The sequence below is a fragment of the Paenibacillus auburnensis genome, assembly GCF_927798115.1.
GTDB classification, from domain to species: Bacteria; Bacillota; Bacilli; order Paenibacillales; family Paenibacillaceae; genus Paenibacillus_AQ; species Paenibacillus_AQ auburnensis.
Window position 1 is genome coordinate 1 of record NZ_CAKMMG010000003.1, and the last position, 57,671, is coordinate 57,671.

Here is a 57,671-nt window from a genome sequence, read left to right on the forward strand (position 1 = left end):
ATGAATCTATTTATAACTATGCAAAACAAAATAAAATTAAGGCTATTTTCAGAAAAAATAATGGTTATTTTCGAAAAATGTTTTAGATTTATTTAAATCAAATTAACGTAAATGGTTAAAAAACCAAAAAAATAACTTAAATTTAATCGTAAATCACAAATAAAGGAAGAAAGCTTTCTTTTTCACCTTAATAAGTTTATAATTTTATAAAATAGTTATTTTACGACGTTTGCGGAGGAAGGTTTGATATGATTTATATCAAAGATTTAATGAGTGGCATTGAAATTTTCAAAGCGCTTAGCTCTGAAATCCGGATTCAAATTCTGGAATTACTAGCCACTAATCAGGCACTTAACCTGAATGAAATTGCCAAGAAGCTGAATCTTAGCAATGGCGCCATCACCATGCATATTAAGAAGCTGGAAGAAAGCGGTCTCATTGAAATCAATACTTCAGTAGGCAAACACGGCATCCAGAAGGTATGTTACTTAAATAAGGATAAACTGATGGTCGATCTGCGCAGCAAGGATGTCGACAACCTTTATGAGGTTGAAATCCAGGTTGGGCATTACAGCAACTATCAGGCAGTTCCAACCTGTGGCCTGGCTACTAAGGACAGCATTATCGGTGACTTCGACGAGCCCCGTTACTTCGCCGATCCCCAGCGGATTGATTCAGAGATTATCTGGATGGCGGAAGGCTTCCTGGAATACCGTATTCCGAACTATCTGAAGGCAAACCAGACCTTCCGTGAGATTCAGTTCTCCATGGAAATCGGTTCAGAAGCTCCCGGGTTCAGTGATAACTATCCTTCCGACCTGTACTTTTATGTGAACGGGATTGAGATCGGATACTGGACCAGTCCCGGAGACTTCGGCGACCAGCGCGGCACGTTCAATCCTGACTGGTGGCCACCTCACCTGAATCAGTACGGCATGCTTAAGCTGATCCGGATTAACAATGAAGGCAGCTTTATCGACGGCTGCCGCATTTCTGACATTACACTGGACGATATTAAGCTGGACTACAAAAGCGAGCTGACCTTCCGCATTGCCGTTACCGACAAGCCGGTCAACAAACGCGGGCTGACCATTTACGGCAAGCATTTTGGCAACTACAGCCAGGATTTGCTCGCCCGTGTCCTCTACAACGTCCATGAGATTGAAGAAGCAGGCAGCCTCCTCACCTCTTCATCTATGGAATAGTTTTCTCTACACCAAAAAGCAAACCTCCGGCAATGGAGGTTTGCTTTTTAGTTTGGGAATATATTCTAAATCACCCCTTCACCGCACCTGCCGTCATCCCGTCAATAAAGTACTTTTGAAAGCCAAGGAATAAGGCCAGAATCGGCAGGATGGAGAAAAACGAGCCGACAATCAGCAGATCATAGTTGTTGCCGTATGGAGTAAGCAGTGTCTTCAGGCCAATCGGCAGGGTGTATTTGTTCTCATTACTCAGCACCATAAACGGCCAGAGGAAATTATTCCAGCTGTTCATCCCGTTCAGGATCGCCATCGCTGCAAAGGAGGGCTTCATCACCGGCAGAATCAGGCGCACATAAATCGCATATTCATTCGCACCATCCACCCGGCCGGCGGCGATCATCTCCTTTGGAATCCCCCGTAAATATTGCCTGAAGAAAAAGATGGTCGCTGCGCTGGCCACACCCGGCAAAATAATCGCAGAATAGCTGTTCATCAGCCCCATGTTGAAGGTTAATGTATACAACGGCAGCAGCAGAATCTCAAACGGCACCATCATAATGAGCAGCACGCAGATAAACAGCAAGGTTTTGCCCCTGAATTCATAGGCTGAAAAACCGTAGGCTACCGTGGCACTGACCAACAGCGTTACCACAACCTGTACCACTGTCAGCAGCAGCGAATTGAAAAACCAGGTAAAGTAGGCATGCTCTCCGGTGAACAAAAAGACAAAATTATCAAAGCTCATCGCCGAAAGGTTGAATCTGAGGTTGAGGCCATACCGGATCAGATCCTCGCCGGGTTTAAATGAAGCGATGGTTACCGCATAAAAAGGCACCAGGATCAAGAGGCACAGCACGCTAAAAAAAGCAAAGAGGATGATTTTACGGATGGTTCCTGTCTTCACTCCTAATCCTCCTCCTTCTTAAACATGCCGCTGAAGGCGAGTTGCGTCAGATTAATCACCATGGTGATGAGCAGCAGAACAATACCGACCGCAGCCGCGTATCCCAGATTATTTTTCTCAATCCCCTGCCGGTAGAGATAACCGACGATGGTTAAGCCGATATTTTTCGGGGAGTTATTACCGTTCCACAGCATCATACTCTCGATAAACATCGCAAGGCCGGCATATATACTGATCGTCAGCACATAAATAGTCGTCGGCTTCAGCAACGGGACGGTAATGCGGGTAAACCGCTGGAAGGCGGAAGCTCCGTCAATGGAGGCCGCTTCGTAGTAATCATCCGGAATATTTTTGAGCCCCGATAAGAAGTAGAGCATATTCACACCCATCCAACGCCAGGTCGCTAGTGCCACCAAGGCAATGAAGCCGGTAGTCTGTCCTTTTAGAAATTTCACCGGCTCCACACCAAACACACCCAGTATGCTATTGATTAGCGAGCCTTCCATCTCGCCGAACATCAGGCGGAAAATGGTTCCAGCCACAACTACAGAGGTCAGCGCCGGGAAGAAGAAGGCGGATTTGAAAAATTCCCGGGCCCACATGGCTTTGTTATTAATCAGCACGGCGAACAGCATCGGAAACGGGATCAGAATCACCAGCGTCAGCAGCATATAGACTGCACTGTTGCGTACCGCTTTGAAAAAGATAGTATCCCCCATCAGTTTCGTGTAATTATCCGCGCCGATAAAATGTGCTTCCTGGCCAAGCGTCACCTTTTGAAAGCTCATGCCGAAGGAACTCAGCAGCGGATAGATCCAGAAGATGATGAATACGAGTACAAAAGGCAGCACGAACACGTAGGGAGCAACCTTTTGCGAATATAGGAAGTTCTTAATCATGGCTTCTGCTCCTTTAGAATAGAGCTGCCCACGGGGTGGACAGCTCCGAAAGTAACCGTACCCGCTACTACTTCAGTTCTTGTTCAATCTGTGTCTGGGCATCATCCAGCGCCTTCTGAATGTCCTTCCCGTCCTCGAAAATTTCATTTAAGGTTACGGTGCACAGTACATTGTTGATCGTCGGCGAAGCAGAGGTGGATTTGATCAGATTGATCTCCTCCCGGATTTCATTCAGCACATCAAACGGGTTGTTCACAAAATACTTCACGAATTGATTGTCCGGATTATGGGTTACCTCCTTCATATCCCAGACACTCATATTGATCGGGTCAAAACCAAGTGTATTCCAGATTTCAATGTTCGCATCCAATGACAGTTTGGCATAGGCGATAAAATCCTTAGCCAGCTGTACATCCTTCGCAGTCTTGGTGACCACCGTACCGGTACCACCGCCGCCGTACGATCTGTGCATCCCCTTTTCAAGAACGGGAAGCGGAGCGATGGCGATTTTACCGCTCAGGTCCTTCATATAGTTGGTATATCTGGACATTTGCCACAGCGGCATGAACGCAGTAGCATAGTTGCCGGAGTTAAACTCACCGTAAGCTTCTTCCGTATCCGGCTGTCCGCCGGCAATTGTGGCGATAACGTTATTGTCCTGCAGATCCTTTAGCATCGTCAGCGCTCTTATCATTTCCGGCGTATTCACCTGCGGTTTCCCGTCAGCATCGGTGAAGTCGGAATTCTGCTGCGCTAAGAGCAGAGAAGCCTGCCAGGTCGCACTGGTGTCGGCGGTGCCCATATATTTGCCTGTTTTTTCATATACCTGGATGCCGGCCTTCTTGAAATCCTCCCAGGTTACGATACTCTTGTAATCCACCCCGGCCTGTTCGAGAATTTCTGTATTGTAAAAGGCAACTGTTGCCCCGACATGCGTGGACAGACCGTAAATGTTCCCGTTTTTACTGTAGAGATCAAGCTGGGACTGGACAACAGTTCCTTTGTAGGGCTCTGCCACATCGTTCAGCGGTTCAAGCTGCGGATCTCCCGCCAGGAAATCCGGAAATTTGCCCAGCTCAATATCGGCAATATCCGGCGCCCCCACACCAGTCTGCACGGCGATGGACAGCTTGTTATGCATATCATCGTATGGCATCACCGTCACGTTCAGCTTAATCTGGCGATCGGGATTCGCCGCGTTCCATTTCTCCAGCATTTTCTCAAAATGCTGCCCATGCAGCTCGACAAATGTCCAGTACGAGAGCTCTGTAGCCTTCTCCCCTGCACCGCCGTTCAGGACAGAAGACTCACCGCCGGAAGTGTTGGAAGAAGATTTTCCGCAGCCAGCCAGAAATAAGATCATCGAGAGTACCATCAAAGAAATGAACCATTTGTTTTTCATGCTCGACCCTCCTGTATGATGAAAAATAATTGTTGCCCGCATTAGTGTAAACGGATACATTACAATCCCCGGAATATGGCTGCTTGGGCAGCCTTGGGCTCCCAGAGCCTTGCATCAACCTCCCTTTACACATTTGTTAAATGTTTTAGGCAGTTATAATGTATTCAGCTGGAAGAGCAAATAGAAACTTCTGAGACCTAAAAAACATATATTTATTAATTCTTTTGTAAATCAAAGCTTATAATTGAAAATTTCACGAAAACAAGACAGCTTTCTTGCGAAAACAATGACCTTTTAGTCCAAATGGATTTAAAGCCAAAGGTAGAACTTTTCGAAAAATATCATAATATTTAATTAAAATTGTAAATAAAGATAGTTTTCGCACTGATTTATTCCATTTCATTTAAATCCATTTAAACCATATTAGCCCTTATGCTTCCTCATACATAATTAGGCCCCGGCTAACGAACAATAACTCCTGTCTCCCATACCACCGAGAAGGAGTGTTTCATATGCGTGAAGGTCTGATCCCCACCGTTCTTGGTACCGTAGTTTCCGCTTCCGGCGCAGCTTTTCTTGGAAGCAAGTACAAGCTGGCCGCAACCGGCGTGCTTGGCTTTGGTCTGGCGCACATTGTACTGGGCACCATCGACTTGTTTGAGCACCGGTAAAAAGGTTGGAAGATGCCGGCCCTGTACTGCAAGTACAGGCCGGTTCCCTTATAGTCCAATTCTCCGTTCAACGGGACAGCAAAAAGGCCCTCACCCGGCAGGCAAGGACCTATCTATACATAAGATTTATTTCACAGCTACATAAAAAAGACGCTGGGCACTGTCATCTGCCGGGATCCATTCGAAATCGGCATACGTCTTAACGAGACTGAATCCGGCCTTGTACAGCTCGTCTGTCAGCCACTGCGGATCGTAAGCGCGCTGGATATGCGTCTCCTCGAAACGGCGGTAGAGGCCGCTGCCGTTCTCTTCACGGGCGAAAATGGACAGATGATGCTCAATTTCACGGCGCGGCACATCCAGCTCACAAGTCCAGATATAGGACACGGAAGGCTCATCCAGTACAAAAGGCTGCTCCTCCTCATAACGGAGCAGCGTATTCGGATGATGGACATCAAACAGAAAAGTACCCCCGTCTTTGAGGCCTGCGTATGTCCGGGCCAGAACTGCTTGAATATCCTGCTCTTCGAGCACATAGTTCAGACAGTCACAGAAAGAGATCACGGCATCTACCGGCTCCGGCAGCTCCCACTCCGTCATGTCCTGTCTGATCCAGCGCACGCTTCCCTCGCGTAAAAACCGGCGTCCCTGCGGATGCCGTTCCATCTTCTGCTGGGCCACGGACAGCATATCCGAAGATAAATCGATGCCGGTCATGTGATATCCTGCAGCAGCAAGCGGAATGGTGATGCTGCCCGTACCGCAGCCAAGCTCGGCCACGGTCCGGGGTTTGCCGTACATGCCCCATGCGGTTTCCGCAAAGGTCAGCCAATCCGGATACGGCATGTCCGCCATCAGCTCGTCGTATACATAAGCAAATTTCCCATAGGAAGACACAACGTACACCGCTTTCTATTCCTGATTCTGTTCCGGACCCTTCTCTGCTTCAGTCCCTGCAAGGTAGGTCCAGTTCTCCTTCTGGGTAATAAGACCTTCCTTCATCAGCTTGCCCATGGCGCGTTTGAATGCGGACTTGCTGATGCCGAAGCGCTGCTTGATAATATCCGGCGGCGTAGCATCCGAATAAGGCATCGCCCCGCCAGGGCGTGAATGCAGGAACTCCAGCAATGCCGCGGAATCCACATCCCGTCCAACTTCCTTGCGGTGGGTCATCGCCAGATTGACACGGCCATCCTCGCGGATATGCGAGACACGTGCTTCAAACTGTTCACCTAACCGCAGCAGACGGCTGCGCTCGGAGGAATGAACCATTCCGATGATCCCGAATCCCAGCACGCCGCCGTCCACGAGGACAAATGTACCCATTTGCAGCGGCTTGTAGACTCTGGCTGTAACGGTTTGCCCCATCCATGAGGATGGCGCTGGCAGAGCAAGCGGAGCAAGCTCCTGCTCTCCGGCCAGTTTGGCACGCAGGCGTCCCTGTTTATCATGCTCCATCAGTACAAATACCTTATCGCCAATCTGCGGGCGAAGCTCTACCAGTTCAGGCAGTTCGCCGATTGGCAGCAGCAGCTGGCGGCCGAGCCCCATCTCCAGGAAACAGCCCAGACGCGGATGAATATCCGCCACTTCCAGCAGAGCCATCTCACCCAGGGTGAGAAAAGGCTTCTTCATAGTGGCGGCAAGACGGTCCTCGGTATCAAAAAAGATAAATACCTCCACTTTGTCGCCTTGCTTAGGCTTGCTGCCTACCAGCTCCGTATAATGCAGCATGACATCCTGGTCACCTGCACCCAGAAAGAAGCCGTAAGGAGAGACTTCCCGCAATACTTCCAGTGTTACCGTAGTACCTGCAATCAGGCTCATACCGTCTCCACAACCTTGGCGTCAGACCAGAGACGCTCGATGTTGTAGTATTCACGCTCATCGCGGTGGAACACGTGCACGACAACATCCCCTAGATCCATCAGAACCCAGCGGGCCGCATCCATGCCTTCAATCCCGCGGATCATACCGCCGGCTTCATGAACCACTTTGCGCACTTCGGTAGCAATAGCCTGTACCTGGGTATCCGAATTACCGTGACAGATGATGAAATAATCACTGATCGGTGAAACATTGCGCAAATCCAATGCCACAACATTCATCGCTTTTTTGTCTTCAACGGCTTTAAGGGCCAATTCCAGCAGCTTGCTTGATTGTACACTCATATTTTATCCTCCAGTATTCTTACTAAGTCGTTGCGCGCCAGCATTGTAAGCGGAAATACAATCCGGCGCTTCTGCAGCAGCAGGCTGATCGTAGAATCAAATCCGGCAACCAGCGCTTCTTCGAGGCTTACCTTAGACAGTCTGCGGATCTCGTCTACACCGGGGAAATCCCGTCCGGGCTCGATGTAATCGGCCAGGCAGACGACCTTCTCCAGCAGGGTCATCCCCTTGCGGCCGGAAGTATGGTAACGGATTGCCCCTAGGATATCCGGGTCCGTAATTCCGTACTCCTGCTGCGCAACAAATGCCCCTACTTCAGCATGCCATAGCTGCTTGTCATATTGAAGCAGCTCGGTTGACAGCCCGTTCTGTTCAATGATCTCCTTCATTCTCTCCACCGGCCAATATTTGGCTACATCATGCAGAATAGCTGCCGTTTCCGCCTGAACTGGATCGGCTCCATAATGCCGGGCCAGCTTGACCGACGTTTCCATTACCCCCAGCGTATGCTGCCAGCGTTTGTCTGGCATCTGGGCAGAGACTGCCTCAATCAGCGCTTCGCGGCTGTAGGCCATACAATCCACTCCTCTGCACATATTCATATACCTGCTCAGGCACCATATAGCGGATAGACCGGCCGCTTGCCGCGCGTGACCTGAGCATCGTGGATGAGATATCCACCAGCGGCATGTCTGCGAGCACAACCTTATCGGCAATGAAGCCGGGCAGTGCCGCCAGATCAAGCGGTGTTCCAGGGCGTCCTACACCGATGAAGGTTAATGCGCCTACCAGCTCTTCAATCCCGTGCCATTTCGGCAAGTATTCAACCATATCCGCGCCAACGATGAAATAGAACTCATGCTGGGGATAGGCTTCTTTCAGGCTGTGTACGGTCTCAATGGTATAGGATACACCGCCCCGGACGATTTCCCAGTCCAGAATGCGGAACGCCTCATTTCCTTCTACCGCGCTCTGTACCATCGCCAGCCGGTCCGCCCCCGAAGCTCCGGCCTCATGTTTATGCGGAGGGATATGCGAGGGCATGAACCAGACCTCGTCCAGTGAATACGTATCCCTTGCGGCTTCTGCCGCCATCATGTGACCTATGTGAAGAGGATCAAAGGTTCCCCCCATAATTCCAACTTTCAAGAGGTGTACCTCCTCTTATTCTCCAAGTAAAAATCTAACGCGGAAGCTCAATGGTTTTGTTGTCGCGTGATTCCTTATAGAGCACGATAGTTTTACCAATTACCTGTACCAGCTCGGAACCGGACTGTTCAGCCAGGGCAGCACCGATTTCCTTCGGATCATCTGCATTGTTGTTAAGCACACTGATCTTCATCAGCTCGCGCTTTTCAATCGCTTCCTCAATATGGCGGATCAGATGGTCGTTAACGCCGCCTTTGCCGACTTGAAATACAGCATCAAGATGATGCGCCAAAGAGCGGAGATAACGTTTTTGTTTTCCAGTTAACATAAATGAACAAACCCCTTAATTAACAAATATTATTACCCTAAACTTGTCATTCCATTTCGTCTTCACTGCCGCCAAAACATTCTATAATCGTCCGCCGCATAATCTCCGTGGGAGCCGCCTGCCCTGTCCAATACTCAAACGCATAGGCGCCCTGGTATATAAACATGCCGAGACCGCCGTGTATGGTGCACCCTGCACGCAGGCCCTCCTCCAGCAGGCGGGTTCGCAGCGGGTTGTAGATCAGATCGCTGACCACGAGCCCCCCGTGCAGGAGCCCGGGGTCGATAGGCAGCTCGTCAGGGTATGGAAACATGCCGACAGATGTGGTATTGATGACAATATCAGCCTCCGGAATTATACCGGCAACCCCTTCCATAGCCGTGCCTGTTACTTTGCCTGTACCCTGCCATGCTGCCGCCAGCTCCTGCGCTTTGTCCGCAGTGCGGTTAGCGATAACGATAGAGGCCGGGTTCTCCTTAAGCAAAGCGCTGACAATACCTCTTGCCGCACCTCCGGCCCCGAGGACCAGGATACGAGTGCCAGACAGCTCCGGCACAGCTTCCGCCTTCAGTGAGCGCACATATCCGATACCGTCGGTATTATATCCGGTCAGCACACCATTATCATTGACAATGGTATTAACCGCGCCTCCGGCAAGCGCACTCTCATCCAGCTTGTCCAGATACTCCATGACTGCAACTTTATGCGGAATCGTCACGTTGACTCCGCGGAAGCCGAGCGTACGGATCGCCTGCACCGCTTCACCAAGCTGGTCGCCGTTGATATGCAGGGGGACATAGGCACCCGGTATGCCTAGTGCTTTCAGGGCTGCTGTGTGCATCACCGGTGATTTCGACTGGGCGATCGGATCGCCCATGACGCCAAGCAGCATATCCATGTTTCTGTGATTGCCGTTCATAGGCACCGATCCTCCTAAAAGTTTTGTTAGCATTACTTCAATTAAATCAGTGAAGGGCGGGTCAGTACCTTAACTCCCCGCGGAACATGAACAGCCACTACTGCGCCTTCTGTTCCATTTACCTTGATCCAGCCGAGGCCGGAGATGAACAGATCCGTCTGGCTACCGCGGCCGATCCGGAATTCATGGCGCTGCCATTGCGGAAGCTTATCCATGTCTGCCGCCACCGGTGGTGTCAGCAGCTCGCCGCGGTGGTCCTTATACAGGGAATCCGCGCGCTCGAGCTTCGTACGATGAATCTTAAGGGTCGTGCTGATGTAGCAGGTGAAGGATTGCCGCGGACCCTGAATGAAGTCAAAGCGTCCCAGCCCGCCGAAGAACAGCGTCTGACCTTCATTAAGCTGATAAACTGCAGGCTTAAGCGGATTCTCCGGCATTACCGCGCCAAGATCACGCCGCTCCACCAGCTCGCTGTAACGCCAAGGATATACAATTCCCGGCGTATCAATAATATAGTGACCGTCATCGAGCGGGATTTTGACCGTATCCAGCGTTGTGCCGGGATAACGTGAAGTCGTCAGTTCCTGCTCCAGATCACTGTAATCTGAGATCAGGCGGTTGATCAGCGTTGACTTGCCTACATTCGTTGCACCAACTACGTAGATGTCCCGTTGTCCGCGCAGCTCACTAACCGTCTCCAGCAGACGTTCGAAGCCCTGATTGCGTTTGGCGCTGACAAGTACAATTTCGGCAGTCCGCAGACCATGCTCCTTACAGCGCTGCTGCATCCAGTTACGCAGCTTGTTCCAGTTCGTCACCTTCGGCAGCAGGTCACATTTGTTCACTGCAAGGATAACCGGATTGTTGCCTACGAACCGCTGCAGGCCGGAAATCAGGCTGCCCTCAAAATCAAATAGATCCACGATATGGATCACAAGTGCATTCTTCTCGCCTATTCCGCTAAGCAGGTGAAGGAATTCATCCTGATCGACGGATACGGAAGAAGCTTCATTATAGTTCTTAATCCGGAAACAGCGCTGGCAGATGACCGGTTCCCGTTCAAAGGCAACCTCCGGGATATAGCCCGGAAGCTCCTTGTTCCCGGTCTGCAGCGTAATCCCGCACCCGCTGCATTTAGCAGGGCGCTGAGTTTCATTCTGTTGATTCATTGGGGTTTATCCTCCTCGTGCCACAATCCTTGCTTGCGAAGCCGTGTGAGTGCAATTTGCTCCACCCGGCGGTTAATTCTTGTTCCAATCCCTTCGTCCTTAACGGAGATTGGCAATACCAATACAGTGTACAAACCCAGCCGGTTTCCGCCATATACGTCCGTAAGCATCTGATCGCCGACTACGATCGTCTGTTCCGGTGTAAGCTCCATCAGCTTCATCGCCTTAAGAAACGGTGTATTGCTCGGTTTGCGGGCCTGATGAACAAATTCAATATTCAGCGGCGTTGCAAAGCGTGACACCCGGTCCATGTTGTTGTTCGATACAATGATCAGCTTGAAGCCAAGCTCTTTCACCTTCGCGAACCACAGCAGCAGCTCCGGAGTAGCCAGAGGGGCTTTGGCACCGACCAGCGTATTATCCAGATCCGTAATGATGCCCCGGTATCCCTTCTGGTACAGCTCTTCCAGCCCAATATCAAATACCGTGTTCACCCGGAGTTTCGGAACTAACCTTTCAAACAATACGTTCACCTCGATATCATAAAAAAACTATAACATACTCTTTGCGCTTCGCAAATGAACCTGCTGAGCCGCTTAGGGTTTATCTGCGTGTTCTAAGGCTTCGCTGAAGCCGCAAAGCTTCAGTATACACGCTGCGCCAGTCTTTGTCTTCAATAACATCCGGGCTGTATTTCGCCTGCTCGAACAACCGGAGCAGTGAAGAGAGGCTGCCTGCGGCTTCCGGAGTCTCACGGCTCCAGCGGCCGACTGCCTCGCGCAGGGTTTCATGCTCTTCTTTCAGCATGCCCTTTCTGCGTAAATACCTTACCCAGCGCTCCGTTTCAACTATAACTTTTTGCACCGGTGACAGCGGCTGGCCGTTACGCAGCCGCTGAATCAGGAAGCGCAGGCTCATCCGGTGCTGCCAGAGCTGATAACCTGCCCAGAGCAGCAGTACGGCAGCAGCTGCTGAAACACTCCATACTCCGAGGTGCATATTGCCTTCCGAGGAATCCTTGCCTGCTGCCGGTTGCTGCGGCTCGGCCTTGTCCTCTTCGGGCTGCTCCGGCTCCTCAGTGACCGGCTCCTCGCTCTGCGTTAGCAGCGGGACGGTGAAACCGGGGGTCGCTTCCACCGGAACCCAGCCATAGTCTCCGAAATACACCTCCGCCCACGAATGGGCATCGGCATTAGTGATGGTATAATTATTGTTGACAATGCCCTGCTGCGCCAGATTATCGGGCAGCTCTGCCTGCTCACCCGGGGCATAACCTTTTACCCAGCGGGCAGGAATATCGAGTGAACGGGCCATCGTTACAAGCGCTGTCGAATAATAATCGCAATACCCCTCCATAATCTCAAACAGGAAACTTTCCACCATATCCCTGCTCTTTTTACGGGAGAGATCCGGCTGATTCGTATACGGGAAGTTCACCTGCAAATATTGCTGCAGCAGGGCTACTTTTTCGTAAGGAGTCTGTGCGCTTTGGGTAATGCTCTCTGCCAAATCGCTGACCCGTTTAGGAAAATTATCCGGCAGCTGAAGGTATCTCTCAATATCCTGGTTTGTGTAAAGCTGGTCATAGGTCTGCTTACTCAGCTCCTGTACTGAAACAACGGGAATCTCCGAGGTCAGTACATAGGTTTGCGGATAGGCCAGATCTTCAGTAGAGCCCCAGAGCATCTCGCTGTCCACACTCCGCCAGAACAGGCCGTTCCCAGCTTCTTCGCCGTCGATTGAATCCACTTTGGAAATGGAATACCCGCCAAACAGCACCGGATAATCATTGTTGCCGAGCAGCTTAACGGTCTGCTGCAATGTCCGGGTCTCTCCTTTGGAGGCTGTTACCCGGTCCAATTCTGCTCCTACTGCGGCCTTTTCCAGCGGTCCCCGTTTAAGCCGGTCGTCATCGCTCCAGCCTTTGCCGGAATACACGCTGCGTGACTCTCCGCGCATATAGGTCCGCAAATCGGAGGTTACCGTCATCACCGGCGAATAATCGAAATTAAAGCCTCCGCCTAAATTATTATCATCAAGACTATAACCGGAAGAGGAGCTGCCTGCTGCCGCTCTGCCCCCGCCTTCCTCCGAAGTTCCTGAGGTTCCTGAACCGGAGGATTTCCCTACGCCATTCCAATCCTGCCAGGCCGTATAGGGATCTGTCAGTGTAGGCCGCACATCAGGCATATTAACGCCAGTAACAATCACCAGAGAGAAGATAATGGCAATATTGACCGCTACTTTAAAAGGGTATTGCAGCAAGTAGGTCCAGCCCCGCGGATAATGCAATTGGAAACTCCGCAAATGCTGGGTAACCAGCCAGCCCATCCCGGAAAATACCGTCCAGGCAACCTCCTGCCAAAGTATAGATGAAGTAAAAGAGTCCAGTGCGGCAAAAGCAACAATATTCGCGGTGAGAAACATCAGAATCCGTGCTTTCGAGGAGACCCACCAGGAGGACAGCAGCAGCAAGGCTCCGGCAGCCAGAGCAAACCATATATATGGAACCATATGAGCTGCCGCATCAGGCAGCCGGTCACGCAGTGCCGGAGCCCAGGGATCAGGGACATAGATCCTGTTATACAGGATCAGCCGGTAGACCACGTACAGCATGGCCAGTGCTTCAAGAACCAGCCGGTAGCCCCATTTAACCGGTAAAAGAATTTCAATAACGGCCACAGCAGCAAGGGTTAGCAGCACAGCCGATGTAGTCGTTTCCAGCCAGAAAGGTTCTGTGAAGGACACCCACTGCAGGGCAATGAGTACCAACCAGAGGAGGCTGAAGGAATGATGCCAGGATGATTTGATTCCGTTCCACCAGCGGCTCATACTGCAGTATCACCTCCAAGAATGGCAGGAAGATCCTGCAGGGAGCTGATGCTATACCCCGTCACCCCGCGTGATTTCAGAACATCCAGCCATTCCCCGCTGCCGGCTTTACCGGCTGGATTGCGTACCTGAATATGGGAAGGGGTCATTCCCCGGCTTTCCGCCCAGCGCATCACATCCAGCACCGGCTGGCCGCTTTGCGGGCTGATCAGTACGAAATATGCTCCTTTCGGAAACATGCGGTGGCCTTTTTCCAGCCTTGGCACGAGCGGCCCCCGGCCTTCGGCATTGATATCAATCAGATATTGAATCATTTTCTGCCGCTCCGCAGCGCTTTCGGCAGGACTGAACACCTTGGTCGTCCTGTCCAAGCAGCAGAGCCCGATACCGATCCGGTCGCGGATGCCGAAGCCCAGCAGCGAAGCCGTAATGGAAACCGCCAGCTCAAATTGGCTAGAGCTGCCATAAGCCATGTAACTGCCGTCCAGCACCAGGATGGTCTTAGGCACCGATTCATGCTCAAATTCCTTAGACTTCCATTCGCCGGTCTTGGCAGTGGCATTCCAGTGGATGCGTGTTAACCGGTCGCCATAGATATAATCGCGCACACCGTTAATCTGTGTTGTCTCACGCCGCGAATGGAGCAGGGAGGTTTGCAGTCCGGCCAGCCGTGATCTGCGTTCATACAGTTGCCAGCGCGGCACGAATACTGCGCGGGGGAGCACACGGAACTGCCCTTCGGCCTTGAATGTGCCTTTATGCTCTACCAGGCCGAAGATATCCTCAGCAATAATATCCGTATTCTCGAACGTGTAGCTGCCCCGCTCCAGTGACGGTGTCTGAAACAGCAGCTCTCCCTGGCCTCTCAGGCTGGGGACCAGACTCTCTTCAAATACCCAGGACTCGCCGTTATGGCGCTTCAGAATTTCTCTGACCACTACATACGGCAACGGCAGAAAGCCCGGAATGGTGATGTTCAGCTTCACACGCAGATAGCCGCCTGCGTAGAGCAGCTCGGGCTTCTCCTGCTCCGAATACAGGCTGCGTGTACCTTTGGCCCGCCGGACTCCGCCGAGGGCTCCGATAACCAAATAAAGAATGAGCACGGAGACCATAATGAACAGCATGAATGAGGTCTTGCCGCCCTGAAACAGCACATAGAGCAGCGTAACAGCCCAAACTGCGAGTATGCCGGCGAATTTTCGTGGCTGGATGACAGCGGCCGCCCCAGACAGATAACTCTTCATCTTTATTGCCTCATCGTAACTGGCACACGGATGCTCTGCAGCAGCTTCTGAAGCAGGGATTCCACACTCACATTGTCGAGCCGTGATTCCGGACGGAGAATGATGCGGTGTCCCAGGGCGTATGGGGCCAGGATCTTCACATCATCCGGCAGCACATAATCACGTTCCTGCAGGAAGGCGTAGGCTTTGCAGGCCATCATGAATGACAGCGAGGCCCGCGGGCTCGCACCCAGCAGCACCAGCGGATGCTCCCGGGTCTGACGCACGATATCCAGCAGATAATTCAGCACCGGATCACTGACGTACACCTCACGAATTTCCTCTTGAATAACAGCGATCTGCTCCATGCCCGTAACCGGCGTGAGCTTGTCCACCGGCTGTCCGTTCTGGTGGCTCAGCAGCAGATTCTTCTCGGTCTCGCTATCCGGATAACCAAGGCTGATCCGCAGCATAAAGCGGTCAAGCTGGGCTTCCGGCAGTGTATATGTGCCTTCGAAATCAATCGGGTTCTGGGTTGCACAGAGCATGAAGGGATGCGGAAGCGGATAGGTCTCGCCGTCCACCGTTACATTCCGTTCCTCCATGACCTCAAGCAGCGCCGACTGCGTCTTGGTCGTAGCCCGGTTAATTTCATCGGCCAACAGAATGTTGGTCATGACCGGACCGGGCCGGAAATGGAACATTTCATCCCGGGGATGATAGACGGATACCCCGGTAATATCGCTTGGCAGAATATCCGGATTGCATTGAATCCGCCGGTAATCGCCGGACATGGACCGTGACAACGCCCGTATCAGCTGGGTTTTGCCGGTTCCCGGCACATCCTCAATCAGGACATGTCCACCAGCCAAGAGTGCCGTGAGCAGGAGTTCAATTTCAAATGTTTTGCCGAGTATGCAGGATTCCAGATTAGAGCGCACAGCCTTCATAATTTGCGTTGATTCTTGACGTACGGGCATATATGGTAGACCTCCTATGTCAGAATAAGCAGTAATAATTATATTTTACATGATTATGGGACCCAAAGTACATTATTGAAGGAGATGAAAATGCATATATCCAAACATATAGCCCGTTTTACAAATATGAGTAGCTAAACCGCTTATTTCTTGTAATATATTACAAAAATCAATCCGGCATACTTCCTATATCCCCAGCAAATAGTCAGTAAGCCAAAACACAGGGCAGCACTCTCCCGTAATCTGGAGAAGCACTGCCCTGTTTCAGCCATTCTCTTAATTCTTTTGATTTTGGTCGCTTACCAGTTCGTTCAAGCTTACTATTAGCCCTTCAAGCTGTTTGAAGCTGCCTACCATGTTATCAGTCATCCGGCGCTGTTCTTCCACACCGGCCAGGATTTCTTCTGTAGCAGCACTGGACTGCTCGGTAACACTGGAGAACTCTGTTATTTCGCTTACCACTTTTTCCGAGAAATGCTTCATGCCGGCTGAGCTTTGCTCCACTTCACCAGCTTGGGCCAGCACCTTTTGGGCGTTGAGCTGAATCGACTGAAATACTGCTTCCGTCCGCTGCACCGACTCCTGTCCGGTCTGCAGAATACTGCGGCTCTGTTCAAACTGTGCGATCAATGTCTGTGTCTGCTGCTGCAGGCCCGCAATTACTTCACTGATAGAATCGGCTGTCTTGCCGGAACTTTCGGCCAGCTTCCGCACCTCTCCGGCGACCACCGCGAAACCGCGGCCATGTTCACCTGCACGGGCAGCTTCAATGGACGCATTAAGGGCAAGCAGATTAGTCTGCCTGGAGATCTGCATAATTCCTTCAAGCATTTCATTGATATCCAGGCTGCGCTGGCTGAATTCCTGCATCTGTGTGGAGGTAATATCCATCGTTTGAGTAAGCTCTGAGATATGACCCGCCAGCATTGTGACGTTGCCGCTGCCCTGCTCACTGACCGCAGCAGTCGCTTCTGACAGCTCCTTCATCTCCTGGGAATAGCCGGCAACATCGCGGATATGCTGGTCCGAAACTGCAATCGCTTCCGTGATTTCTCCTATACTGGTTGCCTGATACTCAATACCCTTGGAAACCTCCTGGAATCCGATTGCCACTTCGCTTGTTATTGCCCCCGTCATTTCTACTTCTTCTTTGAATCTGCCTGTGAATTCGTAAAGACCGTCCACCGCAGTTTTTACTCGGCTGAGCAGGTACTCTACCTGACTTCCAGCTGTTTCCACCTGTTGCCGCTGGCGTTCGCTTTGAACCTCCAGTTTTAGGTTGAGGTAAGAAACGACCAGCAGTACGACGCTGATTATGAGATACAGCCCTAAGCTTGTAATATAGATCATCAGTTTGCTGTCAGTACCTGAGACTTCAGCTCCGCTTAACAGCTGGACCAGAATATTAACAGCACTCACAGCTGCTGAAACCGCATAATATTTATAGTGCGGATAGAGCAGCAGCAGAGAACTGAGCAGCAATACCACCAAACTATTCACAGAGCTTAAGGTTAAATAGAAAGCCATCAAGGTTAGGACTGCTGTAATAATCCATGGAATAACAAGTACGCCTTTTCGTTTCCAATTGCATGCAGTTAGTCCCACTGCCAGCGGAACAGCGACTGCGCTTGTACCCCAAAGCTTGGGAATCTGAAAGGCAAGAATCACCCCAACCACAGTTACTACCCAAAAAATAGTAATAATAATTTTGTTTCTCATCCAGAATAATTCAGTTTTACGTTCATTCTGCAACCTCTGCACGTCCCCTGTCATTTTTATATTACCCAGAGTTTATATCGTCAATATTCGACAATTTATTTATATCCTAGATAAGGCGCAGCAAAAAAAGACCGCCTTCACAGCGGTCATCGTAAACAACAGTTCCTGCCTGATCAAAAAGCTCTAACCCTTCGGTCTTACGACTAGCGCTGCCAGAAAGGAAAAGACAATTGCCGAGGAGATCCCGGCACTGGTCACATCGAAAATGCCTGTTACCACACCAACCCAGCCATCCCGTTCCAATTCCGTTAATGCACCATGCACCAGGGAGTTCCCGAAGCTCGTAATTGGTACACTAGCTCCGGCACCGGCAAATTTAACAAGCGGATCGTATAGTCCGAACGCGTCGGCTACCGCACCTGCCACTACGAGTGTACTCATCGTGTGGGCCGGGGTCAGCGCGAGCACATCGAACATCAATTGGCCGATCACACAAATTGCCCCGCCAATGAGAAACGCCCATAAATAGATCACTGCTCTTCACCTCCGATCTCCAAGGCTACGGCATGCGCTACGCAGGGAATACTCTCCCCCTGCTGGTAAGACAGCGGTGACAGCAGTGCTCCGGTTGCCACGATTAGCACACGCTTCAGCTCTCCTTTTTTCATCCGCTTAAGAATATGTCCATAAGTTACAACTGCTGAGCAGCCGCAGCCGCTTCCTCCCGCAATCACATATTTTTGCTTATCCAGGTCGTAAATAAGCAGTCCGCAGTCATTAAAAGTCGTTTGTTCCATCGGTATACCTTCTTTGGCCAGCAACTCTTTGGCAATTGGCAGACCTACGGAAGCAAGGTCACCGGTCACAATTAAATCATAATACCCGGGTGACAGGGCCGTATCACGGAAATGGGCAGTAATCGTATCTGCTGCAGCCGGGGCCATGGCGGTCCCCATATTGAACGGGTCGGTCAGACCCAGGTCCATAATTTTGCCGATCGTTGCAGATACCACATGAATGCCCTGTTTACTGCCGTCATTGCGGCCGACAACCGCACAGCCTGAACCCGTAACGGTGTATTGGGCGGTCGGCGGCTTTTGAGACCCATATTCGGTCGGATAACGGAATTGCTTCTCCACCGTGCAGTTATGGCTTGAGGTTCCGGCCAGGGCGTATTTGCTGCCTCCGGAATCAACAATCATTGAGGCGATGGCCAGACTCTCCATGGAGGTGGAACAGGCCCCGAAGACCCCGAGATAGGGTACCCCCAGCTTTCTGGCCGCAAAGGAGCTGCTGATAATCTGATTCATCAGATCACCGCCGACAAAAAACTCCAGCTTGTCCTGCTCAAGATCGGCATTCATCAGCGCCAGCTTGGAGGCTTTTTCGAACAGGGCACGCTCTGCTTTTTCCCAAGTCTTCTCGCCCATTTCGAGCGAATCATAAATGAAATCAAAATCCGATGCTAACGGGCCCTCCCCTTCCTCCGGCCCTACAACTGCAGAGGAACCAAGAATGACAGGACGGGTGGTGAACTTCCAGGTCTGGCTGCCTAACTGCTCCATTTTAGTGCGAACCTCCCCAGCCCATAATAGCGTACACTACACCGACCACAAACGCAGCAACCACACCAAACACAATGACGGAGCCAGCCAGCTTGAACATATTTCCGCCTACCCCGAGCACCAGACCCTCTGCACGGTGTTCCAGCGCCGCGGAGCACATGCTGTTGGCAAAGCCTGTGACTGGTACCGCAGTCCCGGCTCCGCACCACTGGGCTAATTTATCATATACGCCAAAGCTGGTCAGAATCACGGAAATAAGGATCAGCACCGCCACCGTCGGGCTTGAGGCTTCGCGGGAGGTCATATCAAAGATAGCCATGAACGCCTCCTGGATGCCTTGTCCCAGCACACAGATCAAACCTCCCGACAGAAACGCCCGGATACAGTTTTTGAATACCGGGCGGGAAGGCACAAAAGGCTTGGACAATTTCTCATAGTCCTGTGGAGTCATGGTGTCAAGCCGCAGCTTGACACCGGTTTTTTTGGTTTTTGCCGGCAAATGGGGACACCTCCTGGAATGTAGGCGAAGGGAAGATATCAGGGCAACAATCGGGCTGCCGTTTCCCCTCGGATTTTTCTTCTCTTAGAAGTTTTTCCTTATTGTTCGCCATCTGCCGACAGATTATGTCCTGGTATACTCAGGAAAAAAACAGCAGCACCACTATCAGCAGCAGGAACAAAACCAAAATCAGCACCGTTTCGCTCTCCCGCCGGTACCGGCGGGGATACCTTCTCTGCATTCCGCGCGACATTTTGCGGGGTACACCCTGCCCGTAAGGCCCGGAAATGCTTCCTGCAACCCTCATTGTTCTCGCTTCCTTTCCCGGCTCCTGCCTTCAGAGCCACTACCACATATTATTCGCACAGCAGCTGCCCGGTGTTTGCCGGAGGGACCCTAAGATAGACAAGAGAAGTCGGAATGTTCATACTATATGTAGTAAAGGAGCGATAAGCATATGAACCAAGAAACGATGGACTTGTTTAAAACACTGACCGAATTCCCCGCAGCTCCGGGCTTCGAGCGTGAACTGCGCGCTTACGTCAAGGATGCTATGTTACCTTATACGGATGAGTTCGTGCAGGACCGGCTGGGAAGCCTCTTCGGCGTACTGCGCGGCGAAGAAAACGGCCCCAAAATTATGGTCGCCGGACATTTTGACGAAGTAGGCTTTATGGTCACCGGTATTACAGGCAACGGAATGATCCGGTTTCAGCCGCTTGGCGGCTGGCTGGCATCGGCAGTGGCTTCACAGCGGCTGCAGATCATTACCCCGAAAGGCACGCTGACCGGCGTGGTCGGCAGCACGCCGATCCATCTGCTCAGCCCGGAAGAACGTAACAAAACCGGCGATATCAGCAAAATGTATTTGGATATCGGTGCAGACAGCCGGGAAGAAGCTGAGAGCTTCGGCGTGAAGCCAGGCCAGCAGATTCTCCCGATCTGCCCGTTTACACCACTGGCTAATCCGAAGAAAATTATGGCCAAGGCTTGGGACAACCGTTATGGCGTTGGTCTGGCAATTGAACTGGTCAAGGCGCTGCACGGTAAAAAGCTGCCGAACACAGTCTATGCCGGTGCTACGGTGCAGGAAGAGGCTGGCCTCCGCGGTGCGCGCACCGCAGCCAACCTGCTGGCACCGGACATATTCTTCGGCCTGGATGCCAGTGCCGCCGCCGACATGACCGGCGACCGCCAGGCCTTCGGCCAGCTCGGCCAAGGCGCACTGCTGCGCATTTATGATCCGACCATGATTACCCACCGCGGACTGATAGAGTACGTGCAGGATACAGCAGATACCCACCGGATTAAGTACCAGTACTTCGTCTCCCAGGGCGGAACAGATGCCGGCCAAGTACATGTCAGCGGAATCGGCGTACCGTCTGCGGTAATCGGAATCTGCTCTCGCTACATCCATACCGCTTCGTCCGTGATTCACAGCGACGATTACGAGGCGGCCAAGGAGTTGCTGATCAAGCTCGTTGAAGGACTGGACCGCACCACACTCCAGACCATCCTGGAGAACAGCTAAGAACACAACCGATAAAAAACGGGCGGGAATGAAGGCTATTGACCTTCAATCCCGCCCGTTTTTTGTTCAGTAGATCTTGGATGCACCGTCAGTTCCGTGAACGGACCTCCTGGCGCATGAAGATGTAATAGGACAACCCGAAGCAGAGAACTGTAGCCGCGAGCAGACCGGTCAGCTGAGGCCAGACCAGCAGCAGACTTTGGCCCAGTGATAGAGGGCTTGAGATGGCCCCAACCAGCTGATCCATCGTCAGCGGTCCAAGAGAACGCACACCCGGCGACAGCAGCGTTGATATCGTCTCACTGAACAGCTCTGTCGGAGACAGCCTGTTCAGTGTAAGGATGAAATTGGCGTGGTGCAGCTGCTCACTGACGGTAGCCATCTGAGATACCGCCGTAGCGCTGTCGATCAGATTGATAATCATGCTGTAGAACAAGGTCAGGAACAGCCAGGCAGCAATGCCCGACAATGCGGAAGTGGCTGCCTGGCGGAAGCGGATGGAGAACAGAATCGAGAGATTCAGCCAGAAGCCGATATAGACCACGGCAATAATCAAAAAGAACAAAATACGCCAGAATTCCTCCGGTGTAGGGGGATAACCGATGGTCAAGAGTCCGAGTCCGGTCACCGATAGCCCGAGCGAAAACACCACAATGGCAATCAGCAGCAGTGAAGCTGTGAATTTCGCCTTCAGGAAATCGTCCCGGTAGATCGGCTGAGACAGCAATCGTCCCAATGTGCCTTTGTTCCGTTCGGAATTGACGGCGTCAAAGCCAAGTGAAATGCCGATCAGCGGCCCGAGCCAGGACAGGAACGTGGTGAATGTCGGGAGCGATAAGGTGCTGCTCGACAGGGTGAACATCTTCAGGAACAGGAAGGTCGTGCCGCTCTGCCCGTCCGAGCTTCCGCCTTTTATCGCTGTGATTGAAGAATAGATCGATCCGATACAGGCCAGTACGATGATACCGATCAGAATCGTAAACCGCCAGCTGCGGATGTGGTCTCCCAGCTCCTTCTGCACCATCACCCAGAAAGCGGAACGGCTGCCTGCCTCACGCTCCGGAGAAACAGAGGCTGCACCGCCCTGCCGGAACCCTCCGCGCAGCCTGTTCCAGACCTTCTCCGGGAGCATAGCACCGGATAATTTTGCGATCATCCTTATTCCTCCTTCTTCTCAAAGTAGCGGTGGTAGATCTCATCCAGCCCGAATTCCCTGCGCCGCATGTCATAAAGCTCAGCACCGCTGTGTATAACCTCGGAAGCAATGGCGGCGGTCAAATCCCGGTCGCAGGCCACTGTTACCCGGCTGCTGCCGGGAATAGCCTCCTCCTTCTTCCACTCACCGCTCTGCACCTCAAGAACACCCGGCAAAGCCTTCAGCCGGGCACTTAGCCCCTCACTCCACGGCCGGACTGCCAGCTCTACTTCTACCCGGCGTTCCTGGTTTAGCTCCACAGAGAGCGTAGCAATATCGCCGCAGGCAATCAGCTTGCCTTGGACAAACAAACCGACCCGGTCGCAGATTTGCTGTACCTGCTGCAGCTGATGGGAGGAGAGCAGCACTGTTATGCCTTCATTGCGGCTGAGATCAGAGATTAGCCGCAGCAGCTCCCGGACCCCTTCGGGGTCGATCCCGAGTGTCGGCTCATCGAGGATAATAACCTCGGGCTGCTTGACCAGCACATCGGCCAGGCCGAGCCGCTGCCGCATCCCCCGGGAATAGGTGGATACCTTGGCACGTGCGCTTCCGGCCAGGCCCACCTTTTCCAGCAGCTCTTTGGCTCTTTTCTGCGCCTCTGCAGGTGCAGCACCGTTCAGCCTGGCGGTATAGACCAGATTATCCAGTCCGGTGCGGTCTTCGTAAAAGCCAATATCATCCGGCATATATCCGACTCTCCGCTTCACCTGAAGCGCTGAGCGCGCCGGATCAAAACCGCAGATTCTGGCACTGCCTGCTGTGCGCTCAGTCAAGCCGAGCATCATCAGAATGGTCGTCGTTTTACCTGCGCCATTCGGGCCGAGAAGCCCGAACACCTCTCCTTTGCGGATACGGAGACTAAGATTGTCTACTGCGGTGAATGCCCCGTAGCGCTTGGTCAGGGACTCCAGTTCAATGACCGGTGCCTCCCCGGAGGAGGCATTGGCTGAATCCAATAGCTTTTCTTCAGTCATCATTGGCTGTTTCTCGCGGATATCCATCGGCTTCACCGTCTTCCGAATCTGCGGAACAGATAGTAAATGCCGGCGATTACGGCGGCGATAATCAGCACTCCTATCCAGCCCCAGAAGACCGAGGTTTTGACGGTAACCCGGAGGTCTGCCGACGCTGACTTCGCGGCAGAGGATGCCGTAAGGCTAACTACATAATCACCAGGCAGCGCATTTCCGCTGGATTTGATGACCGCCTGGGTTGTTGCGGTAGCTCCAGGCTGAATGGTGCGGATGGTTGAAGGATCGAAGGATACCTCCCATCCGGTCGGTGTACCCTGGGAAGCGAGTGAAACATCCTCCAGCGGAACGCTGCCGGTATTGGTAATCACCAGATCCACCCGGCGCTCTCCGCCTGCCTTGACATCCGTGCTCAGCACATCGTTTGAGGTACTGAGCTGTATGCCGTAAGTACCTGTAATCACTGCTTCCAGTTCAGCCTGTGTATTGGTGGAGCCGCTCGATGCTGTCACCGGTATTTTGTAGGTGCCGGCTTTAACCTGTTCCGGCGGTTTGGCTTCGATGCTGATGGTCTTCTCAGCTCCAGCTTCCAGCTCCACAGAAGTAACGCTGTTGCCGTCCGACTTGATCCGCACATCCCAGCCATCCTCCGCATGCGCTGTGAGTGCATAGGACTGCTTCTGGGCTGTACGGTTGCGCAGAACTGCGCTATATGTAAACGTCGTATCGGAATGGCCCTCCATGTTGGCCTGATCCACCGTCAGCTCTGTTTTGAAGGTCCCCTGCTCCGAGACATTCACCTTCAGCGGCAGTGTCTCCCCTGCGCCTGTCTTGACTGCAAAGCTGTAGCTTCCCTTGTTGATCTCCAGCGGCACCTCCAGCTGAAGCGTCACGTTTTGGGTCTCTCCTCCCTTGACTGCCAGCTGCTGAACCTGACGGCCGCCGGCGGTAAGCTCATACTTCCAGAAGTTCCCCCCGGCATCAAAGGAAATGGCCGCTTTGGCGGTAGAGGTTCCGTGATTGATTACATCAATCGGGTAGGAGACGGATTCACCCGGAGCCGCAGACAGCTCCACATAAGGGGTATACAGCTCCAGCGTCCCGTCCGCAGCAGCCTTCTCAAGGCCTGCATTGGTGTACCAGCCCATGGCGGCAAGCATAAGAATCAGCAGTGCCGCAAGCGGTTTTGCAGTTTTTTTCAGCATAAATCATTCCTCCTTAGTGTTCTTCCGTAAAGGAATACGAACGAGGAAGAACGCTGGATTTACACTCTGAAATAAATTTTTTCGGGACTTTAAAAAATAGAGAAATAGTGGTAAAACGTATTTAGAATGAGAATACAGTCCGGAGACAGCGGCAGTATCAGCGAGGGAGGGAGACGGCAATGGACCTGCACAACGAGGCGATGGCCATGCGGCTGGCGCAGATGTGCGAGGGGGATACAGCGGCTTTTGATGAATTTTATGCCTGCTATGCCCCCTTCATTATGCAGATTGCATACAGAGTGACCCAGGAGCAGATGGAGGCAGAGGACATCTGCCATGATATTATGCTGGAGGTGCTGCGCAGAGGACATGCCTACGATCCGTCACGCGGTTCCATCAAGTCCTGGCTGGCGGTCATGACCCGCAGCCGCTGCATTGACAAGCTTCGCCGTAGGGCAAAGACAGAGCCGCTGGCCGATCCAGATCTGCTGCGCAGGGACGAGACCGGGCCTGCGGAAGAGGATCCGGCGGTACGCAGATTCCAGCGCGAAGCGCTGCGTTCAGCCCTGAGCGGCCTTCCCTTGAACCAGAAACAGGCCATTGTCGGCTCGTATTTCGAGGCACACACCCATCAGGAACTGGCAGAAACCTGGAGTGTACCGCTCGGTACGGTCAAATCCTGGATTAAATATGGCGTTGCAAATATGCGGAAGCAGTTCATTAAGCAGGGCTGGGTGGACCAGCCGGAAGGAGGCGCAGAGCATGAACCGTTACTCAAACGAAAACGTTGATCCGCTTTACAACAGAGACAGAACAGGTACTTCTCTGCGCCACTTCAGCGAAGCAGAATGGATTGATTGGATTGGTATGGACATTACAGGCAAGAAACGCGAGGATATGCATATTCACTTAACACTCTGCGCGGAATGCCGCGAGCTGTATGAGGTATGGCTTCCGCTGCTGGCTGATCCGTCTCCGGAGCCAGTTCACCTGACGGAAGGCGGTTACGCAGCTGCGGATCAGGCGACCTCGGCCCCCCTGTTCCCTGCGGATGCTGTCCGCCGGAAGCTTAGACGGAAGGTTCAGCGGACCGGATGGCGGCGCAGGCTGGCTACAGCTGCGATCAAACCGGCTTTCTACAGAAGTGCTGCTGCCTTGGGTGTATGTGCACTGGCTGGTCTTCTGGTTCTGGGTTTGTTCGGGACTGAACAAGGCAGCACTACCGAACGCAGTCGCTATGTAAGTAACTATGAACCGCAGGCATTAGGTGTGCTAAACCGGCCGGAGACCGTTTCCTACCCGCTGGACCGGAGCCGTGATGACCAGTTTACCGGCAATGTATGGTACAACGGCCACTCCAACGAACTATTCGTGCTGATTGAGGACTTAATGCTGCAGGAAGGCCATTCCATACAGGCGTGGGCAGTAAACGGCAGCCGGCGGGATACGCTGGGGCTGGTGCAGATTGAAGCTGCCAAGGGGCATTTATACGTGAAGGGGACACAGCTTGGTGAAGCGGACAATATCGCACTGACAGTCGAACCTCCCGGCGGCAGTGAACGGCCTACCTCTCCTGATGCTGTCTGGGTACATCTGATTAAGCGTTAACCGCAAAGAGCAAGTGTTCAAAAATAAAGTATTAGACTAAAAAATAAAGTGTTAGACTGGCGGGCGCTTCATTAAGCTAACGGGCAGGATAGTTGAACAAGATAAGTGGAGGTTTTATGTCGCATTTGACGCATACTGCGCAGCAGAAGGGAGAGTCAGCTTTTTAAATGGCGAAAGATCTGAACGAGAAAATAAAGTGATAGACTGCCGCTGTGTTGTTGGACTAACGTTCTCCGTTAGTTTAATCACTTTGTCTATTTGGATTGAGGAATATATCAAGATTTGCTATATAGCTATCTATATCGTGAAAAGGTTTTAGTCCATTTTCCTTTCTTAAACCATTAAATTCTGCCAGTTCTTTAATGAGTTCCAAAGCAACGAGTCTGATATTATTTCTTGAAAATAAAAACTTTCCATATGTGGCCTGCTCAGTCTCCCATAATACACATTGATTCTTATAATTCACCTTAATATAGAATCCGCCGCAGCCAAAATTACCACAAGAGCACGTAAACATTGGGAACTCTCCTTGCTGCGCAAGGGATTTAAAGAACTCAGTGACAACAAATATTTCATCATCTTCATTAAGCCTAACTTCGTTGACATATAGGTTTATTGTTTCGATTATTACAGGAATCAAAATTCTTTTATGTTTAGAAACGTTTATATACTTTTTGGATACATCCACATTTACTTCAACTCTTAATTTATCAAAATTATGTCCATTCAAAAGTTTACAGATCATCGGTATCGCCACCCATAATTGATGCTTAATTATATTCAAGACTATTACCACGCAATCCTGCCCGTTAGCTTAGTGAAGTTTTTTCAACAAGAGTCTTATCGATTGTTACGCAGTACGATGATATTGTGTAATAAAAGAAAGCGTGCTTATCAAGCTAACGGGAAACGTTAGTTGAACAACAACAGCGGCAGTCTAAGACTATATTTATCTAGTCTTGTTCTGCCGCTGCTTCATTTAAGGGATCAGTCTAACACTTATTTTCCAAAAGCTGACGATTCTTCAATCCACATATATTGTTAAATCAACGATTCTAGTCTAATACTTTATTTTCACAGAACAGCTCCTGCAATAGCTGCTCTGCAGATGGATTAATCGGTCCCGCGGGGAACCGACTCCAGGAGCAATCCCGGCACCAGTTCCTGGTTCTCTTTTGAAGTACCAGACAGCGGGCCATCAGCCGGTTACGTCAGTTAACTGCTTAGTAGGCTTCAGCCTAGAAAGCATATATTTCAAACAAGCCAGGTTCTCCTCAATACAGTCTATGCATTATTGTTGCTGACGGAGCTATTAATCGACGTCATATGATAAGGCTATAATCCTAACAAATATCCCATATGATCGATATTTAATTAGTACTGTCAATTATGCTCTTGATATTTTTAATTGTTGCAAAGTGCATTGCTTCATGGTAAATCAGAAAACCCAGTAATTGTTCTACATTTGTAAAGATAAGTCCTGTAGAGGACTTGTAATGAGGATTGATTTCTTCTTTCAATTTGTTTGAAAGTATCGAGTCAACCCTTCCCTTTTGTTCAGTTAACAAGTTAATTAATTGAGACAACGTTGGAGGCTCTATATTCCAGTCAGACGGTTTAGTTCCTGGATCAAACAATTTACTAAAATTAGCAGGATATTTGGTTTCTTCCCCAGTAAGTTGGAAAGCGAACTTCTCATGTATAACATACATGTGGCCAAGATTCCATTTTATATTGTTTTTCAAACCTGTTGGAATGATTTCCGATCCAGAGTCATTTATATTCCTTACATAATCAACTGCCTGACGGCGAACAAACTCTAATTGATCTGTGACAAAATTGCTCATGATACTGACCTCCCATAAAGTCGCTAATGAGTAGAAGAAATTAAGCCAGTTTTACTAAAAGGACTTTCGTGTTAATGACGAGAGTTGCTTTTAGAAACAAAAGTTGAGACTCGTTGTGACAGATTTGCCAATGTACGTTCAAAGAAGGATTCATCATTAAGCGCTCTACTCAGAACCAATCCCCCTTGAATACCAGCAATTGTTTCCTCTGAAATTTGATCAGCAGTCTCTTTAGAGATCCCTGTTTGAACTAGTGCCGCGCTTAAGGCTTCAATCCATCTTATAAAATATTGCCGAATTACAGTAGCGAATCGATCTCTTGTTCCGTCCAAAGCGAATGCACCAATAAGGCATATACGCTGTCCAGATTGAAAATAAGTATCGACCGCTTGCCACATATGATCAATGGCTGCTCGGGGTTCACTCTTTTCGAGCGGTTCAAAAATGTTCTTGATAAACCATTGATCAATATGAGTAAGAATTTCAGCAGCCATCTCATCTTTTCCACCTGGAAAGAAATAATATAAGCTTCCCTTTGATAGGCGCGTACGGGCTGTAATTTTACTTAAAGATGCACCTTCATAACCTAATTCACGAAATACCTCAGTAACGAGAGGGATGACATCAGATTTTTCAAAAACAGTACGAGTCATAGGTTTAACTCCCTTAGGCTCGGGTGTTCAGCGGGACGTGTGCCGAGAGGCCAATGAAATTTTCGTTCCTCTTCCTCAATCGGCATGTCATTAATCGAAGCAAATCTACGCTTCATCAAGCCATCATCTGCGAATTCCCAATTCTCGTTTCCATACGATCTGAACCAATTGCCACTATCATCATGCCATTCATATGCGAATCTCACGGCAATACGGTTATCCGTAAATGACCAAAGTTCCTTGATCAGGCGATAGTCGAGTTCTTTGGCCCATTTTCTAGTTAGTAAAGAAACAATTTCTTGGCGGCCTGTTATAAATTCGCTCCGATTTCTCCAATAACAATCTTCAGTATACACAAGTGAGACGCGCTGCGGGTCTCGGCTATTCCAGCTGTCTTCTGCCATACGTGTTTTTAGGATCGCCGTTTCACGAGTGAATGGGGGAGTTAAATTATTCATTAAATTTTCCTCACTTTCTGTACCGTTTGCATCAGTATAAACCGATCGGTTTATAAATACAAGTGTACATCCCAATTTGAATACCAATTTCGAATCGGTTCAGGGTGCATTAGGTACCAAGAAACTGACAAAAGCCTAGGCAGGCTAATCCATTCTTGTAATATGAAAATGTTCAGCGACAACATAAAGGGAATGTTCTGCATTAACGAACAGCAGGATTTGTTCCGTTCCTGTATCGGAGTGGATAAACGGATAGGACTCGAGCGTAACCTGCATGGACTCCTTTTCCAGCACCTTGCGGTAAATATCTGCAATTTCCTGAGGCCCAAAGGTAAGTGTAATATGGTCTTGAGTGAAACCTGGCTGAACAGGCAGAAAATCATGAATTCTATTAACAGCATTATATTTATTTAGAAAATTAGAAAGTTCTTTAAAAAGCTGACCATAAATTTTTTCGTTTTCCGCCATCTTTTTTGGACCTAAAATCCAAAAGTAGGGTTTGTTGTATTTAAATAAAACCGGATGATCTCTCAAAATCCGCAAATAAAGAAATGAGCTGCTGATTCCAAGGTTGTTTTCACGTACATCCTCGCAAATAATGCTCCAGGAGGCATGCTTTCCTACAGTTCTTCCGTAAACCTCCTTGTACATGGTTAGGGTGAGGTGCAAGTCGCTGTCTACCCGTACGGCTTGATCAATAGAGAAATACCCCTCACCTTCTGTTAATTCATTTAGTGCATCAATAATTTGTTGAATCAAATAAATAGCCTCCTTGTTATGAAATAGAACTGACATTGCTCAATCCGTTATCAAGCATACCTCATCCCGTCATTAAATGAATGGAAGATTATTAAACTAACGTTCTCTGTTCGTTTAAAATCCGTATATAAGATCAGTTATTTTGTATGTAGTTGATTCCAATCTTTCCAGGACATGATTTCCAATTCAGTCCTTGGCTCATCGTTTAACATAGCAATGAGCTCGATAGAATGACCATCCGGGTCATCAAAGTAAATAGAAACAGCTGGCATAAAAGGAAAAACCATTAATTCCTCCGGAGAATCACCGTAGAAATTGGTACTCTCAATACCAAGTGCTTTTAGGTAATCATTTGCATGAATGATATCCTCTACATCGACCCTAAATGCAAAATGTTGTCTCTGTACAAGAGGGCTAGGGTAATTTTCCCTAATGCCTAACATAGATTCGCCAGGTTTGCCTACCCAATAGAATTTTGATTTGCGCACTCGATCCTCGTACAAAGGGATAATGTTAAGTAATTTTTCATAAAAGCTTGATGATTTCTCGTAGTTACTGACATTGATATGAGTCTCAAATAGTCCCTTAATCATGTTAGTCCTCCTTAGCCTGTAATTCTAATAGAAACAGTATGGATCTATCCTGTTATTAATATTATCACGATTGCAGCAGGTGCCAGAACCGCATAATGATTTATTTGGCTTTGAGTCTTGCAGAAAAACTCTCTGGGGACATAAGATTATTCATGAGCTTGGTTGCGAATTAATCTATTCATTAAGGGAAACGAATATATATGTATTTGATCAAGAATTAGAAAACCTAGAAAGAGAATTCCGTATTTTTCTGGATCATTTCGATATGATTAAAGAACAAACAGGTTATAATCGAGATTTTATCGAATTTCGAGCAAGAAATGCCTTAGAAATGATAAAAGTGGCACTTCGAGAAAGAGATAATGTTGGTATAACGATTGGTTGAGCAATATGAATAGTCTTAAGCTAAATATCAAACAGGCGGGATACCCTCGTCCTGTAAAAAAAAATAAAGTATTAAACTGATGGCCGTAAATAGCAACTGAAATGTGCTAAGCTGATTTGGATAAACACGTAATAGAAATTCTGAGTATTGCCGACACTGGAGACAGTCGAACAATTCCAGATTGGCGAAAGAAAATATCAAGGAAGAGTTCAAGAACCTCAAGCAGCAGGCAGACGTTCAAATCTAATAAATTGGAGGGCGTCAATGAAATGGCTAAACTGATCTACGCTAATAACATATCTTTGGACGGGTACATTGAGGACGAGCGCGGCAATTTCGATTGGGGGATATCCAATGACGAGACGTATGCGTTCTGGACTGGATTCCAGCGGCCGATCGGCACCTACCTATACGGGCGTCGACTCTACGAGAAGATGGTGTACTGGGAGACGGCTGACACCGGCGGCGATCAACCGGATATAAGGCAGGAATTCGCTCAGACCTGGCGAGCGGCTGAGAAGATTGTATATTCCCGCACGCTTCAGGCAGTGTCAAGCGCCAGCACCAGGATAGAGCGCGAGTTCAATGCTGATGCGATCCGAAGTCTTAAGGAGTCTTCTATAGCCGACATTACGATTGGCGGCCCCGAGCTTGCCGGGCAGGCGATGAGCGCGGGACTGATCGACGAGTGTCATCTGCTTCTTAATCCGATTGTGTTAGGTGGAGGGAAGAGAGCTTTACCGGACAACCTCAGTATGCGGCTCGAGCTGCTCGGTGAGCGCCGCTTCCAAGCTGGCGTTGTTCATCTTCACTACCGCGTGATCGTCTGACCGCGACGATAGAGTCAATTTCAGGAGAGATGCTTTCGGACTTACTATAACCAAGTGAAATTACGAAGCCCGAAGTTATGAGCGGCTTACATTTTTGAACTACCAGCTACGTTAGTTAAACAACAACAGCGGCAGTCCAAGACTTTATTTATCTAGTCTTGTTCTGCCGCTGCTTCATTTAATAAATCAGTCTGAAACTTTTTTCCGAAAGATGACGATTTTTCAATTCAAATATGTTGTTGAATCAACGATTCTAGTCTAATACTTTATTTTCACTGAACAGCAATGCCTCTCCTGTAATGGAGAAGCCTTGCTCTTTGTGATTGCAATATTTTGCCTCTGCTTATTTCAGCTTGGCGTATTCCGCCATCACGGACTGGTGCACCTCATGATCAGCAGCCAGGCCGGTGTATTTCGTAAGCGCTGCTTCTGCACCAAGCTCGGCAATAGCCGCCTGAAGCTCCACGGCTTCCGGATCATCATTTGCCTGGAACAGCAGTGCTCCCGCCATGGAACGGGTCAGAGCCTTGTAGCTAAGGCCACGATCATATGCCTGCAGAGCCGGCGACACCAGACGGTCATTCGGCGACAGCTTGCGGATCGGCGAGCGGCCTACACGCGACACTTCATCGGTCAGGGCCGGATTCCGGAAACGCTCCAGGTTTTTCTCGATATATTTGCTGTGTTCAGCTTTGTCGAAGCCATGCTTTTGAACGAGGACGGCGCCTGTTTCTTCCAGGACTTCGCGTACCAGTCCAGTCAGACCCTCATCAGCCATAGCCTGCTGGATGGTCTCGTAGCCCCGAAGGTAGCCCAGATATGCCGCAGAGCAGTGTCCGGTGTTCACGGTGAACAGCTTGCGTTCAATATAAGGCTCAAGGTTCTCTACATAATGCACACCTTCGACCGGTGTATAACCCGGGATCATCTGTGAAGCATCCACTACCCACTCATAGAACGGCTCCACTACCACCTTCAGAATATCCTCATGCTGCTGCAGCGGCACGATCCGGTCTACGGCCGCATTCGGAAAAGCTACAGAAGCATCCGCTTTAGCGCGGGTAGCCTCATCCAGCTTCGCATAGACCAGCTCTTTGAGCTGTGCGCTGCCGCCAATAGCATTCTCGCAGGCGATCACATGCAGCGGCGCATCTGAAACAGCGACCCGTCTCTGGATTCCCTCTGCCACGACACCGGCAATATGCTTCAGAATGGAAACACCTACAGCGGTCGTAACCAGATCCGCTTCGGCAAGCGCTGCGGCCACCTCATCCGCATGGGTAACACTGCTCAGAGCGGTTACATTCTTCACCAGTACTGTTTCCTGCCCGTCGCTTGCCAGTGTCACCGGATATTCCCCGCGTTCCTTAAGCTGGGCCACAAACGCCTCATTCACATCAACGAAGCAGACCTCATAGCCTGCTTGTGACAGCAGCAGTCCGATAAATCCTCTACCGATATTGCCTGCACCAAAATGAACGGCCTTCATTATTCCAGTCCTCCTTCAAAGATCGCGATTACATCCGCTGGGGTTGGAGCGCTCATTACCCGCTCAATAGCATCATCTTCTGTGAAGATCATAGCTACATTCGTCAGCACTTCCATATGCCCGTCACCTGCGGCAGCAATCCCGATCACAACAAAAGCAGGCTCATCACCGCCGAAATCAACGCCGTCCGGAAACCGGATCACGGAGAGGCCGGTAGATTTAATGAAAGGTCTCGCTTCCTTCGTTCCGTGGGGAATCGCAAGGCCCCCGCCCATATAGGTCGATACAACTTCCTCGCGTTCAAGCATCTTCGGTACGTATTCTTCCGTTACATGTCCTGCTTCTACCAGCAGTCTGCCGGCCATGGTGATCGCTTCGTATTTATCTTTGGCGGCACCGTTCATTATTACTTTGTTTTCTGACAGTATACTCATATGGTTTCTCTCGCTTTCACATTTTATTTTCGAAGAAATGTAGCAGTTCAGACGATAAATAACCCCTGATCTCAGATTCTGTCCGTTCCTCAAGCAGCTTCACCAGTTCGGAATTCAGCAGCATCGCACTGATTTCACTGAGCACTTCCAGACTCTCCTTGGACAGCTTGCGCGGGGCAAGCATCAGCAGAATGACCCTCACCTCGGTATTCCCTTCCAGCACAACCGGCTGCTTCAGGCGGTACAAGGTTAAGGAGGACATATGGATGTGGCTGCTCCGGGTATGAAAGAGCGCCAGCCCCGTATCCGGTATGACCTGACTGGACATTCTTTCCCGCTCCAGGAGCCGCTCCAGCAGGATGTCGGCATCACCGATTACCCCGCTGCCCTTCAGAAAATCAAGCATCGCTGAAATCGTTGCGTCCAGAGGAATTCCTGCGTTATCCAGCGGATAAAAGCGGAACCGCTCCAGCAGACTGACCGTTTCATCCAGAATGCCCTTGTAGCTCTTCAAACGGTCCAGCGCACTAACCTCGCGTCCCGTCCTGTCTGTCTCGCTCTTGGGAATGCTCTCCCGTTCCCGCAGCGTAATATTCTGGATGTAGCTTAACAGCTTCTCGATCTCGTCCCCGGTAAGCAAGGGACTGATTTTGATATAGCGCTCTTTGTCCAGCGGCAAATCAATCGTAGAAATAATCAGATCGTAGTCAACCTCCGGCAGGCGCGCAGCCTCATACCAGGAGATATTCCCGAGAATTTCAATCTGCGGCATCTCCTTGGCCAGGCGGGTGGCCAGCAGCCGGGAGGAGCTGAGCCCGCTGGCACAGACCAGGATGGCCCGCACACTGCGTTTCAGCTGATTCAGCCTTTCGATGGAAGCCCCGAAATGCATGACCAGAAAGGCAATTTCCTCATCGGGAATCTCCAGCTCCAGCTGCAGATCCTCCACCGCAGCCCGGACAATCTGAAATAAATAATCATAATCCTTACGGATCGGGCCCAGCAGCGGATTGCGGATACGGGTACCCTCACGCAGCCGCTTGAATGCCGGCTCCATATGCTCCAGCAGCCCTTCCCGCAGAGAGCGGTCGCTTTGGAACGGCAGTCCCGTGCGCCTGATCACACTTTCGGTCAGCTTGTAGACCGTCTCCATCAGTTCAATGTCACCGTAGGCAATACCGCCGGCGGAGAACGAATCCTGTGCCCTGTCGAACAATCCGGCGATATACAGAATCTCTACCCGGGGAATGTCTTCTTCAAGGGCCGGCCCGAGCCGCTGTACAAATTGCTCCGCACCGGCAATATTCCGGTGGTCGGACATTCTGGGGTAGCCCGTATCACCGCCGCTTTCGATCCCTTTGCCAATAGCAATCCGTCTGGTGGTTACCGCCAGCCCAAGCAGCATCTCCATGTATACAATTTCCGGGAGCTCAGCGGTCCACTGCCATTCCATATCCCATAACGTGTTCTCCACATCCAGGAGATTGTTTTTGCCGACCGTCAAGAGCAGAATCCGGAAAACCGGACTGCTGGCCATCTGCGGAGCATGACCTACCAGATCGGAAAGGTCCAGATGTTCGGCAGCCAGCCGGCCGATTGCCCGCCGTTTGTCAATCTCACTGCCTGTGATTTCAACGCCGTAACCCCTCCTGCGGACCAGCTGCAGGTTAAATTTGCGGACCCAGGGCTCCAGTTCATCCAGATCATAGCTCACAGTTGCAACAGTCACTTTCAGCCAGTGAGCCAGAGTAAACAGCTTCACTGGCTCTTCAGCCTCCAGCAGCGAACACAGCTCATATACCTTGCGTTCCTCGCCGGAGTATTCCGCCGGCTTTTCCTGCCGCAGGAACAGTCGCAGCTCCGCCAGACCGTCCTCCGGCCCGCTCAGCTGAATGCCCTTCCCTGATTTCCGGATAAGATCCAGACCGAAATCCGCCAATGTCTGTTCTATGTCTTCCATCTCGCGGTGAACGGTTCTAACACTTACCCCCGTGCCCTCGGCGATTTCGGCGGCTGTGATTTCTTCATTTACGCCGAGCAGCAGCCAGATAATCTGGCGCTGTCTGGCGGTAACTTTCCTCATAACCGTGTACCTCCGCCCCAAAATGGAGACAAACGCTGGCTTTGGCGGCCAGCGTCTCCTGATATAGCGTTATACGTCATTTCTAAACCATATTCATTTATTTTAAACGTTCCACCAGTTCATCGTATTTCGGACTCTTGAGGAAGTTATCAATTGAAATATGCTCTGCCTTCGGATTGCTGGCAATGGCCCGGTCTGTCAACGTTTTCTGGGTCACCACGATGTCTGCATCGGCAGGGATTTCACTGACCGCCGAATTGACAACGGTAATGTTAACACCGGCATTCTGCAGTTTCTTTCTTAGAACGGAAGCACCCATTGCACTGGAGCCCATTCCTGCGTCACAAGCGAAGACAATCTTTTGAACCTCGGACTTGCTGCGAACATTGGCAGATGTATTTACAGCTGCAGCAGATGCTGCTCCGGATACAGCGCCGGCAGCCTTCATATTTTTCACTCTTGCTGCTGCTTCTTCCAGATCCATTTCGTCCTCATCTGTTTTCTTCACAGTCTTAAGGAGTAGTGAAGCCAGGACAAATGAAACTACAGTAGCGACAATTACACCGGCGAGCATTGGAACATATCCGCCTTTAGGTGTCATTGCGAAGTAAGCAAAGATACTACCAGGCGATGGAGAAGCAACCAGACCTGCACCAAGCATTTGGAAAGTGAATGTACCGGACATACCGCCACCGATAACAGCCAGGATCAGACGCGGGTTCATCAGGATATACGGGAAGTAAATTTCATGGATACCGCCAAGGAAGTGGATGATAATCGCACCCGGAGCGGAGGATTTAGCAGAACCTTTACCAAACAGCCAGTAAGCGAGCAGGATACCCAGACCTGGACCCGGATTGGATTCCAGCATGAACAGGATGGATTTACCTACTTTAGCAGCTTCCCCTACACCGATAGGACTGAGAATGCCTTGGTTAATTGCGTTGTTTAGGAACAGTACTTTTGCAGGCTCAATGATGATGTTAACGAGCGGCAGCAGGTTATGATCGACCAGCACCTGAACTCCGTCAGCAAGGACGTCGGTCAGTGATTGAATGACAGGTCCGATTCCTTTAAGTGCGCCAAGTGTCAGCGCGCCGCCGATAATACCGAGCGAGAAGTTGTTAACCAGCATTTCGAAGCCGGCTTTGATTTTACCGTCAACTGCTTTGTCAAACTGTTTCAGAATCCATGCGGACAAAGGACCGACGACCATAGCGCCGAGGAACATCGGTACACTTGTACCTACGATAACCCCCATCGTCACTGTGGCGGCGATAACGCCCCCGCGTTTGCCGTGTACCATGGTACCACCGGTATAACCGATGAGCAGCGGCAGCAGGTAAGTGATCATTGGACCTACCAGAGCAGCTAAGGTTTCATTTGGAATCCAACCAGTTGGAATGAATAATGCCGTAATCAAACCCCATGCGATAAAGGCGCCGATGTTCGGCAATACCATACCGCTGAGGATGCGGCCGAATTGTTGAAGCTTCACCCTAGCACCGCCGGATGAGGTTTTCGTTGCTGGCGTTGTTGCTGTTGTGGCCATATATAATGCCCCCCTATTGAATTAAATGGGATACTTACGATTAAGCTTTGTTGTAAGGTCATCCCCTATGCACACATCCTAAATCAAAGCGCTTTCTTTGTCATCAAATTGAAAATACGGTTTCGTCATGAACGTTGTTGACAACATTTAAGAGCTGTTGCCATGCGCTTTCATCAGGCCTTTCGCACTACAAGACTGCAAAAAAAAGGAAGCCCGCTATAGTGCGGAACTCCCTTTTATGCAGAAGATTATATTCAGATTTCAATCCCGTTGCGTTGTATCGTATCCTGATACCAGTAGAAGCTGTCCTTTTTCGTTCTTGCCAGAGTCTTGTAATCCACATGAATCAGGCCAAAACGCATGGTGTAGCCGAATGCCCATTCAAAATTGTCCATCAGCGACCAGGAATAATAGCCTTTAACCGGGATACCCGAGGCAATGCTGCGCTCCAGCTGAATCAGATGTTTATGGATAAAATCAATCCGTTTCTGGTCTGCAACCACGCCATCCACCGGTTCATCGTTGTAGCAGGCCCCGTTCTCGGTAATGTAAATGGGAATATCCCCATATAACTCATGAATCCGGCTAAGCACAGTATAAAAGCCCTGCGGATAAATCGGCCAGCCGATATCCGTATGCTCATACCCCATATCCAGCGTACGGATTTGCATCAATCCGCCTTCTGCATCATGCCGGGCCACCGTGCCGTTATAATAGTTGATGCCAAGAATATCGATCGGCTCGCTGATGAGCTCCATATCCCCGTCCTCAATATGCAGCTCTGCTCCCGCCTTCTTGAACCATTCCACCAGAAATGCAGGATATTCACCCTTGAATACAGGGTCCATGAACCATTCCAGGAACCAGCCGGTCTGCCGTCTGCAGGCGTCAATATCCTCCTGGCGGGTGCTGTATGGCTCCATCCAGGTTACATTGGGCGCATATCCGATCTGGCCTTTCATTCCAAGCTCCCTGAATGTCCGTACAGCTCTGCCGTGTGCTACCAGCAGATGATGGGCCACATCAAGAGCAGTCTGTAAATCCTTGTTTCCCGGAGCATGTTCACCATAGTATTCGGACAAAAAGGACGCACACCACGGCTCATTTACGGTGTACCACTGTTTGATTTTGCCTTGAAACTCCCGGAACACAGTCCCGCAATATCCGTTAAAAGCATCTATAGTGCTGCGGTTCGTCCAGCCGCCCTGATCCTGCAGCGCCTGCGGCAGATCCCAATGATACAGCGTACATACCGGTTCTATGCCGTTCTCCAGCAGCATGTCTACAAAGGAATGGTAGTATTCCAGACCTTTAAGGTTCACTTCTCCGGTTCCTTGCGGAAAAATACGCGGCCAGGCCATCGAGAAACGGTAGGCTTTGATGCCAAGCTCCTTCATCAGGGCGATGTCCTCAGGATAACGGTGATAGCTGTCACAGGCCACATCGCCATTATCGGCGTTAATCACCTTGCCAGGGATGCGGGAGAAGGTATCCCAGATGGACAAGCCGCGCCCGTCCTCCTGGTAGGCACCTTCGATTTGATAGGCGGCCGTCGCGGCTCCCCAGGTGAATCCTTCCGGAAATAAAATTTTAGTCATAAAGCAGCTTACCTCCAGTTATTCTTGTTAGCATGAAAAAAGTTCTTATAAAAAGAATCCACACTTTTAGTTTTGTTATTGATGTTATTGCATTTTAATATATTATATCAAACTTTATTGTTGTTTTTAATAACAAATTAACACATCTGGCTTCCGCCTACTTCTTTGCAGTTCCACTTCTGCGCATAAGTGCTATAAGGAGCAGCATTAAAGGGATTAAGAGCATTACGGCAGGGATTTCGAATGGACCTACGTACCTTATATATTCCCCTAAAACGGATGCATCTGGAATCCCCCAAAAGCTGAGCACTATCGCCAAAATACCCATCGGAAAGACCACAGGACGGTAATCGGATAACCGCAGGATTTGTGTAAAGGAGACTACAGCAACATATAAGAAAACACATATTTTGATAAAGTTCCCGAAGATCCACATCGCGAGCAGCAGAGACTCTAAATTTTCAAAAATACCGTTGACGCTAATATAACGGAAGGTAACCAGGATGGGATAGGTTTTGTTTGCGGCATCGGGTCCTAATAAAAAAAGGGTTATCAGGTTGACATAAATAATACTGAGCAGGACCGCAGCTAATGTGATATTCCCCCACTTTCTGCCCTTAGCCGGAGAGTTCAGGCTGGGCAAAAAAAAGGATATGAAAAACAATTCGCTGACCCAGGCCTGAGGTAAGGCCGTTGCTTGCAGCACAGGAAGGATTCCCCGGCTAAGAACAGGAAAAATGTTATGCAGCTCCAAGTCGGGAAAGAGAAGCAGAAGAAGTAAAAGAGGGAAAATAAAGATTGGTGTAAAAATAACAGCACATCTCGCCATTACTTCTATTCCGCCCCGGACAGCAATGGAGGCAAGCAATACCATTAAGGCAATGATCAGCAGGAGTGGTGTTTTAAAAAAGAATTGCCCCGTTACAAATTCGGCATACATACGGGTAATCAGTCCTGCCACATGGATCGAATAGAAAAAGAAAAGAATGCCGATCACTTTACCAGGCAGGACGCCAATGATGTGCTCACTTTGCTGGATAATCGTCTCACCGGGAAAAAGCTCATGCAGCTTTGTCGCAATATATATAACAAGAACTCCAAAAAAGGCGGAGAGAATCCCTGCCATCCACATATCATTTCGGGCATAGTAGGCCGTACTGGATGGCAGGGTTAGAAAAAAGGTGGCCATTATGGCCGGATACAGCAGCATCGCCATTTGTAATCCTGATATTTTCCCTTTATCTAGCATTCTCATCACCTCCGTTCATTTCTCAAGCCAGCCCCTAAACGGCCTAAATATAGCTTCAAAAAAAGTTAAAGGTCCCGGCGCATTGGACAGGTCCAGGATGGACAACAGCCATACGATCAGGAGCAGTGTAAAAAACGCTGATTTGTCCCTTGTCTTTTTCGCCTTCATTTTTGTCCATTCCAGTCTTAGAATCAGGAGCCCGGCCAGGGTCACGAAGCTAAACAAAACCAGGTTCATTTTGCTACCACCTCATCTTCAGGGATTCCTCCGGGTGCGTTAATCAGCCCTGAACGCAGAATCGACGCCGCAACATCAATCGAGACTTCAACACCGGGAAAAAGTTCATCCCAGCGTTCTTTGTTTTTCTCCCACTGCTGCGGAAATTTCCGGTGAAAGGCCTCCGCGAAGCCCAGGATGTCCGTCTTGTTTTTTTGCTGAACTTCTATAAGCGCCTGCTCAATACGTAATTTTATATCTTGTCCGAACGCTTTTTCCATCTTCGTCAATAACCCGGGATTCGTTGAATCCATCTCAGTACCATTCTGAATGAGGCTGCCTGTAGCTTTCACCTTGATCTTCATCTTCCACTTGCCATCAACAATTTGGGGAAGGAGCTTCACTTTGGCCTTGACCGGCTTTAAGGACACCAGACCCTCGTTTCCAGCCACTTCGAAAGTCACCGTAAATTCATCGACCTCATTTAAGATCCACTTCACACCGTGCGTTGTTTTTCCCGAAATCTGGCTGATCATCTTATCCTTTTTAAAAAGAGCTGTTCCCATAACATAGGGAATCGTTTGAAACGGTTCAGCCGATTCCGCTTTAGGAAGGATTAAGACGATTGGGATCGCAGCTGCCCCTGCTTCTCCCTTCAGCATTTTGCTCAGCTCTTGCAAGGTTACTTTATAGCCAATTTTAAAGTCCGTTAATTTCTGCAGCACCTCAGATGAACTATTTTCGATCGGTGGAAACAATTCAAGCGCCTGCGCCGCTTTTCCCTTACTAACAAAAATATTTGCCCGCTCTCTGGGCTGCGGATGACGGGCCAAAAAATCGAATTCATCTCTTATTCCTGCTTTCGCAATGTCTTCACTGAAAATGAAGATTTTACACTGTCCCCAAAACAGTTTGCGCGGTGTTTTTTGTTGGAGTTTCGATAAGGAATCGGAAATATTAACTCCAGTCCCGCTTCGGATCGTTGTTTTATGAGGTGCTCCGCCGGACACTCCACCCGATGCACCGCCACTGCCTTGATTTTGCGGAATAACGATTTGTACAGTTGTTATAATCTCGTTATGCTCCCCTTTATCGAAACTCATTGCCGTAACAAGTGCCAAATCGTTAAGCTCCGTACGGTCCCAACAGCCTTCCAGGAATACCAGCAAGGACAGTAAAATACAAAATTTGATGCCTATTTTCACTGGCTCGAATCCCCCTAGTCTGCAGTTTCTTCGAATAAGTCTATTCGCTGCGTTCTGGTCCCGGTTTTTGATTGGAAGCCTGCCGGTATTCGTTGTAGTCGCCTGTAAGGTGAGGCCGCGTATCCATCATCCACCAAGGCGCCCGGATCAGCATGTCCTTCATTTCCCGCATCTTAGATGTAGAGGCAGAGGACAAATAAGGAACACCGAACGATCGCAGGCTGCACAAATGAATGACAATTGCGATAACCCCCATCATTATGCCTAGCAGTCCCAGCGAACCCGCGAGGAAAATTAACGGAAAACGCAGAAGCCGGATTGCAATACCTGCAATGTAGCGCGGGATCATGAATGAAGAGATCCCGGTAATCGCTACAACAATGACCATTGGCGCTGAGACCAGACCGGCTTGTACCGCTGCTTGGCCGATAACAAGGGCCCCGACAATGCTGACAGCAGATCCGATCTGTTTAGGTAAGCGGACGCCGGCCTCGCGAAGCGCTTCAAAGGTCACTTCCATCATAAGAGCTTCGACAAAAGCAGGGAAAGGTACAGCTTCGCGGGAGGCAGCCATACTGATCAGCAGAGCACCCGGGACCATTTCTTGATGAAAGGTCAGAATCGCTACATAAAGAGAAGGAAGCAACAATGAAATCAGTGTAAACAGATACCGAAGCCACCGCATAGCGGTGCTTACCCAGAAACGCTGATAATAATCCTCAGGGGATTGCAATAAGGAAAAAAGGGTTATGGGTGCGATTAATACAAAAGGAGTTCCTTCTACCAATATCGCTACCCGTCCTTCCAGTAAATTCGCACAGGCTACATCAGGGCGTTCTGTCGACATCAGCTGCGGAAATGGTGAAAAGGGCATATCCTCAATCAGCTCTTCAATATATCCGCTTTCCAAAATGCCGTCGATTCGGATACGTTTCAGCCGGGTGGTGACCTCTTCAACCAGATTCTCCTCAGCCAGCCCTTCAATGTAAGCAATGACAACATTCGTTTGGGTATACCCGCCGATTTTCATCGTTTCCATTTTGAGCAGAGGACTCTTTACGATCCGGCGGATCAGGGAAGTATTAATCCGCAGCGTTTCCGTAAAGCCCTCGCGGGGCCCGCGGATGCCTGACTCCGCCGCAGGTTCTTCAATGGAGCGCTTTTCCCATTTGTTCAATCCAAAAGCGAGACCGGTGGCTTCCTGATCCTGAATAAGCACCGGAAGACCGTTCGCTAAATAGCTGACGCATTCCTCGAAGGTGGTAAAGGGTATCGCTTGCGCTGCGGAAATTTTCCGCTCAGCCAGCTGGCTAATGGCAGTGGCCTCCCCGGTGATCTCATGCATGAGAGGGGTGATCACATTTTTTTCGATCCCGGCGGAGTCCGACAGGCCGTCAATATAGATCAGAATTGCTTTTGTCTGGCCTTCGATATAAAAGGAACGGTAAACCATATCCGAACTTTTAGCATAAATTGTCCGGATCTGATTGATATTTTGCTGCAAATCTCTATCTAGCACCATAGACTGGTGATTAGCGGCGTCTTGCGGTTGAGAAGCGTCTGGCACTTGTTGGGCAGCGGATGCTTTACTGTTATACCTAAACGGTCGGCGCATCTTCATTAGCGGATATTCCCTTCATTTATCTCGTCACTTGTAGTATGGTTTCCATTCTATCCTTTTATATGTAAACTTTAGTCCGCAAGAGTAGGCACCTTCGGGCTGCGCCGTATTCCCTGGACACACAAGAAAGCCGTCCGCAATTAACGGACGGCCTTTCTATGCCTTTTTTATGCCTTACAGGCTATTGATCAAATCATATCCAGCGGAACCCTCCAGGCCGGCTGCGGGAATGCCTCATCCAGCATCCACAACTCATCATCGCTCAGCCTGATCTGTGCTGCCGCCGCATTCTCGGCGACATGCTGGCGGGAAGCCGCCTTGGGGATGGCAATGACATCGCCGTCACGGATGCTCCAGGCTAACATGATCTGCAGCGGGGTTACGCCGTGCTTCAAAGCGATATCTTGAACAGTCTCGTTCTCGGTAAGCCCTTTACGCAGGCTGCCCGCCTGTGCTAATGGGGAATAGGCCATTACGGGAATCTTATGGCTTCTTTCCCAGGCCAGCAGTTCATGTTCAATACCGCGTGAACCCAGATGATAGAGTACCTGATTCACAGCACAGTGCTCCCCGCCGGGAATCCTGAGCAGCTCTTTCATATCCTCCGTATCCAGGTTGGATACGCCCCAGCGTTTAATTTTGCCGGCAGCTACCAGGGCCTCCATGCCTTCAACGGTTTCTTCCAGGGGGACATTGCCCCGCCAGTGCAGCAGATACAGATCCAGATGATCAGTCCCCAGACGTTTCAGGCTGTCTTCGCAGCTGCGGACAAGCGGCCCTTGTCCGGCATTATACGGATACACCTTGGAGACCAGAAAAACATCATCACGGATCCCGCGGATGGCTTCACCGACCAGCTCTTCGGAACGTCCGTCCCCGTACATTTCAGCGGTATCGATCAGGTTCATGCCAAGTTCCACTCCTAGGCGCAGAGCTGCGATTTCCTCGGCACGGTTCGCCGCATCCTCGCCCATAAACCAGGTGCCCTGTCCGATTCTCGGGACAGAAGCGCCGTCCTGCAGCTTAATCCGGTTGTGAGTGCTATTATTCATATGAGAAGTCTCCTTAACGAATGGATTGGATTGTATACTTAATATACTTACCATGTTGTCTCGTTCGAAACATCGTACAGGTGTCCAAATCTTTAACATCTTCCCATGATCTCAGGCAACCAGTTTCAATCCTATCGCAGCACCGAGAATCATCACAATGCAGAGTATCCGCCGCATCTCCCGGGATTCGCCATAGAATAACATGCCAAGGACTGCTCCGCCGGAAGCACCAATCCCGGTCCATATGGCATAAGCCGTGCCCATCGGCAACGTCCGCATGGCCAGCGACAGCAGCACAAAGCTGGCACCGAATCCTAATATCAGCAGGGAGAGTGTCCGCCAGCTGCGGTGTGTTTGCAGCTTCGCCATCATCCCCACCCCGATCATTTCGCTGAGTCCCGCACCAATCAGCATCAGCCAGTCCATTTAGGACACCTCCTTGATCTGTTCTTTCGTCCCGTCACTGGTAGTCAGCTTTAATCCGATAACCCCGGCCAGCAGAAGGAGTATCAGTACCACCTTCAGCGTACGAAATGGCTCCCCGAACCAGAGCATATCCGCCAGCACAGTTCCGGTGGTGCCGAGCCCGACAAATACAGCATAAACCGTACCCGCTGGCAGAGTCCTGCTGGCAGAGATCAGAACATAAAAACTTATGAGGATAGCCAGCACTGTAATCCCCCATTCCCACGGCGCGGATGCATGCTTCAGCCCGATCACCCATGCGACCTCAAAGCAGGCAGCGCCTGCGATTTGTAGCCATGCCTTACTGCTCTTGCTCATCACTTTCTCCTCCTCTCCCTTGAATTCTTAATCTTAGCCTCCTGCGCCAATAAAATAAGCCCGGGAGGCCATCGTCATCATTGACGATACCTCCCGGGCTTTTGTCCCTCCGTGTAGACACGGAGCATCTGGCATCCGTGCGTTTTCCCTCGGACCAGACCGGCTATATCCCGCCGCGGAACCCTAGAAAACCAAACCTGATTAAGTTACATCGTATGTTAGCAAATTACTGTGCAGAAAGCAACCCTTAGTTGCTTCCAGCCTCCAGCATAATCCTTACCCCCCAGGCCTCCAGCTCAACCTGCTCTCCGGACTGGATCTCTTTGCCGGACAACAATTCCGCGGCCACACCATGCGGATATACGAATGACTGCGGGGTATCGCTGTAATTGAAATAATAGCGGATGGTCTGGTTGTGCGGGTTCACACCTTTTTTGACGATCAGCGGAAATGCCAGCTCCTGTTCAGCCCCCCATAATCCGGATTCCTGGAGTACATTCTTTAGAATACTGCTGAGTAGCTCACTGCCGGTCATGCAGCCGATATAAGTCGCCGTCCCGCTGCCGTAGCGGTTCCGGGTAACAGCGGCATATTCCCCCCAGTGCGGATGATCGTAATGCAGCAGGACCTCTGCGTCCTCCGCTGTAATCAGCTCCATCCAGGTCTTCGCACCGCTGTCGTCAGCAGCAACGCGGATTTCCGGATGCCCGCTGCGCAGCCGGACCTCATGCGGGGTGACAAACATACTGTAGCCGATCCCGCAGGCTTCGCTGATAATACCCGGCTGCACCGAGGTACGCACCTTGATGGTATCGTCTGCAAAGCCGCTTTTGAAGGAATAGACGGCATGTCCGCCCTGCTGCACATACTCGTTCAGACGCTCCAGCGCCTCATCCGGCGCGGCATACAGTGCCGGCACAACGATCAGACTGTAGCGCGAGAGCTCTGTGCAGGAAGGCTGAATGAAGTCGCATTCGATATTCATGCGGTACAAGGCGTCATACAGCCAGCGCACGACATCGTTGTACGTGTTGCCATCCGGCAGCTTGAACCATTCCAGCGCCGTCAGCGCTTCGTTGCTGACCATCACCGCAACCTTGTTGTCCTTGCGCAGGTTCACCAGCGGCTCACTTAACCGGGCAAAATCATGGCCGATCGTCTTCGCTTCGTTATACACCGGGTTCGGCTGGAAATCATGGCTGAGCAGCCCTTTCCAATACGTCTCTATGGAGTTGTGGATGGAATGCCAATGCCAATAGGCGACCATGTTCGCTCCGGAGGCCAGATGGCTGAACGCCTGCAGCCGCAGCTGCCCCGGATATGGCGTCCAATTCGGGAAAGCCTGCGCCTGCGTTTCCAGCACCAGATAATTGCTGCGCTTCAGGGACCGCGTCATATCCCCGCCGAAGGCGATTTCCGTCCCGGTCAGCTCATGCTGCGAAGGATGGTAGATATCAACCCCGGCGATATCAAAAGCTTCCGCCGCGGCAAAGTGATCTACCGACGGCTGCACGCCAAACGAATGCCCGCGCCACTCAAAATCAAAGTTCTGCGTCACAAACTGCCCGGGCTGCTTGTATTCGTTCACCAGCGATACCTGCCAGGCGAGAAAATCCGTCACAAGTCCGCGCTGGAAGCGGGCAAATTCCGCGCCCAGGCTGCCGTTGATCGTTCCGACCACCGAGGGGAAGTCCTCCCAGGCATTGATCCGGTTGCTCCAGTAATCCAGCCCGAATCTTTCGTTGATTACGTCCAGCGTGCCGAATTTCTCGCGCATATATTTTACGAACTGCAGCTGAACATTGTCTCCGGCCGTTCCGTAATACTTCGTCTCGTTGTCGGTCTGGTAGCCGATCACCGCCGGATGCTTGCATACCCGGCTGATCAGCTTGCGGATAATTCGCTCGGAATGGAACAGGTAGGCCGGACTTGTGATGTCCATAATCTGCCGTGCGCCGTATTTGCCGGGGCCGTCTGCCGTTACCGCAAGCACCTCCGGATGCTCCTTCACGAGCCACGTAGGCACGGCATAGGTCGGTGTCCCGACAATAACACCGATTCCAGCAGCGTGCATGGCATCCAGCACACGGTCCACAGAGGCGAAGTCGAAGACCCCGTTTTGCGGCTCATGTGTACTCCAGGTGGATTCCGCGATCCGGACAGTGTTGATGCCGGCCGCTTTCATCATGGCAATATCTTCATCTAATCTCTCATAGGGCATATACTCGTCGTAATAAGCGACTCCGTAGCGTAACTGATTCATCTGTTTTCCAGTCCTCTCCCCTTAGCCTTTGATTGCCCCTTCGGCAATTCCCTGCATAATAAACTTCTGAAAGAATCCATAGATAATAATAACAGGAAGCGCTGTCAATACCAAAGCCGCCAGAATGAGCGACCACTCCTTATTGTACTCTCCGAACAGCGTATTCGTAGATAAAATCAGCGTGTATTTAGTAGAGTCGGTAAGCATCAGGAGCGGCAGCAGGAAGTCATTCCAGATCCACAGGAAGTCGAGAATCGCAATCGTTACCGTAATCGGCAGTAGCAGCGGGAAAATAATCCGGAAGAACGTCTGGAATTCACCGCAGCCGTCAATCCGCGCCGCTTCCTCAAGCTCCCGGGGAATGGACTTCACAAAACCATGGTACAGGAAAATCGCCATGTTCACCCCAAGACCGATATAGATCAGAGCCAGACCGTAGGTGCTGCCGCTGACATGCAGGCTCTTGGCCATCCGGGTCAGCGGGATCATGATGGAGTGGAACGGTACCAGCATCGAGGCGATGAATAGGGAGAAGATCGCCGCACTCAGCCTGCCGCCGGTCCGGGACAGCTTGTAGCCGGCCAGTGCTGCGCAGAAGATGATGCCTCCAATTCCGATGACAGAGACAATTACCGAATTGATCGTGCTGCCCAGCAGATTTATCTGCTTAAACGCGTGGGTATAGTTCTCGAAATGCAGCTTCGTCGGCAGCGCCGTGAAGGATGCGAACATTTCCCCTTGGGTTTTTAGCGAATTGATAATCGCCAGATAGATCGGAAAGAAAGAAATAATTGCACCGATGGTGAGGAACAAGGTAATGAACAACGAAGCACCTTTTCTAAGTCTCATGCCTCCACCTCTTTTCTCTTCATGACGCCAATCTGGATAAAGGTAAAGAGCAAGATGAAGATGAACAGAATGACTGATTTGGCACTGGCATACCCGTAGCGGAAGTTGTTGGAGAATGCCTCTTCATAAATATTCATCGTGATGACCTGCGTACTGCGTCCCGGACCGCCGCCGGTAAGCCCGTATACCACCTCGAACACCTTAAACGCCCCGTTCAGTGTCAGGAATAAGCAAATCGTAACCGCATGCGTAATCATCGGCAGGGTCACCTTGCGGAAGGTCTGGAACGGACTCGCTCCATCGATGACGGCAGCTTCCTTGAGACTTTGCGGCACGCCCTGCAGGGCGGCCAGATAGATGATCATCATATAGCCGACACCGTTCCACAGCGAGACAATAATGATCGAATAAAAGGAAACCTTGGGGTCGCCGATCCACAGCTGGTCGAGAAAGCTTATGGCGGTTTTTTCGGCAAGCTGCGGCAGTACCTGGGAGAACACGAACGTCCACATAAAAGCACTGATGATCGTACTGATCATATTCGGCATGAAGAAGATCGTCCGGAAAAATCCCTTGGTTCGCGTTTTCGTTTCAATAAATACGGCAAGCACAAGGGCGAAGACATTTTGCAGCACAATCATGAACAGCACATATTTCAACGTGAACAGCAGCGAGTTTACAAAATCGGGATCTTCACGCAGCGCTTCAACGAAATTGCCGAGGCCGATAAACGAATAATCGCGGTTCAGTCCGTTCCAGTCCGTAAAGCTGTAATACATACCGCCAATGGTAGGAATCAGCAGAAACAATGAGTAAATGATAAATGCGGGTGCGACAAAAGCAAGCAGTGAAACAACATGTTTATATCTGTTAACCGGCACAGGTTCCGCCCCTCTTCCTCTGTGATGTGCAAAGTAAATCAGGGATGGAGGAGAACAAGCAGCCCCGCCCTGTTCATCCATCCCTGTCCTGTAAATTTCAGCTTATTTATTTACTTTGTTGTAGGATTTCCACGCTTTGTCGAGCGCCTTGAGCACATCATCCTGCGTCATTTGTCCGGCGTAGTATGCCTGTAGCCCTTTCCCCACTTCATCCTTTACAGACTGCGGAATGGCCGGGTCCTGCACGGACTTTCCTGCTTTTACATAAGACGTTGCTTCAGCAATCCATGGATACATTTCGTACGTATGCACAGTAGCTACCGGATTGAATTTCATTGCCTGGAACAGGGCGTTTGAATCCGTGTCATCCAGCACATAGTTCAGGAAATCCAGCGCAACTTCCTTGTTCTTGCTTGTAGGCGATACCGCCAATGAAGTCGAAGCGCTCAGATTGATCAGCGTCGCGTCAGCATTATCGTTAATCGGGAGCGGGGCTACACCAAAGTCCAGATCCGGGTTCGACTTCAGGATGGTTTCAGCATACCAAGGACCCATCAGCCACATGGCGCCCTGGCCTGCAGCAAAGGCAGCCGCACCGTCGTCACCGCCAACCTCCGTGGCCTTCGCTGTACCGTTCTCGTTAATCAGATCGAAGACATCAAAGATCGCCGACTTCATCTCAGTGAATGAGCCCTCATCCTTGTTCATCTTATCCACGAACTCCGCGTCCTCGGTCTTCATCATTCCCCCGACGGCCAGCGGCAGCACCAGCTGCGGAATCCAGGACTCTTTATAAGAGAGCACGAAAGGTGTCTCATTGTTAGCTTTCAGCTTCTCGGTAACTGCTTTTAGCTCTGTCAGCGTCGTTGGAGGCGTGAGCCCGTATTTGGCAAAGATGGTTTTATTGTAAAGGTAGCCCCAGGATAAGGTTTCCAGCGGAAGTGCTACTACTTTACCGTCAGTGGTGGTTACTGAAGGCTTCACACTGTCCAGCAGCTTGCTGACAAACGGCTGACCAGACAAGTCTTCCAGATACCCTGCTTTATAATAGGACGGAATCTCGTTCACGGCATGGAGGGCAAAAATATCCGGCGCATCGTTTGAGGCAAGGCGCGTTTTTAGGATCTGGGAGGCATTATCCGCCGTCGGCATCTCAAGCTGAACGGTAACGTCGATATTTTTCTCGGCCTTCTCTTTTTTGACGAACTGGGCAATGTAATTATCGTATTGTTCTTTAAAACGCGGCTGCGCGATGAACATCTTCAGAGTGACGCTTTTGGCAACACTGCTGCCTGTACCGGCATCGTTAGCTGCACCTGTATTATTAGTATTGTTGCTGCTGCAGCCGGCAAGCATAGTAGCGGTGAGCATTGTGCAGAGTACACCTTTGGTCATTTTGTTCATGCTGTAAGACCTCCCAATGTCTATGTTTTGTTTACGCTTTCATTGTATCTATTTTATGAAAGCGTTTAATTGGACGGAATTACCCTTTAGGATTGGACATTTTTAAACCGCTGCCCTGCTTTCTCATTTCACCCGGAGCGATGCCGTAATGCTTCTTGAATACCCGGTAAAAATAGCCCACATCCTCATATCCGGACAGCTCTGCCACCGTCTTGATCGGAATGCTCTCCTCCGCCAGCCACGCCTTCGCCTTCTCCATGCGCAGATGCAGGATATAGTCCGTGACATTGCAGCCATATTCCAGCTTAAAGACCTTGCTTAAATATTCCTTGCTGACAAAAAAAGCTCTCGCCAGCGCCTCCAGCGTCACTGCTTCGGCAAAATGGGCATCGATATACTGCCGGACCTCGTCCAGATTCAGCTTATTTTTGAACTTCCGCTGTCCGATCAGCTGCTCAAGCCCTGCCGTATATATTCCCTTGAGAAAAACGATCATGCTGCTCCCGGACTGCAGCACCTCCTGCGGAAGCTCCGCTGCCAGGCCGTTATCCTCCAGTCCGTTGCCGTGCATCAGCTCCTTCAGCAAAAGCAGCATCTCACCAGCCGCCTGCCGGAGGGCTCCCGGTTTGCCGATTCCTGCCTGTTCCAATTCCTTGCTGACTGCATCAAGAACGGAGCTTACCTCTTCGCAGTTCAGCTCGTTGAAATGTACCTTCATCAGCTGCTTATGCTGTGCCAGCGAGAAGGATACACCCAGGTCCAGAGCATAGTCCCCCGGTATACTGAATGCATCTTCCAGCTCCTTGACGCATTTGCCCAGCACAGCATTCAGTTCCGCCGGGTCGATCGGCTTCAGCAGATAATCCATTGCCCCGTAACGGATTGCGCTCTGCGCATATTTGAAATCGTCATATCCGCTGATCACGATCACTTTGATCTCAGGGAACCGTGCATGCAGCTCATTCATCAGCATTACGCCGTCCGTACCAGGCATGCGCATATCGGTAATAATAATCTGCGGTGTCAGCTCGCCTACAAGCCGCAGCGCCTCCTGGCCGTCCTCTGCTTCGCCGGCTATTTCCAGCCCAAGGGCCTCCCAGGCTCCGAACGTCCGCACAATATCACGGTTCCAGCCCTCATCATCCACCAGCAGCACTTTATGCATGGTCCATCACCTTCCTCTCTAAGGGAATCGTTACCGCCACTGTTGTTCCTTCTCCGGGACTGCTCTCCACCCGGATTCCGTACAGCTCGCCGTAGTGCATCTGAATCCGCGAAGCTACGTTGCTGAGCCCGATCCGCTCACCATGCGTCCACAGCCCGCCGCTTCGCACCTGGAGCCTTCCCTGCAGATCCGACAGCTTGTCCGGCGGCATCCCTATCCCGTTATCACGGATCATAATAACCGTGTTCTGTCCCTCTCGCTTTACCAGGACCTCCAGCTTCCAGGGTCCAGTCCTCTGTTCCAGGCCGTGAAAAAAAGCATTCTCCACAATCGGCTGCAGGCTCAGCTTCGGGATCAGGCTGCCGGCCGTGTCCTCATCCACCGTGATGCTGTAATCAAGCCGGGCGGCAAAACGCTGCTGCTGAATCTGCATATAGTTATTCAGATGATTCAGCTCTGCCTGCAGCGGGGCCAGGTCCTCTGGCTCGCGGATGATGTAGCGGAACATGTCACTGAGTGATCTCAGTACACCATAGCTCTCCGCCGGGCTGTTCTTAAACAGCATGCTGCCGATCATCTGCAGTGTATTCTGCAGAAAATGCGGGTTGATCTGCGCCTGTAGCGCTTTGAGCTCGGCACTCTTTTTCTCCAGACTGATCAGATACTCCGTGCGGATATGCTCGCGGATGCGGTGCGACATCTGGTACAGCTTCGTCTCCAGGAAGCCTATCTCGTCCATCCGGCTGCTGAATTTCATCTCCCGCTCCTTCATCATACCGAAGCCCTGGATCGACCGGGTCAGACTGACAATCGGCGTTGCCACCCGCCAGGCCAGCAGCACCGCAAGCAGGATGGCTAATGCCACGGACACCGCCCCTACAATCAGCCCGAAATTCATCGTCGCCAGCGCACTTTTATTGATCGAGCTGTTCGGAATCACGGTGACCAGCTTAAGGCCAACCGGATCTATCGTGTTGTAGAACACATATCCGTGGTCACTGCGGAAATATCCCTGAGTCTCCTGCGTACCGGCTACCCGGCTCAGCGTATCCTTGGACGGGCTGTCCCCCCAGGGCTGATACAGCACCTCACCGTCCGCACCGGCAATGAATACCGTATGGTCGCTGCCGCGGCCCAGCAGATTCAGGGTCTGATCGAGTACCCCCCAGCGGATGCCGAGCGAGATGCCGCCAAGCTTTTCCTGATTCTCAAAACGGTTAATGCTCCGCACGAGCTGGAACTTGCTGTCATCGCGGCTGTCCGAAGTAATCATGAAGTCCTTATCCTGATCAAATAGCAGCTTGTAGGGGGCCGGGATAGCGCCGGGTGATTCGATATCACTTTGCGAGGCATTGATGGTGAACAGCTTGTTATACTCTTTCAAGTACAGCTCCACCCCGATCACATGGTTGCCTGCGGAGTAGAACAGATTGGTCAGGGTATCTATAATATTTTTCTGCGCGGCAAATTGGCTGGACAGGGACGGCTCCTCGGCGTTTGCCAGATAATCGCTCAGGTGCGGGCTGATCAGCACGGTATAAATCAGATTGTTAAGCTGGGCGAACTGGTCCCCGAGATAGATTCCGGTCCATTTCATATTGGAGAGATTCGTGCTGATGACCTCTGCCTCCATCGACCTGCGGCTGTTCTCTGCGGCCAGGCCGGTGATGGTGACGATCGGTACTACTGCAAGAATAATCATCGTCAGCATCAGCTTATTGCGGATACTTCGCCGGAAAGGCTCTATCAGTTTCATCATCCATTTCGTGAACATCGCTCTAGCTAACCTCCCGGTTTCAGTATTCATAGTCTGCCCATCGCAGAATGGATTCATATTAGCAAAAAACTAACGCCCCGGATAGCGGACGTTAGTTCAGAAATGCTCAGCCTTCTATGGGCCGAGCACAATCGTATGGAAGGATTCCGGCTCCAGCTCAAAAGCATACTCTGCAGAGCCGCTGTCCAAGTGCAGCATGCGTTTTTCCTTGTAGGGATTGGCCAGTACCAGCGTTACCCCGCCGTCAGGTGTGCGGAAGGCCACTGAATGTCCGCTCCAGGGTCCCTTAAGCCCCACCCGCACCGAACCCGGCGCAGCGAAGCGGGAGAAGTGCTGCATCACATAATACTCCGGATTGATGATGGCAGCGTTTTGCCCGGGATCAATGGTCAGCATCGAGTTCTGCTCCCAACCCCAGGTGCTCCGCCCCTTCGGGGCAAGCGCCATGTTCCAGTAGATATAAGCATTCACGCCGTTTGTAAAATAATGCTGATACAGGCCAAACACATATTTGGCATAAAACCATGTATTCTCCCCGTCCCCGCATTCATTCTCGGTCTGCATGTACCGCAGCTCGGGATAGCTCAGGGCGGTCCGCTGGATCGCATGCTTGCCTGCCCACTGATAACCGACACCCTTGACATACTTGTAAGCCTCCGGATCACCGAGCACAACACCGGCAAAAGCGTCATGGTCGCTGGACTTATGCTTCAGCCATTCATCCCAGGGCTCCGGCGCATTGATGGTACCCAGCCAGATTTCCGTGTCCAGTCCGTGGTCTGCAAAAGCCGGGCCCAGATAGTCACGAATGAATTCGCGCAGCTGCTCTCCGGTCCAGACACAGGAAGGAAACTTCTGGTCGGCCACCACTTCATTCTGCACATGCACCTGATGGATGGTGATCTCTTCTTCCTTATAAGCCTGCACGAACTTGACGAAGTACAGCGCATAAGCCGCAAGATTCTCAGGTTCCCAGCGCAGCGTACCGTAGTTATAGGCCTTAGGGAATTTCATCCAGGTCGGCGGACTCCAGGGCGAAGCGAACAGCTTCAACTCCGGGTTCAGCGCCAGCGCTTCCCGGATATAGGGGATCAGATATTTCCGGTCACGCTCAATGGAGAAATGCTCCATCGCATAATCGCCGTCGGTCTCATTATGGCTGTACCATTCCAGCGCATAATCACTGGCGCCGATCGGCAGCCGACAGATGCTGAAGCGCTGCTCTCCCTCCGGGTGAAACAGCGCGTGCATCACCCTGGCCCGTTCCTCTTCCGGTAAAGTCAGCAGCGCTTCGTACCCCAGCTCATTGAAGCAGCCGCCGAAGCCTTCCAGTATCTGATGCTGATCAGCGGTGATAGAGAGATTGGGCTTATTGGCCTTGGCGGGGCTATCGGACTTATCAGACCCGCTGGGTTCAGGAGCTTCCTGCTCTACCCATGCTGCTTGTTCTGTACTTGCAAACCATCTAAGCTGTGTATTTGTCATATGTTTATTTTCACTCCTTACGGTGATAGGGGTCACGGTTCTTCCCATGCATCAGATATAGCATGCATCCGAATGTTTGCGCTTACATTATATCTCTAATCTGCTGGAGATGGATTGGACAATCCGGCAGCCGGGAATTGGATTATTTTAATCTTGCCGGATGAAACGAACGGCGTTATGCTCACGTACAAAGACAATTGGAAATATTATGAATTCAAATTTATGAAAAGAGGTCAAATTATGTTTCATTCCCGGCATTTCAGCATACACCTGTTGGCTGAAGGTATTTATGCCCTGATAGCCACGGAACAGGGCGGGGCCATGAGCAATGCTGGCATCATGGATATGGGCGGTTATACGCTGATCTTTGACACCTTTAACACTCCGCAGGCCGGTAAAGACCTGCGCGAAGCGGCGCTCTATCTCCTTGACCAGCCGATCGGTTATGTCATCAACAGCCACTGGCATGGCGACCATGTCCGTGGCAATCAGTTCTTTTCCGATGAATTAATTGTATCCTCTAGCAGAACCAGAGAGCTGATGCAGGAAACACAGCCCCAGTGGCTGGCCCGGATGACACCGCTGCTGCCGCAACTGGAAGCGGACATTGCCGATGCCGCCGTCAAGTTATCTGCTGAGCCTGAGCAGGAAAAGCGGCTGCCGCTGGCTGCTGAACATAACTACCTCCTGGAAATCAGGGAATCGATAGAGACGCTCGCCGTCACCTATCCGGAGCTTACCTACGATCATCAGCTGACCTTCCATGGCTCTAAAAGAAGTGTCCGGCTACTGTCCCTTGGGCGGGCACACACGGAATGCGACTCGATTCTCTACTCCCCTGCTGATTCCCTCGTCTTCGCCGGAGATGTTATCGCTATCCGGAATCATCCGCTGTTCACAGACGGAGATCCGCACAGCTGGCTGAACGCGCTCAGCGCGCTGGAGAATTTGGGAGCTAAGCAGATTGTTCCAGGACATGGTCCCGTAGGCGATGCTGGCAGCATCATATGTATGCAGGAATACATAATGGATTTGTTGGCTGTCAGTCAACAATATCGAGGGCTGGAGCCGAAGCCGGATGCCGCGGGCATTCCGGTGCCTGAAGCTTACCGGGACTGGAGCGCCACTGGCGTATATTACCGCAACCTAGAGTTTCTGCTGAACAGGTCATTCTAAAGGCAGTCAAGGCAGCCCTATGGGTTCCTTCGACAGAAAAACTACAGAGCAGCGTTTCTCCGGTTTTCCGAGAAACGCTGCTCTGTGTGTTGTGGGCACTGCCGCTTACAATCAGCAGTGCCTGCGGACAATAGGTCTATCATACTGGCGCGGACATAGTACACCATTCAGCTCAACAACAGGCTGATATGGATTCTATTGCACTTTCTACATCAGATTCTCTCTAAATCAAAGGTGATTTCGAATCAACTGTATTCTATACAACAGGCCAATACTCATTCCTGTCTGGCCAGTGCGTTCAATTCCCGCAGATCCTCTGCCAGGTTCTCCTCGGTATACTTGCCTTGGCCGAAGCCGATCAGTGCCCGCAGCGGCATATATTTCATCATCGCGAGGAACATCTCCGGATTGTCCTCCATCGCACTTTCCAGGCCGAAGATACTGCTGTAATGCTTCGCCTTGTCTGCAGTCAGCGGATTCGCCAGCAAATCGCCAACCGTGGTATTCCGGTGGAAATTCGCGGCAAGGCGTACTGTCGATTTCACTTCCAGCGGAGCGGTAAGACGGATATCGCGCGAAGACGCACCAATTAGAATGTTAAACACTCCGCTCTCCACATGCCAATCGCCCAGCTGCACGTTGTAGTAGGCGAACGAGCGCTTGTTCAGCGTAAATGAAACCTCGCGTGCCTCACCCGGCTGCAGTTCGATTTTTGCAAAACCCTTCAGCTCCCGGAGCGGACGGATGACGCTGCTCTCCACATCACTAACATAGAGCTGCACCGTTTCTTTGCCGGGTCTGCTGCCGGTGTTCTTAACGGTAACCGTAACCTGTACCGTATCCGTATCCTCGATGCTGCCCTTATCCAGCAGCAAATCGCTGTATTCGAACGTTGTGTAGCTCAGCCCGAAGCCGAACGGGAACAGCGGCTCGATTTCTTTTTTATCATAATAACGGTAGCCGACAAACAGCCCTTCCTTGTACTCCACCTTATCCCCTTCACCGGGGAAGTTCAGGAACGAAGGATTGTCGCTCAGCTTCTGCGGGAAGGTCTCCGCCAGCTTGCCGCTGGGGCTTACTGCACCGAAGAGCAGATCGGCAACCGCGCCGCCAAATGCCTGCCCGCCAAGATAGCCTTCCAGCACTGCCTTGATTCGCAGAAGCCACGGCATTTCCACCGGTGAACCGTTGCTCAGCACAACGATAATATTGCCCTGCACCTCCGCTACCGCCTCGATCAGCGCCTGATGGCTGGCCGGAAGCGACAGATGGCTCCGGTCATAGCCTTCGGATTCATAACGGTCAGGCAATCCAAGGAACAGCACTGCCGTATCCGCTTTTGCCGCTGTATCCCGGGCTTCCTGCAGCATACGCTCATTGATCTCATCGCTGGACAGCTCGTATCCCTGCGCATACAGGAAGCTCACAGCCTCTCCGGCAACAGCCTGCATCTCCGCAAAGGCATCATCCAGCTTCGTCGGATTAACATGCGAGCTGCCGCCCCCCTGATAACGCGGCTTCTTGGCGAATTCACCGATAATGGCAATGGTACCGGACTTTGAAAGCGGCAGCACATGGTCCTCATTCTTCAGCAGCACCATGCTCTCCCGAGCAACCTCACGCGCCAGCGCATGATGCGCTTCAGCATCAAAGGAGGCATCCTTCCGGCGGCCTTCCACGCTTTTGAAAATAAAGCCCAGCATCCGTTCCACT

57 protein-coding genes and 1 riboswitch (1 of these 58 running past the window's edge) are annotated in these 57,671 nt (G+C 50.9%); of the genes, 8 read left to right on the top strand and 49 right to left on the bottom strand.

Translation table 11 applies throughout. The features are described 5' to 3' along the window. The first annotated feature begins 248 nt into the window (after positions 1 to 248). The gene (locus tag L6H70_RS14070) at positions 249 to 1,205 is read left to right on the top strand and encodes an ArsR/SmtB family transcription factor (RefSeq protein ID WP_236334086.1); all 957 of its coding nucleotides are present in this window, start codon (positions 249 to 251) and stop codon (positions 1,203 to 1,205) included. 70 nt (positions 1,206 to 1,275) lie between these two features. Here the strand turns inward: L6H70_RS14070 and L6H70_RS14075 are convergent, their stop codons facing one another. The 3 genes from L6H70_RS14075 to L6H70_RS14085 form a co-directional block, all read right to left on the bottom strand. After that, positions 1,276 to 2,109, bottom strand: a complete 834-nt coding sequence (locus L6H70_RS14075) for a carbohydrate ABC transporter permease (protein ID WP_236334089.1) — start codon at positions 2,107 to 2,109, stop codon at positions 1,276 to 1,278. Positions 2,110 to 2,111: 2 nt separating this feature from the next. Further along, a complete protein-coding gene (locus tag L6H70_RS14080; RefSeq protein WP_236334091.1) occupies positions 2,112 to 3,008 on the bottom strand; it encodes a carbohydrate ABC transporter permease in 897 nt (298 codons plus the stop codon). A gap of 67 nt (positions 3,009 to 3,075) precedes the next feature. Beyond that, positions 3,076 to 4,410: an ABC transporter substrate-binding protein gene (locus L6H70_RS14085; protein WP_236334093.1), complete on the bottom strand. Its 1,335-nt coding sequence runs from the start codon at positions 4,408 to 4,410 to the stop codon at positions 3,076 to 3,078. A 512-nt stretch (positions 4,411 to 4,922) separates the two neighbouring features. Between L6H70_RS14085 and L6H70_RS14090 the strand changes: the two genes are divergently transcribed. Continuing rightward, the gene (locus L6H70_RS14090; RefSeq protein ID WP_054939566.1) at positions 4,923 to 5,081 is read left to right on the top strand and encodes a hypothetical protein; all 159 of its coding nucleotides are present in this window, start codon (positions 4,923 to 4,925) and stop codon (positions 5,079 to 5,081) included. 126 nt (positions 5,082 to 5,207) lie between these two features. Here the strand turns inward: L6H70_RS14090 and L6H70_RS14095 are convergent, their stop codons facing one another. The 17 genes from L6H70_RS14095 to L6H70_RS14175 all read right to left on the bottom strand — a co-directional run bounded on the left by L6H70_RS14095 (position 5,208) and on the right by L6H70_RS14175 (position 19,945). Next, on the bottom strand, positions 5,208 to 5,978 hold the full coding sequence (locus L6H70_RS14095; RefSeq protein ID WP_236334703.1) for a class I SAM-dependent DNA methyltransferase: 771 nt from the start codon (positions 5,976 to 5,978) through the stop codon (positions 5,208 to 5,210). A gap of 15 nt (positions 5,979 to 5,993) precedes the next feature. After that, positions 5,994 to 6,908, bottom strand: a complete 915-nt coding sequence (locus L6H70_RS14100) for a CvfB family protein (RefSeq protein ID WP_236334094.1) — start codon at positions 6,906 to 6,908, stop codon at positions 5,994 to 5,996. After that, positions 6,905 to 7,252: a ribosome silencing factor gene (rsfS, locus tag L6H70_RS14105; protein ID WP_206103834.1), complete on the bottom strand. Its 348-nt coding sequence runs from the start codon at positions 7,250 to 7,252 to the stop codon at positions 6,905 to 6,907. The genes L6H70_RS14100 and rsfS overlap by 4 nt, the downstream gene beginning before the upstream one ends. Further along, entirely contained in the window at positions 7,249 to 7,827 is a 579-nt protein-coding gene (yqeK, locus tag L6H70_RS14110) for a bis(5'-nucleosyl)-tetraphosphatase (symmetrical) YqeK (RefSeq protein ID WP_236334096.1), read from the bottom strand. The genes rsfS and yqeK overlap by 4 nt, the downstream gene beginning before the upstream one ends. Then, the gene (locus L6H70_RS14115; RefSeq protein ID WP_236334099.1) at positions 7,799 to 8,401 is read right to left on the bottom strand and encodes a nicotinate-nucleotide adenylyltransferase; all 603 of its coding nucleotides are present in this window, start codon (positions 8,399 to 8,401) and stop codon (positions 7,799 to 7,801) included. Before L6H70_RS14115 ends, yqeK begins: the two co-directional genes overlap by 29 nt. Positions 8,402 to 8,435: 34 nt before the next feature. Further along, positions 8,436 to 8,729 carry a ribosome assembly RNA-binding protein YhbY gene (gene yhbY, locus L6H70_RS14120; protein ID WP_036697934.1) on the bottom strand — a complete coding sequence of 98 codons (294 nt, stop codon included), beginning with the start codon at positions 8,727 to 8,729 and terminating at the stop codon, positions 8,436 to 8,438. A gap of 46 nt (positions 8,730 to 8,775) precedes the next feature. Next, complete coding sequence (gene aroE, locus L6H70_RS14125) at positions 8,776 to 9,648, bottom strand: shikimate dehydrogenase (protein ID WP_236334101.1); 873 nt, start codon at positions 9,646 to 9,648, stop codon at positions 8,776 to 8,778. Positions 9,649 to 9,689: 41 nt separating this feature from the next. Next, complete coding sequence (yqeH, locus tag L6H70_RS14130) at positions 9,690 to 10,817, bottom strand: ribosome biogenesis GTPase YqeH (protein ID WP_206103830.1); 1,128 nt, start codon at positions 10,815 to 10,817, stop codon at positions 9,690 to 9,692. Further along, positions 10,814 to 11,341: a YqeG family HAD IIIA-type phosphatase gene (locus L6H70_RS14135; RefSeq protein WP_054941987.1), complete on the bottom strand. Its 528-nt coding sequence runs from the start codon at positions 11,339 to 11,341 to the stop codon at positions 10,814 to 10,816. The genes yqeH and L6H70_RS14135 overlap by 4 nt, the downstream gene beginning before the upstream one ends. Before the next feature lie 79 nt (positions 11,342 to 11,420). After that, a complete protein-coding gene (locus L6H70_RS14140) occupies positions 11,421 to 13,649 on the bottom strand; it encodes a DUF4129 domain-containing transglutaminase family protein (RefSeq protein ID WP_236334102.1) in 2,229 nt (742 codons plus the stop codon). Continuing rightward, entirely contained in the window at positions 13,646 to 14,896 is a 1,251-nt protein-coding gene (locus L6H70_RS14145; protein ID WP_236334104.1) for a DUF58 domain-containing protein, read from the bottom strand. The genes L6H70_RS14140 and L6H70_RS14145 overlap by 4 nt, the downstream gene beginning before the upstream one ends. A 2-nt stretch (positions 14,897 to 14,898) precedes the next feature. Further along, the gene (locus tag L6H70_RS14150) at positions 14,899 to 15,855 is read right to left on the bottom strand and encodes an AAA family ATPase (RefSeq protein WP_236334106.1); all 957 of its coding nucleotides are present in this window, start codon (positions 15,853 to 15,855) and stop codon (positions 14,899 to 14,901) included. 276 nt (positions 15,856 to 16,131) lie between these two features. Beyond that, positions 16,132 to 17,574, bottom strand: a complete 1,443-nt coding sequence (locus L6H70_RS14155; protein ID WP_236334109.1) for a methyl-accepting chemotaxis protein — start codon at positions 17,572 to 17,574, stop codon at positions 16,132 to 16,134. A gap of 183 nt (positions 17,575 to 17,757) precedes the next feature. Then, on the bottom strand, positions 17,758 to 18,108 hold the full coding sequence (gene spoVAE, locus L6H70_RS14160; protein WP_054939558.1) for a stage V sporulation protein AE: 351 nt from the start codon (positions 18,106 to 18,108) through the stop codon (positions 17,758 to 17,760). Next, positions 18,105 to 19,139: a stage V sporulation protein AD gene (gene spoVAD / locus L6H70_RS14165; protein WP_236334111.1), complete on the bottom strand. Its 1,035-nt coding sequence runs from the start codon at positions 19,137 to 19,139 to the stop codon at positions 18,105 to 18,107. The genes spoVAE and spoVAD overlap by 4 nt, the downstream gene beginning before the upstream one ends. 1 nt (position 19,140) lies before the next feature. Further along, positions 19,141 to 19,638: a stage V sporulation protein AC gene (gene spoVAC, locus L6H70_RS14170; protein WP_370656238.1), complete on the bottom strand. Its 498-nt coding sequence runs from the start codon at positions 19,636 to 19,638 to the stop codon at positions 19,141 to 19,143. 139 nt (positions 19,639 to 19,777) lie between these two features. Next, positions 19,778 to 19,945 (bottom strand): hypothetical protein, encoded by a 168-nt coding sequence (locus tag L6H70_RS14175; RefSeq protein ID WP_236334113.1) that lies wholly within the window; start codon positions 19,943 to 19,945, stop codon positions 19,778 to 19,780. A gap of 150 nt (positions 19,946 to 20,095) precedes the next feature. Here L6H70_RS14175 and L6H70_RS14180 point away from each other — a divergent pair, with 150 nt between their 5' ends. After that, positions 20,096 to 21,169: a M42 family metallopeptidase gene (locus tag L6H70_RS14180; RefSeq protein WP_236334116.1), complete on the top strand. Its 1,074-nt coding sequence runs from the start codon at positions 20,096 to 20,098 to the stop codon at positions 21,167 to 21,169. An 88-nt stretch (positions 21,170 to 21,257) separates the two neighbouring features. On the opposite strand, the gene L6H70_RS14185 is transcribed toward L6H70_RS14180, so the two are convergent. Genes L6H70_RS14185 through L6H70_RS14195 form a run of 3 tightly spaced genes read right to left on the bottom strand, consistent with a single transcriptional unit; the run spans position 21,258 to position 24,543 of the window. After that, the gene (locus L6H70_RS14185; protein WP_423802825.1) at positions 21,258 to 22,325 is read right to left on the bottom strand and encodes an ABC transporter permease; all 1,068 of its coding nucleotides are present in this window, start codon (positions 22,323 to 22,325) and stop codon (positions 21,258 to 21,260) included. Between the two features lie 2 nt (positions 22,326 to 22,327). Then, the gene (locus L6H70_RS14190) at positions 22,328 to 23,344 is read right to left on the bottom strand and encodes an ABC transporter ATP-binding protein (RefSeq protein ID WP_236334118.1); all 1,017 of its coding nucleotides are present in this window, start codon (positions 23,342 to 23,344) and stop codon (positions 22,328 to 22,330) included. A gap of 29 nt (positions 23,345 to 23,373) precedes the next feature. Beyond that, the gene (locus tag L6H70_RS14195; RefSeq protein ID WP_236334121.1) at positions 23,374 to 24,543 is read right to left on the bottom strand and encodes a COG1470 family protein; all 1,170 of its coding nucleotides are present in this window, start codon (positions 24,541 to 24,543) and stop codon (positions 23,374 to 23,376) included. 179 nt (positions 24,544 to 24,722) lie between these two features. Between L6H70_RS14195 and L6H70_RS14200 the strand changes: the two genes are divergently transcribed. Next, complete coding sequence (locus tag L6H70_RS14200; protein ID WP_236334123.1) at positions 24,723 to 25,334, top strand: RNA polymerase sigma factor; 612 nt, start codon at positions 24,723 to 24,725, stop codon at positions 25,332 to 25,334. After that, positions 25,306 to 26,151 (top strand): anti-sigma factor, encoded by an 846-nt coding sequence (locus L6H70_RS14205; protein ID WP_236334125.1) that lies wholly within the window; start codon positions 25,306 to 25,308, stop codon positions 26,149 to 26,151. Before L6H70_RS14200 ends, L6H70_RS14205 begins: the two co-directional genes overlap by 29 nt. 241 nt (positions 26,152 to 26,392) lie before the next feature. Here L6H70_RS14205 and L6H70_RS14210 read toward each other — a convergent pair whose 3' ends face one another. The 6 genes from L6H70_RS14210 to L6H70_RS14235 form a co-directional block, all read right to left on the bottom strand. Beyond that, positions 26,393 to 26,896, bottom strand: coding sequence for a hypothetical protein (locus tag L6H70_RS14210; RefSeq protein ID WP_236334128.1), 504 nt, complete (start codon positions 26,894 to 26,896; stop codon positions 26,393 to 26,395). A 625-nt stretch (positions 26,897 to 27,521) separates the two neighbouring features. Further along, positions 27,522 to 27,998 carry a DinB family protein gene (locus tag L6H70_RS14215; protein WP_236334131.1) on the bottom strand — a complete coding sequence of 159 codons (477 nt, stop codon included), beginning with the start codon at positions 27,996 to 27,998 and terminating at the stop codon, positions 27,522 to 27,524. Between the two features lie 71 nt (positions 27,999 to 28,069). Then, complete coding sequence (locus tag L6H70_RS14220; protein WP_236334133.1) at positions 28,070 to 28,651, bottom strand: TetR/AcrR family transcriptional regulator; 582 nt, start codon at positions 28,649 to 28,651, stop codon at positions 28,070 to 28,072. Further along, entirely contained in the window at positions 28,648 to 29,109 is a 462-nt protein-coding gene (locus L6H70_RS14225; RefSeq protein WP_236334135.1) for a nuclear transport factor 2 family protein, read from the bottom strand. The genes L6H70_RS14220 and L6H70_RS14225 overlap by 4 nt, the downstream gene beginning before the upstream one ends. 144 nt (positions 29,110 to 29,253) lie before the next feature. Then, positions 29,254 to 29,868: a hypothetical protein gene (locus L6H70_RS14230; RefSeq protein ID WP_236334137.1), complete on the bottom strand. Its 615-nt coding sequence runs from the start codon at positions 29,866 to 29,868 to the stop codon at positions 29,254 to 29,256. A gap of 137 nt (positions 29,869 to 30,005) precedes the next feature. Continuing rightward, entirely contained in the window at positions 30,006 to 30,461 is a 456-nt protein-coding gene (locus L6H70_RS14235; protein ID WP_236334139.1) for a VOC family protein, read from the bottom strand. Positions 30,462 to 30,531: 70 nt separating this feature from the next. Here L6H70_RS14235 and L6H70_RS14240 point away from each other — a divergent pair, with 70 nt between their 5' ends. Together L6H70_RS14240 and L6H70_RS14245 are read left to right on the top strand one after the other, a co-directional pair. Next, the gene (locus tag L6H70_RS14240; RefSeq protein WP_236334141.1) at positions 30,532 to 30,846 is read left to right on the top strand and encodes a hypothetical protein; all 315 of its coding nucleotides are present in this window, start codon (positions 30,532 to 30,534) and stop codon (positions 30,844 to 30,846) included. Between the two features lie 269 nt (positions 30,847 to 31,115). Further along, positions 31,116 to 31,676 (top strand): dihydrofolate reductase family protein, encoded by a 561-nt coding sequence (locus L6H70_RS14245; RefSeq protein WP_236334143.1) that lies wholly within the window; start codon positions 31,116 to 31,118, stop codon positions 31,674 to 31,676. Between the two features lie 343 nt (positions 31,677 to 32,019). Here L6H70_RS14245 and L6H70_RS14250 read toward each other — a convergent pair whose 3' ends face one another. From L6H70_RS14250 to L6H70_RS14340, 19 genes are all read right to left on the bottom strand, one after another. Next, positions 32,020 to 33,165, bottom strand: a complete 1,146-nt coding sequence (locus tag L6H70_RS14250; RefSeq protein WP_236334145.1) for a mannitol-1-phosphate 5-dehydrogenase — start codon at positions 33,163 to 33,165, stop codon at positions 32,020 to 32,022. After that, entirely contained in the window at positions 33,165 to 33,599 is a 435-nt protein-coding gene (locus L6H70_RS14255; RefSeq protein WP_236334148.1) for a PTS mannitol transporter subunit IIA, read from the bottom strand. The genes L6H70_RS14250 and L6H70_RS14255 overlap by 1 nt, the downstream gene beginning before the upstream one ends. A 16-nt stretch (positions 33,600 to 33,615) precedes the next feature. Then, positions 33,616 to 35,682 (bottom strand): BglG family transcription antiterminator, encoded by a 2,067-nt coding sequence (locus L6H70_RS14260; RefSeq protein WP_236334150.1) that lies wholly within the window; start codon positions 35,680 to 35,682, stop codon positions 33,616 to 33,618. A 97-nt stretch (positions 35,683 to 35,779) separates the two neighbouring features. After that, a complete protein-coding gene (locus L6H70_RS14265; RefSeq protein ID WP_236334152.1) occupies positions 35,780 to 37,234 on the bottom strand; it encodes a PTS mannitol transporter subunit IIBC in 1,455 nt (484 codons plus the stop codon). Between the two features lie 254 nt (positions 37,235 to 37,488). Further along, positions 37,489 to 38,832, bottom strand: coding sequence for a GH1 family beta-glucosidase (locus L6H70_RS14270; protein WP_236334154.1), 1,344 nt, complete (start codon positions 38,830 to 38,832; stop codon positions 37,489 to 37,491). Between the two features lie 157 nt (positions 38,833 to 38,989). Continuing rightward, complete coding sequence (locus L6H70_RS14275; RefSeq protein WP_341482746.1) at positions 38,990 to 40,087, bottom strand: GerAB/ArcD/ProY family transporter; 1,098 nt, start codon at positions 40,085 to 40,087, stop codon at positions 38,990 to 38,992. Positions 40,088 to 40,096: 9 nt separating this feature from the next. After that, positions 40,097 to 40,318: a hypothetical protein gene (locus L6H70_RS14280; protein WP_236334156.1), complete on the bottom strand. Its 222-nt coding sequence runs from the start codon at positions 40,316 to 40,318 to the stop codon at positions 40,097 to 40,099. Further along, positions 40,315 to 41,502: a Ger(x)C family spore germination protein gene (locus tag L6H70_RS14285; protein ID WP_236334158.1), complete on the bottom strand. Its 1,188-nt coding sequence runs from the start codon at positions 41,500 to 41,502 to the stop codon at positions 40,315 to 40,317. The genes L6H70_RS14280 and L6H70_RS14285 overlap by 4 nt, the downstream gene beginning before the upstream one ends. A gap of 40 nt (positions 41,503 to 41,542) precedes the next feature. Then, the gene (locus tag L6H70_RS14290; RefSeq protein ID WP_236334160.1) at positions 41,543 to 43,024 is read right to left on the bottom strand and encodes a spore germination protein; all 1,482 of its coding nucleotides are present in this window, start codon (positions 43,022 to 43,024) and stop codon (positions 41,543 to 41,545) included. Positions 43,025 to 43,311: 287 nt separating this feature from the next. Beyond that, positions 43,312 to 44,175 carry an aldo/keto reductase gene (locus L6H70_RS14295; RefSeq protein WP_236334163.1) on the bottom strand — a complete coding sequence of 288 codons (864 nt, stop codon included), beginning with the start codon at positions 44,173 to 44,175 and terminating at the stop codon, positions 43,312 to 43,314. Positions 44,176 to 44,286: 111 nt separating this feature from the next. After that, positions 44,287 to 44,601 carry a DMT family transporter gene (locus L6H70_RS14300; protein WP_054939541.1) on the bottom strand — a complete coding sequence of 105 codons (315 nt, stop codon included), beginning with the start codon at positions 44,599 to 44,601 and terminating at the stop codon, positions 44,287 to 44,289. Beyond that, positions 44,602 to 44,958: a DMT family transporter gene (locus tag L6H70_RS14305; protein ID WP_236334165.1), complete on the bottom strand. Its 357-nt coding sequence runs from the start codon at positions 44,956 to 44,958 to the stop codon at positions 44,602 to 44,604. It lies immediately after the preceding gene. Between the two features lie 88 nt (positions 44,959 to 45,046). Continuing rightward, positions 45,047 to 45,156: riboswitch (guanidine-I (ykkC/yxkD leader) on the bottom strand. Between the two features lie 49 nt (positions 45,157 to 45,205). Then, positions 45,206 to 47,221, bottom strand: a complete 2,016-nt coding sequence (locus L6H70_RS14310; RefSeq protein WP_236334167.1) for a beta-galactosidase — start codon at positions 47,219 to 47,221, stop codon at positions 45,206 to 45,208. A 21-nt stretch (positions 47,222 to 47,242) separates the two neighbouring features. Next, positions 47,243 to 48,070: a carbohydrate ABC transporter permease gene (locus tag L6H70_RS14315; RefSeq protein ID WP_236334169.1), complete on the bottom strand. Its 828-nt coding sequence runs from the start codon at positions 48,068 to 48,070 to the stop codon at positions 47,243 to 47,245. Then, the gene (locus L6H70_RS14320) at positions 48,067 to 48,951 is read right to left on the bottom strand and encodes a carbohydrate ABC transporter permease (protein ID WP_236334171.1); all 885 of its coding nucleotides are present in this window, start codon (positions 48,949 to 48,951) and stop codon (positions 48,067 to 48,069) included. Before L6H70_RS14320 ends, L6H70_RS14315 begins: the two co-directional genes overlap by 4 nt. Positions 48,952 to 49,053: 102 nt before the next feature. Next, a complete protein-coding gene (locus L6H70_RS14325) occupies positions 49,054 to 50,355 on the bottom strand; it encodes an ABC transporter substrate-binding protein (RefSeq protein WP_236334173.1) in 1,302 nt (433 codons plus the stop codon). A gap of 79 nt (positions 50,356 to 50,434) precedes the next feature. Beyond that, on the bottom strand, positions 50,435 to 51,520 hold the full coding sequence (locus L6H70_RS14330) for a response regulator transcription factor (RefSeq protein ID WP_236334175.1): 1,086 nt from the start codon (positions 51,518 to 51,520) through the stop codon (positions 50,435 to 50,437). Beyond that, positions 51,513 to 53,294, bottom strand: coding sequence for a sensor histidine kinase (locus L6H70_RS14335; RefSeq protein ID WP_236334178.1), 1,782 nt, complete (start codon positions 53,292 to 53,294; stop codon positions 51,513 to 51,515). The genes L6H70_RS14330 and L6H70_RS14335 overlap by 8 nt, the downstream gene beginning before the upstream one ends. Positions 53,295 to 53,411: 117 nt before the next feature. After that, positions 53,412 to 54,782: a glycoside hydrolase family 30 protein gene (locus tag L6H70_RS14340; protein ID WP_236334180.1), complete on the bottom strand. Its 1,371-nt coding sequence runs from the start codon at positions 54,780 to 54,782 to the stop codon at positions 53,412 to 53,414. Positions 54,783 to 55,022: 240 nt separating this feature from the next. On the opposite strand from L6H70_RS14340, the gene L6H70_RS14345 reads away from it, so the two are divergent. Continuing rightward, on the top strand, positions 55,023 to 55,958 hold the full coding sequence (locus tag L6H70_RS14345) for an MBL fold metallo-hydrolase (protein WP_236334182.1): 936 nt from the start codon (positions 55,023 to 55,025) through the stop codon (positions 55,956 to 55,958). 275 nt (positions 55,959 to 56,233) lie between these two features. Here L6H70_RS14345 and L6H70_RS14350 read toward each other — a convergent pair whose 3' ends face one another. Further along, positions 56,234 to 57,671, bottom strand: partial view of a glycoside hydrolase family 3 C-terminal domain-containing protein gene (locus L6H70_RS14350; RefSeq protein WP_236334183.1) — the 3' portion only. The gene runs 833 nt beyond the window's last position; only the last 1,438 of its 2,271 coding nucleotides appear in the window; the start codon falls outside the window, past its right edge — the gene reads right to left on this strand; it ends in the stop codon at positions 56,234 to 56,236.

Bases quoted from the DNA above. Each gene is read 5' to 3' on its own strand.
- L6H70_RS14070 (WP_236334086.1), top strand. From the start codon at position 249: ATGATTTATATCAAAGATTTAATGAGTGGCATTGAAATTTTCAAAGCG.
- L6H70_RS14080 (WP_236334091.1), bottom strand. From the start codon at position 3,008: ATGATTAAGAACTTCCTATATTCGCAAAAGGTTGCTCCCTACGTGTTC.
- L6H70_RS14085 (WP_236334093.1), bottom strand. From the start codon at position 4,410: ATGAAAAACAAATGGTTCATTTCTTTGATGGTACTCTCGATGATCTTA.
- L6H70_RS14090 (WP_054939566.1), top strand. From the start codon at position 4,923: ATGCGTGAAGGTCTGATCCCCACCGTTCTTGGTACCGTAGTTTCCGCT.
- L6H70_RS14100 (WP_236334094.1), bottom strand. From the start codon at position 6,908: ATGAGCCTGATTGCAGGTACTACGGTAACACTGGAAGTATTGCGGGAA.
- rsfS (WP_206103834.1), bottom strand. From the start codon at position 7,252: ATGAGTGTACAATCAAGCAAGCTGCTGGAATTGGCCCTTAAAGCCGTT.
- yqeK (WP_236334096.1), bottom strand. From the start codon at position 7,827: ATGGCCTACAGCCGCGAAGCGCTGATTGAGGCAGTCTCTGCCCAGATG.
- yhbY (WP_036697934.1), bottom strand. From the start codon at position 8,729: ATGTTAACTGGAAAACAAAAACGTTATCTCCGCTCTTTGGCGCATCAT.
- aroE (WP_236334101.1), bottom strand. From the start codon at position 9,648: ATGAACGGCAATCACAGAAACATGGATATGCTGCTTGGCGTCATGGGC.
- yqeH (WP_206103830.1), bottom strand. From the start codon at position 10,817: ATGAATCAACAGAATGAAACTCAGCGCCCTGCTAAATGCAGCGGGTGC.
- L6H70_RS14140 (WP_236334102.1), bottom strand. From the start codon at position 13,649: ATGAGCCGCTGGTGGAACGGAATCAAATCATCCTGGCATCATTCCTTC.
- L6H70_RS14145 (WP_236334104.1), bottom strand. From the start codon at position 14,896: ATGAAGAGTTATCTGTCTGGGGCGGCCGCTGTCATCCAGCCACGAAAA.
- L6H70_RS14150 (WP_236334106.1), bottom strand. From the start codon at position 15,855: ATGCCCGTACGTCAAGAATCAACGCAAATTATGAAGGCTGTGCGCTCT.
- L6H70_RS14155 (WP_236334109.1), bottom strand. From the start codon at position 17,574: ATGAGAAACAAAATTATTATTACTATTTTTTGGGTAGTAACTGTGGTT.
- spoVAD (WP_236334111.1), bottom strand. From the start codon at position 19,139: ATGGAGCAGTTAGGCAGCCAGACCTGGAAGTTCACCACCCGTCCTGTC.
- L6H70_RS14175 (WP_236334113.1), bottom strand. From the start codon at position 19,945: ATGAGGGTTGCAGGAAGCATTTCCGGGCCTTACGGGCAGGGTGTACCC.
- L6H70_RS14180 (WP_236334116.1), top strand. From the start codon at position 20,096: ATGAACCAAGAAACGATGGACTTGTTTAAAACACTGACCGAATTCCCC.
- L6H70_RS14185 (WP_423802825.1), bottom strand. From the start codon at position 22,325: ATGATCGCAAAATTATCCGGTGCTATGCTCCCGGAGAAGGTCTGGAAC.
- L6H70_RS14190 (WP_236334118.1), bottom strand. From the start codon at position 23,344: ATGATGACTGAAGAAAAGCTATTGGATTCAGCCAATGCCTCCTCCGGG.
- L6H70_RS14195 (WP_236334121.1), bottom strand. From the start codon at position 24,543: ATGCTGAAAAAAACTGCAAAACCGCTTGCGGCACTGCTGATTCTTATG.
- L6H70_RS14200 (WP_236334123.1), top strand. From the start codon at position 24,723: ATGGACCTGCACAACGAGGCGATGGCCATGCGGCTGGCGCAGATGTGC.
- L6H70_RS14205 (WP_236334125.1), top strand. From the start codon at position 25,306: ATGAACCGTTACTCAAACGAAAACGTTGATCCGCTTTACAACAGAGAC.
- L6H70_RS14210 (WP_236334128.1), bottom strand. From the start codon at position 26,896: ATGATCTGTAAACTTTTGAATGGACATAATTTTGATAAATTAAGAGTT.
- L6H70_RS14215 (WP_236334131.1), bottom strand. From the start codon at position 27,998: ATGAGCAATTTTGTCACAGATCAATTAGAGTTTGTTCGCCGTCAGGCA.
- L6H70_RS14220 (WP_236334133.1), bottom strand. From the start codon at position 28,651: ATGACTCGTACTGTTTTTGAAAAATCTGATGTCATCCCTCTCGTTACT.
- L6H70_RS14225 (WP_236334135.1), bottom strand. From the start codon at position 29,109: ATGAATAATTTAACTCCCCCATTCACTCGTGAAACGGCGATCCTAAAA.
- L6H70_RS14235 (WP_236334139.1), bottom strand. From the start codon at position 30,461: ATGATTAAGGGACTATTTGAGACTCATATCAATGTCAGTAACTACGAG.
- L6H70_RS14245 (WP_236334143.1), top strand. From the start codon at position 31,116: ATGGCTAAACTGATCTACGCTAATAACATATCTTTGGACGGGTACATT.
- L6H70_RS14250 (WP_236334145.1), bottom strand. From the start codon at position 33,165: ATGAAGGCCGTTCATTTTGGTGCAGGCAATATCGGTAGAGGATTTATC.
- L6H70_RS14255 (WP_236334148.1), bottom strand. From the start codon at position 33,599: ATGAGTATACTGTCAGAAAACAAAGTAATAATGAACGGTGCCGCCAAA.
- L6H70_RS14260 (WP_236334150.1), bottom strand. From the start codon at position 35,682: ATGAGGAAAGTTACCGCCAGACAGCGCCAGATTATCTGGCTGCTGCTC.
- L6H70_RS14265 (WP_236334152.1), bottom strand. From the start codon at position 37,234: ATGGCCACAACAGCAACAACGCCAGCAACGAAAACCTCATCCGGCGGT.
- L6H70_RS14270 (WP_236334154.1), bottom strand. From the start codon at position 38,832: ATGACTAAAATTTTATTTCCGGAAGGATTCACCTGGGGAGCCGCGACG.
- L6H70_RS14275 (WP_341482746.1), bottom strand. From the start codon at position 40,087: ATGAGAATGCTAGATAAAGGGAAAATATCAGGATTACAAATGGCGATG.
- L6H70_RS14280 (WP_236334156.1), bottom strand. From the start codon at position 40,318: ATGAACCTGGTTTTGTTTAGCTTCGTGACCCTGGCCGGGCTCCTGATT.
- L6H70_RS14290 (WP_236334160.1), bottom strand. From the start codon at position 43,024: ATGGTGCTAGATAGAGATTTGCAGCAAAATATCAATCAGATCCGGACA.
- L6H70_RS14295 (WP_236334163.1), bottom strand. From the start codon at position 44,175: ATGAATAATAGCACTCACAACCGGATTAAGCTGCAGGACGGCGCTTCT.
- L6H70_RS14300 (WP_054939541.1), bottom strand. From the start codon at position 44,601: ATGGACTGGCTGATGCTGATTGGTGCGGGACTCAGCGAAATGATCGGG.
- L6H70_RS14305 (WP_236334165.1), bottom strand. From the start codon at position 44,958: ATGAGCAAGAGCAGTAAGGCATGGCTACAAATCGCAGGCGCTGCCTGC.
- L6H70_RS14310 (WP_236334167.1), bottom strand. From the start codon at position 47,221: ATGAATCAGTTACGCTACGGAGTCGCTTATTACGACGAGTATATGCCC.
- L6H70_RS14315 (WP_236334169.1), bottom strand. From the start codon at position 48,070: ATGAGACTTAGAAAAGGTGCTTCGTTGTTCATTACCTTGTTCCTCACC.
- L6H70_RS14325 (WP_236334173.1), bottom strand. From the start codon at position 50,355: ATGAACAAAATGACCAAAGGTGTACTCTGCACAATGCTCACCGCTACT.
- L6H70_RS14330 (WP_236334175.1), bottom strand. From the start codon at position 51,520: ATGCATAAAGTGCTGCTGGTGGATGATGAGGGCTGGAACCGTGATATT.
- L6H70_RS14335 (WP_236334178.1), bottom strand. From the start codon at position 53,294: ATGTTCACGAAATGGATGATGAAACTGATAGAGCCTTTCCGGCGAAGT.
- L6H70_RS14340 (WP_236334180.1), bottom strand. From the start codon at position 54,782: ATGACAAATACACAGCTTAGATGGTTTGCAAGTACAGAACAAGCAGCA.
- L6H70_RS14345 (WP_236334182.1), top strand. From the start codon at position 55,023: ATGTTTCATTCCCGGCATTTCAGCATACACCTGTTGGCTGAAGGTATT.